Here is a 56,188-nt window from a genome sequence, read left to right as displayed (position 1 = left end):
AGGTCCACGGAATAGACGGTGACGCTCGGCTCGGCGATCTCCACCCCGTTGCTGTCGACGACACCACAGAACTTCGTCACGTCGACGCGCTCGAAGGCGTAGCGGTTCGGCAGGCGCGTCAGCTGGTCGTGGGTCGCTGTCCAGTCGGCTTTCTCCTCCGCCTGGCGACGCAGCACCATTTCCTTGCGCAGATCGTAGATGCGGAGTGCCGAATAGGCAACGCTGGTGATACCGGCCACCAGAAGCGTCAGCAGAATGGAGTCGGCATGGGCCCCTATGCCGACGCGCAGAAGCTGCAGGACGTTGTCTTCGGAGGCCACCGCCGGAATCCAGAACGCGAATGCGACTGCAGACAGCAGCAGCAATTGCCGACCGGCTCGACTGTTGAAAAAATCCGCCATCAAACACTCTCCTCCAGCACTACCTATAATTGAGGAGATTTAATTTTAAGTGAATATTAGCGCGTGCTGAATGTTGGTTGCCCTCACCTGCCCTTTCGGGCGATCAGGTCTCACCCATCGCATCTTCTATGAACTTTGCGAGCAGCGTCCGGATCTCCTCCGGATCTGCATCGGTCAAGGATTTCATGCCGATGATGTCACGCATGATCGCGATGCCGAAGAATGCGGAGAGCAGCACGGTGGCCTTCACCTCCCTGCCCGGGCCGGCGGCTTTCGCGAGGGGTGCCAGCACAAGCTCGTCCCCGAGTTCGCGGATGATGCCGGATGCCTCCGGACTGGTCATGGAGTGGATGAGAATATCGATCGATCGCGGCTCGGGTTCATCGGAGGTGCTGACGAACTTTTCGAGCAGACGTTGGAACGTCTGCGGGCCGAAATCGCGAAATGCGCTCTCTTCCGCGATCGATGCGCGAACGCATTCCGCAAAGAGCTTCTCCTTGGATCCGAAGCTGCGATGCACCCAGGCGACGTCGACGCCGGCGTCGGCTGCAATCTCCCGCAAGCCGGTCGTATTGTAGGACTGCGTTGAAAACCGCTTGATCGCATGTCTGAGGATGCGTTCGCGCGTGCTCTCGTCCGCGTGGCCCTCGTCGCGCCTGGTCGTCATGGCCCTATCTCCCCTCTTCTCACCGGGGCTGCCAATCGCTGCCCATGTCCGCAATCTAATCAACACCCGTTGACAAATTTAGTCAACGGGTGTTGATATACCAAAAATAAGGCCATTCAGGCATAATTTTCAGCAAGCGGCAAAATACGTCGCAACAATTGGCTTAAGGTACCCGGGGCCCACGCAAAAGGCACCGCTAACGATTTGATCGGGGATGACATCACGATGATCCTGCCACACCCTCGGATCCGCCGGAGACTTCTCTCCCGCTTCGGTCCATCCTGGTCCGGCCCGCGGCTGGGTGCCCATTTGCTGCTCGCCATCATCGGTGGCGTTGCCCTTGCCGGATGCGACCGTCAGGATGCGCAGACCGAAACCTCCGCCCAGCCTGTTCGCGTCGCCACGGTGTCGATTGCGGACTACCAGCCGATCGCGACGATTACCGGTCAGGTTCAGGCCCGGATCCAGACGGACCTGGCGTTCCGCGTGGGTGGCAAGGTCATCGATCGAAGCGTCGATGTCGGCAGTCATGTCAAGGCCGGTGACGTTTTGATGCGGATCGACAACACCGAGCAAAAGGCCGATGTCGCGATTGCGGAAGCGAGCCTGCGCTCGGCCGAAGCCGACCTGACGCAGAAGACGCTGGCCTATCGGCGCTATCAGGCCCTTCTGGAATCGCAGGCGATCGCCCAGCAGTCCTTCGACCAGGCGCAGCAGGAGCTGACCTCCGCCCAGGCCGCCCTTGAATCGGCGCGCGCGCAGCTTGCGACGGCGCGTGATACGCTGTCCTACACCGAACTCAAGGCAGACGCGGACGGCGTCATCACCTCCCGGCGGGTGGAAGTGGGCGCAGTCGTTTCGCCCGCGCAGGCCGCCCTCACGATCGCGCATGACGGTCCAAGGGATGCGGTCTTCGATATCTACGAAGCCTTCTTCCTAAAGGGCGAACCGTCGACGCCGGTCGAGGTACGCTCGATCAGCGATCCCGGACAGAAGGTGGAAGCCGATATTCGCGAAACCTCTCCCGTCATCAATTCCAAGACCGGAACGATCCAGGTCAAGCTGACGCTGCCCGAAAGCGTCCAGTGGCCGCTTGGCACGCCGGTCACGGGCGCCTTTCTGGCGCCGCAGGAAAAGGGTGCGATCCTGCCGTGGAACGCGATGTCCTGGATGGAAGGCAAGCCGGCCGTCTGGGTCGTCGATCCGAAGAGCCGCATGGCCTCGCTGCATCCGGTGGACGTGGCGCTCTATCGCGCTCACGATTTCGTGGTGAAGAGCGGACTGAATGCGGGCGATATCGTCGTCACCGACGGTACCAAGCTCATTCGTCCCGATGAAGTTCTCGACTGGAAAGGCTGATCCCATGCGTCGACACAAAGCCGCAATCGCGCTTTCCGTCATTCTCGCAACCTTGTCCTTCGGCTCTGCCGGCATAAGGGCGGAAGAGGCGGAAGCTGCGCCTGTCGTTCGCCCCGTCCTCTGGGTGGAGGCGAAGGCCGAGCATGCCGGACTACTTGATTTCGTCGGCACCGTGCAGCCGCGGGTGCAGGTTGATCTTGCATTCCGCACGCTTGGCCGCGTCATCTCCCGCAACGTCAATATCGGCAGTGTCGTCAAGGCCGGCGATGTCCTCATGACGCTCGATCCGCTGGCGTTGAAGTTTGCATTACGCATGTCCGAGGCCAACCTGCGTTCCGCCGAGGCGAGCCTGGAAAACGCTCGGCTCGTCGCGGAACGCAAGCAGAAGCTGGTGTCGTCCAACACGGTCAGCCAGGTTGACGTCGATCTGGCACAGCAGAGCCTCGTGTCGGCCCAGGCCAGCCGCGATCAGGCACAGGCGAGTCTCGACAAGGCGCGCCAGCAGTTGAGCTATGCCGAACTCAAGGCCGATTTCGATGGCGTGATAACCTCGACATCCGCCGAAGTCGGTCAGACGGTGGCGCTCGGTCAGACCGTTCTGACGCTTGCCCGGCTCGACCAGCGCGACGCGGTGGTGGATGTGCCGGAGGCTCTGTTGCGGCCGATCCGCAATACACCGGAAATCACCGTCGAACTTCAGCTTGACAAGACAGTCACCGCGGAGGGGACGTTGCGCGAAATTGCGCCGGAAGCCGATCCGACCACTAGGACCTATCGCGTCAAGATCGCCATTGACGGTGCGCCTCAGGCGTTCCGGCTCGGCTCGGTCGTCACCGTCCACTTCTCCACCGAAGACGGTGCGGAAGTCATTCGCCTGCCGAAGTCCTCCATCTTCAGCAAGGACGGGAAAGACTATGTCTGGCTGATCGGCGAAAAGGACAGCGCCGTGCGGCTGACCGAACTGAAGATCGATCCGCCGTCCGCGGATGCCACCTATGTGCGCGTGCTGTCAGGCGTGTCGCGCGGCGACAAGATCGTTGCCGCAGGCGTTGACCAACTCAAGGACGGCGAGACCGTCAAACTCGGCCAGGAGCGTCGCTCGTGAAGAAATTCAATCTTTCGGATTGGGCGCTCGATCATCGCTCCATCGTCTGGTATTTCATGATCGCCTTTGCCCTCGCGGGCCTGAACGCATACGTGCAGCTCGGCCGCGAGGAGGACCCGTCCTTTACGATCAAGACCATGGTCGTGCAGGCTCAATGGCCGGGCGCGTCGGCGGAGGAAATGACCCAGCAGGTCACCGACCGCATCGAGAAGAAGCTGCAGGAATTGCCCTCCCTCGATTATACCCGCAGCGTCACCAAGGCCGGCTCGACCACGGTCTTCGTCAACCTGCTCGACACCACGAGGGGCAAGGATGTCGATCAGACATGGCTGACCGTTCGCAACATGGTCAACGATATCAAGGGCAACTTTCCGTCCGGCGTCGTGGGGCCCTTCTTCAATGACAAGTTCGGTGACGTCTACGGCAATATCTTCGCCTTCACCTCGGATGGGCTGACGAAGCGCGAGCTGCGCGACAAGGTCGAGGATGCCCGCACCGAAATCCTGACCGTCCCGAATGTCGGCAAGGTCAGCATCATCGGCGCGCAGGACGAGGTCATCTATCTCGAATTCTCGCCGAAGAAGCTTGCCGCGCTCGGCCTCAACGTGTCCTCCGTGATCTCGACCCTGCAGGCACAGAATGCGGTCACGCAGTCCGGCATCATGCAATCGGGAGCCGAAACCATCGCGCTCCGCGTCGGCGGCAGCTTCTCCTCCGAGGACAGCCTGCGTGCCGTCAATCTCAGGGTCAATGACCGCTTCTTTCCGTTGACGGACGTCGCCAATATCCGTCGTGGCTATGTCGATCCGCCAAGCTCGCTTTTCCGCTACAACGGCAAGCCGGCGATCGGTCTGGCGATCGGCATGAAGCCGGGCGCCAATCTGCTCGATTTCGGCAAGGCGCTCGACGAGAAGATCGAACGCATCCAGCAGGAGCTGCCGGTCGGCGTCACCGTCTCGCACGTCTCCGATCAGCCGGCCGTCGTCGAGGAGGCCGTATCCGGCTTCACCCGCGCGCTGTTCGAGGCGGTTGTGATCGTTCTGGCCATCAGCTTCATCAGCCTCGGGGTCCGGGCCGGCCTCGTCGTCGCGGTTTCCATCCCGCTCGTTCTGGCGATCACCTTCCTCGTCATGCAGTATTCGGACATTTCGCTGCAGCGCATTTCGCTCGGCGCGCTGATCATCGCCCTCGGCCTGCTGGTCGATGACGCCATGATCGCGGTCGAGATGATGGTGGCGCGGCTCGAAGTCGGCGATACGCTGCGCAAGGCGGCGACCCACGTCTACACCTCGACGGCATTCCCGATGCTGACGGGAACGCTTGTGACGGTGGCCGGCTTCCTGCCGATCGCCTTCAACAACAGCAGCGCCGGCGAATTCACCTTCACTCTGTTCGTCGTCCTGGCCGTGTCGCTGACCGTGTCCTGGGTGGTGGCGGTGGTCTTCACGCCGTTGCTCGGTGTGACGATCCTGCCGAAGAGCATGAAGAAGCATCATGAGCACAAGGGCCGCGTCGCTTCCGCCTTCGGCAGCATTCTGCGCGTCTGCCTGCGTTTCCGCTGGCTGACCGTCATCGCCACCATCGCCGTGTTCGGCGCTTCTATCGCCGGCTTCTCGCTCGTCCAGCAGCAGTTCTTCCCGAGTTCCGACCGTCTGGAGCTGATCGTCGACTGGAATCTGCCGCAAAACAGCACGATCGCCGAAACCGGCCGTGAAATGCAGCAGTTCGAAGACGAGAAGCTCAAGAACAATCCGGATATCGACCATTTCTCGAGCTACATCGGCGAAGGCGCACCGCGCTTCATCCTGTCCTACGACGTTCAGGATCCGTCGCCGGCCTTCGGTCAGACCGTCATCCTGACGAAAAGTCTGGAGGCGCGCAATCGGTTGCGTCCGGAACTGCAGGCCTATCTGAAGAAGACCTTTCCCGGTTCCGACGCCTATGTGAAACTGCTCGACATCGGGCCGCCTGTGGGCAAGCCGGTGCAGTATCGCGTCAGCGGCCCGGATGCCACGAAGGTTCGCGACGAGGCGCTGAAATTCGCCACCGTCATGGGCAGCAATCCCGAGCTGACGAGCATCGTGCTCGACTGGAACGAACCTGCCCGCGTGGTCAAGGTCAACGTCCTGCAGGACAAGGCGCGCGAGCTTGGCGTCTCCTCCCAGGACATCGCCAACGTTCTGAACGGTGTCGTCCAGGGAACGACGGTCACGCAGGTTCGCGACAGCATCTATCTGATCGACGTGGTGGGCCGTGCGGTCGACACCGACCGGTCATCGATCGATGGTCTTTTGAGCCTGCAGATTACCAGCAGTTCGGGGGAATCCGTGCCGCTGTCGTCTGTCGCCACCTTCGATTACGAACTGGAGCAGCCGAGTATTGCAAGGCGCAACAGAATTCCGACGATCACGCTGAAGGGCGGTATCATCGGAGACAAGCAGCCTGCGACGATCGTTGACGAGCTGAAGGACAAGGTCGCGGCCTTCGCCAAGGATCTGCCGGTCGGCTATTCGGTGAAGGTCGGCGGTGCCGTCGAGCAGAGTGCACAGTCCCAGGCGCCGATCATCCAGGTCGTTCCGCTGATGCTGTTTGCCATGGCCACCCTCCTGATGATCCAGCTGCAGAGCTTCCACCGCCTGTTCCTGGTCTTCTCGGTCGCGCCTCTGGCCCTGATCGGGGTGGTGGCGGCCCTCGTCTTGAGCCGCGCGCCGCTCGGGTTCGTCGCAATCCTCGGCGTGCTGGCGCTGATCGGCATCCTGATCCGCAACTCGGTCATCCTGATCGTGCAGATCGAGCAGCTGCGCAAGGAGGGGGTCTCGCCGTACAAGGCCGTGATAGACGCGACCGAGCAGAGAATGCGGCCGATCATGCTGACGGCCGCCGCCGCGACGCTCGGCCTGATCCCGATCGCCCGCGAGGTGTTCTGGGGGCCGATGGCCTACGCCATGATGGGCGGCATCGTGGTCGGGACGTTGCTGACGCTCCTGTTCCTGCCGGCGCTCTATGTCACCTGGTTCCGCATTCCGCGCGAGGAAGAATAAGCGCTTTCGTGATGGAAATCGAGCTGCCGGCGCTTGCCGGCAGCTCCTCGGCCCCTATTTTCCGCGCCGATCGCTAAACAATCTCAATCCATGATCAGTGGGGACGCATGCGTATCGTCATCATGTTGGTGCTTCTCGGCGCCATGCTGGCCGGGTGCGGCACCCGGCCGTCCGACGCGGTTCTGGTTCCCGCCAAAGTCTCGGTCAAGCCGTGGCGCGAGGTGACGATCTATGCCGTCACCACCCGCTCGCCGTCGGAAGACGGGGTAGGCTACGGGTCCGGCAAGGCCGAAAAGACACGCTATTTGCGCTACACCATCTCCATCCCGCAGTCGCATACGCCCGGCGAGATTGAATATCCCGGCCCCACCGCCGGTCCGGACAAGAGCTTCACCGTCATTGCCGCCGAACGGGTCGACCACACCCAGTTCCTGCAGGCCGTGGCCCGGCAGAAGCAGAGCGGCAAGCAGATCGGCGTGTTCGTGCACGGCTTCAACTACAGTTTTCAGGAATCGCTCTTCCGCATGGCGCAGATGAGCGCCGACGCCGATGTCGACGGCATGGCGGTGCTGTTCGCCTGGCCCTCGCTGGCCGAAATATCGGGTTATATCGGCGACAAGGACGCCGCAGCCTATTCGCGCGACCAGCTGACCGAACTTCTCACCGACCTTGGCCGCAGCGGCGGCAAGGATACGCTGGTGCTGGGCCACAGCATGGGCGGTTGGCTGACGATGGAGGCACTCAGGCAGATGCGGCTGACCGGCAAGGGCCGCGAGATGAACCGCCTGCAGGTCGTGCTCGCTGCACCCGATATCGATCTCGACCTTTTCCGCGCCCAGCTTGAGGTCGTCGGACGGATGAAGAACCCGCTTGTCGTCCTGGTGTCGCCCGATGACCGCGCCCTGAAATTGTCGAGCCTGCTCGCCGGCGACACGCGCGCCGGGGCGCTGGATATTCGTGATCCCTCGATCCAGGAGGAGGCGCGGGAGGCGAATGTGGCGATCGTCGACATATCCGAGCTATCGTCCGCCGACGGCACCAACCACGATCGCTTCACGGCATTGGCCGCACTCTACCCGAAGCTGAAGGCGGATGGGCGCCCGAATGAGGTCCAGAGGGCCGGCGTATTCGTCTTCAGCACGATCGGCAACACGATTTCGGCGCCGTTCCGCCTGGCAAGCAGCGCCTTTTCGCAAGGACCGCGCTGAAGCGGCCACGCACCCGACCGTCTGGACTTCTATCGGCGGCCGCCTAGATTGATCGCCAGACGGAAGGAAAGGACATTCGATTGGCGGTTTATGTCGATGACATGGCAGCGCCGTTCCGCGGCATGGTCATGTGCCACATGGCGGCCGATACGACGGCGGAACTGCTCGATATGGCCGACCGCATCGGCATGGCGCGCAAATGGCTGCAATATCCCGGAAGCTACCGCGAGCACTTCGACATCAGCCTCGCGATGCGCGCCCTTGCGGTGTCGGCCGGTGCGGTCGAAATCACCCGGCGCGAACTCGGTCGGCTCATCGCGGCGAAGAAAAGCGCGGCTCCCGCGCGTCGCTATCATCTCGCCAGGATGACACTTCCGTCCCACCACGGCTGATATCGAAGCCACCGGCAACCTCTTCACGCCTTTGGCGGAAAATGAGCAAAATTTTCTCATTTGCCACTTTTGGCGGCAGGTTTCTCCCATCAAAGGGCGGCCGATATCTGCGATAAGACGCCCATCGTGAGCACTCAGGAAGGAATAACAATGAACCGGCTCCACCTTTTCGCCGCAGCCGCCGCGCTGCAGGCCCTCGCATTCACTCCGGCGCTTGCCGGCGACAACCTCGACCAGATCAAGGCCGACGGCGTGTTGAAGATCGGCACCGAAGGCACCTATGCGCCCTTCACCTATCATGACGACAGCGGCAAGCTCGTCGGCTTCGACGTGGAAATCGGCGAAGCGATCGCCAAGCAGCTCGGCGTCAAGCCGGAGTTCGTCGAAGGCAAGTGGGACGGCCTGATCGCCGGCCTCGACGCCAAGCGCTACGACGTCGTCATCAACGAAGTCGGCATCACCGAGGCGCGCAAGGAAAAGTATGCCTTCTCCGAACCCTATATCGCCTCGAAGGCCGTGCTGATCGTCAGCGCCAAGAACGAGGACATCAAGGGCTTTGCGGACCTGAAGGGCAAGAAGTCTGCCCAGTCGCTGACGTCGAACTTCGGCAAGCTTGCCGAACAGAACGGCGCCAGCCTCGTCGGCACCGACGGCTTCGACCAGTCGATCCAACTGGTCATCACCGGCCGCGCCGACGCGACGATCAACGACAGCCTGTCCTATCTCGACTTCAAGAAGCACCAGCCGAACGCACCGGTGAAGGTCGTCGCCGAAGAGGCCAATGCCGATCATTCCGGCGTGCTGATCCGCAAGGGCGATGAAGATCTGGTCGCCGCGATCGACAAGGCTCTGGCCGACATCAAGGCGGACGGTACATATCAGACGATCTCGGAAAAATATTTCGGCGAAGACGTCTCGAAATAACAGGCCGCGAACGGCGGGATTGCCGTTCGAATGGCTGACGACAAATGGAACATGGAGCGCCTGACGTCCGCGTCGGGCGCTCTCATTTACGGAGTTTATCGTGTCCCACTGGCTGCAACTGATGGCCGATGCGCTGCCGACCCTGCTTTGGGCCGGCCTGACCTTCACCATCCCCCTGACGCTCATCTCCTTCGTGCTCGGGCTGGCACTCGGCCTGCTGACGGCGGTCGCCCGGCTGTTCGGCCCGACGCCGCTGGCGCTTCTGGCCCGCTTCTACGTCTGGGTCTTCCGGGGCACGCCGCTTCTGGTGCAGCTTTTCGTGATCTTTTACGGCCTTCCGAGCATCGGCGTGCTGCTTGATGCCTTCCCGGCCGCCGTCATCGGCTTCACGCTGAACATCGGCGCTTACTCCTCGGAAATCATCCGTGCGACCATTTCCTCGGTGCCGAAGGGCCAGTGGGAAGCGGCCTATTCCACCGGCATGAGCTGGCGCCAGGCGATGATGCGCACGATTCTCCCACAGGCCGGACGGGTGGCGATCCCGCCGCTCTCCAACACCTTCATTTCGCTGGTCAAGGACACCTCGCTTGCCGCCGCCATCACCGTGCCGGAACTGTTCCAGGCGGCGCAGCGGATCGTCGCGACCACCTATGAACCGCTGATCCTCTATATCGAGGCAGCACTCATCTATCTCGCCATGAGCTCCGTTCTCTCCACGCTGCAGGCGCGGCTGGAAGTGCGGTTCGCGCGCTATGGCGGCATGCTGGAGGCCAGCCGATGATTGAGCTCAAGGACATCGAAAAGCGCTTCGGCGAGGCCGTCATCCTGCGCGATATCTCTCTCTCCTTCCCCGAAGGCAGCGTCACCGCGCTGGTCGGTCCGTCGGGCGGCGGCAAGAGCACGCTGCTCAGAACCATCAATCTGCTCGAGCAGCCGACGCGGGGCACGGTGACGATCGGCCGCGAAAGCGTCGAATTCGTGCCGGACCGCAAGGTGCCGTGGCGTTCGATCCAGAAGATCCGCTGCCAGACCGGCATGGTGTTCCAGAATTTCCAGCTCTTTCCGCACAGGAGTGTCCTGGAAAACGTCATGGAAGGCCTGCTCGTGGTGCAGAAATGGCCGAAGGAAAAGGCGCGCGAACGCGCGGTCGAGCTCCTGACCAAGGTCGGCATGGAGCACAAGATCGACGCCTGGCCGGCCAACCTGTCGGGCGGCCAGCAGCAGCGCGTGGCGATCGCCCGGGCGCTGGCGCCCTCGCCCAAGGTGCTGCTCTGCGACGAGCCGACCTCGGCGCTCGATCCGGAACTGGCGGCCGAAGTGGTCGATGTCCTGGGCACGCTCGCCAACGAGGGAACGACCATGGTCATGGCCACCCACGACCTGCGGCTCGCCTCGCAGATCGCCAATTTCGTCGTCTTCCTGGAAGCCGGCAAGATCGTCGAGACAGGCAGCGCGGAACAGATTTTCCGTACGCCCGAACATGAGCGCACGCGACGCTTCGTTTCCTCGATCAATGCGGCGCAAACGCTCTGAGAGGACATTGTGTCGGGGGCCTGATGATAAATTTCTTCGGAACATCGGGCGTCGGTGGGTGTTTACCTCGCAGCGGCAATGACCGCTGACCATAACATCCGGCGACAACGCATCGCCGGGCGCAAAACTGAGGAGACTCCCCCATGAAAACCGCTATTCTCGCCACCGTCGCCACGCTCGCTCTCGGCGGCGTCGCCTTCGCCCAGTCCTCCGATGGCCATCAGGGCAACCTGCCGGAAGTCGATCTCGGCACCGCCAAGATCGAAGGCAACAAGATCACCGGCGTCAGCGTCTGGACCCCTGAGGCCGGCTATCTGGTGATCCACAACGACGCCGCTGGCAAGCCGCCGGCATCGCTCGGCCACATCGCCGTTCCGAAGGGTCAGAGCACGGATGTGACGATCGAATCCTCCGAGCCCCTCGATCCGGCAACCAAGGTTTCGGTCATGCTGCACTATGAAACCAACGGCAACACGACCTATGACTTCGGCCCGGGCTCGACCGATGTCGACACGCCTGCCATGGGCGCCGGCGACACCGTCGTCAACGTGCCGATGAACCAGTAATCCGGGTATTCCAGTCGGAAGAAAGGCGCCTCCCAAAGCGGGAGGCGCCTTTTTCACGCGCGCTTGTCTCTTTTGAAAGATCAAGGGCGGCAGATCTCGCCCGCCGCCCTCGGGATCAGGTCAGCGGGGTTCGCTGGCCAGTCCCTTGAGGATCGCGTAGCAGGCCAGCAGAAGCACGATCGTGAACGGAAAGCCCGTCGACACCGCCATCGCCTGCAATGCGCCAAGTCCGCCGCCAAGCAGCAGCGCGATCGCGACGATGCCTTCGAAGCTTGCCCAGAACACCCGCTGCGGCGTCGGGGCATCGACCTTGCCGCCCGCGGTGATCGTGTCGATGACCAGCGAGCCGGAGTCCGAGGAGGTGACGAAGAAGACGATCACCAGCACGATGGCGATGAAGGAGGTAATCTGCTGCAGCGGCAGCGCCTCCAGCATGGAGAACAGCTTCAGTTCCAGCGGCGCGTCGACAACTGCCTGATAACCGTCATTGACGATCTGGCTGATTGCCGTGCCGCCGAAGGCGGTCATCCAGAAGACCGAGACCAGCGACGGGATGAGCAGCACGCAGACGATGAATTCGCGCACGGTGCGGCCGCGCGACACGCGGGCGATGAACATGCCGACGAAGGGCGACCAGGAAATCCACCAGGCCCAGTAGAACGCCGTCCAGCCGTCGCGGAAATTGTCGTCCGCCCGGCCGAAGGGATTGGCGAGTTCCGGCAGGTAGCGGGCATACTCATAGAGGTTGGTGAAGAAGCCCGAGACGATCGCCATCGTCGGCCCGACGATGAGCACGAATGCCAGCAGCAGGGCGGCCAGCACCATGTTGATCTCGGAAAGCCGCTTGACGCCGGCATCGAGCCCGGCGACGACCGAGGTCAGTGCCACGCCGGTGATCGCGACGATCAGCACGACCTTGGAGACTTCGCTCACCGGGATGCCGAAGATGTGGTTGAGGCCGGCATTCGCCTGTTCGGCGCCGAAGCCGAGAGATGTCGCGAGACCGAACAGCGTCGCAAGCACGGCGAGAATGTCGATCACGTGACCGGGCCAGCCCCAGACGCGCTCGCCGAAGACCGGATAGAAGACCGAGCGCATCGTCAGCGGCAGGCCCTTGTTATAGGCGAAGATCGCCAGCGCCAGCGCGACGACCGCATAGATCGCCCAGGGATGCAGTCCCCAGTGGAAGATCGTCGCCGCCATGCCGAGATGACGGGCGGTGACGGCATCGCCGGGGGCACCGCCGAGCGGAGCCCAGCTTTCGGGTGTTCCCGCGTCATCGGCAAAGGACGAGGAAAAATGCGAGATCGGTTCGGAGACGCCGTAGAACATCAGGCCGATGCCCATGCCGGCGGCAAACAGCATGGCGAACCAGCCGGAATAGGAATAGTCGGGCGTCGCCTCCTTGCCGCCGATGCGCACCCGGCCATAGGGCGAGACGATCAGGAACAGGCAGAGGACGACGAAGATGTTGGCGGATGTCAGGAAGAACCAGTCGAAGGTGGCTGTCAGCCAGTCACGCATGGCGAGAAAGATGGCTCCGGCTTCCTCCTGGAAAGCCAGCGTCAGAAGGACGAATGCCACGATCATCAACCCGGAAATCATGAAGACCGGATTGTGAATGTCGAGCCCGAATGGACCTATGTTTGTGGTGATGTTGTCCTGGCCGATTTCGTAATCAGTATCGATGATTGCGCTCGGGCCTTCGGGTGCGGGAATTCCCGTATCCGTCATGAATCTCTCCTTCAATCGTGTTCCCTGGATCCCCCCGGCAGAAGCCGGAGTTCCCCCTTGCCGTCCTCAAGTCCCCTGGACAACATGGGGCAGAATGTCGCGCCGGCAAGGTTTTTGGTTGCCAAAGAGACTTTGGCAGAAGGTGGATGAAGGAAAGATGGCGCTTCGGCGCAAATGCCGTGACGACGAAGGGTCGGTCGTTAGGGACTGGAGACGCTGCCGCCGATTGCGGCATGGATCACATGGCCGGGCATGGAAACACGCCCGGCCAAAAACTGATTACTCGATGGTCTTGATCGGATCCTTGGGGGCCGGATCGAAGCCGACGAGGTCCGTTGTCAGCTTGGCGTAGGTTCCGTCCGCAACCATGTCGGCAAGCGCCTTGTTGACGGCTTCGACGAGATGCGGCTTGCCCTTCTTGAAGGCGAAGCCCTTCTGGACGTGGCTGACATAGTCGTCGGTCATCTTCAGCGGCATGTTGGCGGTCTTGATCGCATAGGCGGCGGCGATCGCGTCCGTGATCACGGCGTCGACATTGCCGTTGACGAGATCCTGCATCGCATCCGATTCAGCCTTGTAGCCCTTGACCGTCGCGCCTTTCTCTTCGGCGATCTTGGTCCAGCTCGAAGCGACCAGCGCGCCGACGGTCTTGCCCTTGATCTCGCTGGACTGGGTGATGTCCGAATCCTTGGCCACGACGACGCGGCCGCCGGACTCCAGCCAGCCATTCGAGAAGGTCACCTGCTTCTGGCGGGCCTCGGTGATGTCCATGGCGGCGCTGATGACGTCGTACTGGTCCGCCTGAAGGCCGACCAGCAGCGAATCCCACTTGATGAGGACGGGCGTGTATTCGAGATCGAGGCGCTTGGCGACTTCCTTCATGACGCGGATTTCAAGGCCGTCGAGCGTGCCGTCCGGTGCGCGCATGCTGAACGGTGCATAGGTGCCCTCCGTCGCGACCATCAGCTTGCCGGGTTCGAGCAGTTCCAGGTCGGCGGCCCGTGCAAGCGCGCCGAACGACATGGCGGCAAGCGCGGCGGTGAGAATGAGAGACTTGAGTTTCATGTGCTTGTTCCCTGTTGTTGTGATGAGGCAGTTCCACGGCGTCACACCGGTATTTCACAACCCGACGCTTGTGCGTCGGGAGGCATGCAGGAATGTGAGGTTCCGAATTCGAGCCGGACCGCGCGCATCCGTCCACCTCAGCTCAGATTGGCGTAACGACGCTCCAGCCACGAGGCGAGCAGCGTCAGCACGGTTGTCAGCACCAGGTAGATGATCGCCACGGCAATGTAGAACTCGAAGGGCCTGAAGGTCGCGGCAATCAGCGTCTGGGCGTAGAGGGTGAGTTCGACGACGGTGATCGTCGACAGCAGCGAGGTGTTCTTCAGCGTCGAGATCGCTTCGTTCGTCACCGATGGCAGAATGATGCGGAAGACCTGCGGCAGGATGATCGTGCGCATGGTTTCGCCGGGGCTGAAGCCGAGCGCCAGAGCCGATTCCGTCTGTCCGTGCGGGATGGCACTCAAGCCGCCGCGCACGATCTCGGCGACATAGGCGCCGCTGTTGACCCCCAGTGCGATGACACCGGCCGTAAACGGCGAGAGCCGGATGCCGATCTGCGGCAGGCCGAAATAGATGATGAAGACCTGGATCAGCGTCGGCGTGCCACGGATGAACCAGATGTAGAATGCCGCCGCCATGCGGGCGGATTTCCATTTCGAGCGCTGGCCGAGTGCGGCCACCAGGCCGCAGATCCAACTGACGATGATGGTCAGGATGGTGAGCGCGAACACGGTCCATGCCGCTTCAAGGAAGCCGGGTCCGTAAATCCGGAATTCGTCGATCATGCCGTTCATTGTGGCTGCATCCCCCGGTCCTGAGTGTTGGAAAGCGCATGGCCGACATCGTCGTGAAGGATGCGGTGGAGGAACTGTTTGAGCCGATCGCTTTCCGGCTGGCGGAGGATGTCCGGCGCCCCCTCTTCGGCAATGATGCCCTTGTCGAAGAACAGGACACGCGAGGAAACGTCGCGCGCAAAGGCGATCTCGTGGGTGACCAGCAGCATGGTCATGCCCTCGGCCGCCAGCGATGCCATGAGCACCAGAACTTCGTGAACGAGTTCCGGATCGAGCGCCGATGTCACTTCATCGAACAGCATCAGGCGCGGTTTCATGGCCAGTGCCCGGACGATCGCGACGCGCTGCTGCTGGCCGCCCGAAAGGCGCGACGGATAGCTGTGCCGCTTTTCGTAAAGCCCGATCCGGGAGAGCAAGGCTTCCGCTTCCCGTTCCGCCTCCGTGCGCGACAGTTTCAGGAGCTTGCGGGGCGCATGGGTGACGTTTTCCAGAACGGTCATGTGCGGCCAGAGATTGTAGCTCTGGAAGACCATGCCGACGCGGCTGCGCAGGAGCTGAAGCTGGGACTGCGTCGGGAAGAAGCGCGATTGCGGCCGGAAATCGAAGGACAGGTCCTCGAAGTCCATGAAACCGGATTGCGGCATCTCGAGCGCGTTGATGGACCTGAGAAACGTGCTCTTGCCCGAGCCGCTGGCGCCGATGATGGAGACGACTTCGCCTGCATGAACATCGAGCGACACGCCTTTCAGCACCTCGTTGCTGCCGAAGCTCTTGCGGATATCGCGCAGTGACAGAAGTGGCTTGGTCATGACGCGTCACCGGCGGGAAAGCTGTCGACAATCCGGACGGAAACGTCTTTCGGCATGCGTGCTGCGCCATTGATCGGGGTGATGTCCTGCGGACATGCGGAGAGCACCAGGATGAGATCCATCTCCGCTCGCAACACAACATGGTCGCCTGGTGACGTGGACGGCGGGACCCGATCCACGGTTCCACCTTCTGCGACAGGCACATTCATGAACAGGTTCAGGGAGGCCGGGGTGAAGGGCACATCCATGCCGATCTCGGACAGAGCCTCATGGAAATTGTCTGTGCAACTGCGGTGATGCTCCTCGCATCCGAGCTGGGCGTAGAGTTCACTGCTGCAGGGGCACAGAAGTGTGTCATGACGCACACCGGCGCTGTCGGCGACCATGGTCAGCATCGGGCGGCGACGGTTGCTGGCAAGGCTCATGCCGCTCACAAAGAAGATGTTGCTGTTGATGGAACGGGTGTGGTCGAGCGACGAGGTCTCGAAGGGATCGCTTGCGGAGAGCGCCCAGGCATCGACGACCTGATTGCCATGCGTGTTGGTGATCAGCACGCACTCGCCCGCCTTCATCCGGAAGGCGCGTCCGTGGCTGGCAGGTACGATCTCTGCGTCGAGGCTCATTTCCATCCGATTTCTTTGCTGTGTGGGCTGTCGTTTGGCCGGATGCACGTTCTGGCAATCCGGAATATCGAAACCATATTCGGTATACCACTGGAATTCAATGTGGTATTTCAACAATTTACAGCCGAATAATTAAGCTGACTGCACAAGGAAGCGTCATTCGTTGGTGAAATTTTGTGCGCAATCGGGATTGCCACAAAATTCTGCCGTCTGCTTTCGGCACCCGATACGGAGAGGGTTTGAAATGTGAATACAGTTGGTGTACCGAAATGGTCAGGCGGCCGGTTCCGGCCGTCCGCGATGCGCCAGCATCACCATTTTACGTCCAACCGCATGGAGTGAGGTCATGGGGCGCTACTTCCCTCAGGATGAGTATGTCGAGCGCTGGGACCGCGTCCACGCGGAGATGAAACGCCGTGGTTTTGCCTGCGCGGTCGTCTTCGGGCGCGGCGGCGGAACGACCGACAATTGCGGCGACATTCTCTACCTCTCCAATCATTATGCCATCAGCGGCGGAATGGATTCGCTGATCTGGACGGCAAGATCCTTTGCCGGCGTAATCCTGCAGGAGGGGCGCCCTCCCCAGCTCCATATCGACGAACCGGAAGTGCGCCGCGATCTCGTCTCCATCGATGATGTCCGCTGCAGCAATCACCCGTTCGAGAGTGTCGCGCGGTCGCTGGTCGAGCGCGGCGTGAGCGGTCCGGTTGCGATCGTCGGCACCAATTTCATTCCGATCAAATATTACCGGCAGCTGGAAGCCGTCGCGCCGGGCATCGAATGGGTCGCCGTTGACGATCTCGTCCGCTCCGTGCGCCGCATCAAGAGCGTCCGCGAGCTCGACTGTTACCGCGTCGCCGGCGAGACGGCGACTGTGGGCATGAACGTCCTGATGGAAAACCTGGTCGGCGGCATGTCGGAGCGTGAAGCGGCCGGCGAAGCGGCGCGCGAAGTCGTGCGCCGCGGCGGACGGATCCAGATGATCGGGACCAACCACGGCGAAACGCTCGGCTTCGACCAGCGCTTTCCGCTGACCGGCTACAGCGAAGACACGCCGGCCATCGGCGACATGGTCACGGGCACGCTGCACGGCGCGCTGTTTCAGGGATACTATCTCGATCCCGGACGCACGGGCGTGCGCGGCAAGGCCAACAGCGAGCAGCTTCGGCTGAGGGAAGCGGCCGGCGATATCGTCCATCGCCTGACGGACATGCTGCGGCCCGGCGTCAAGCTTCTGGACGTCGCGGCGGAAGGCGACCGCATGACGGCGGCCTTCGGCGGATCGATCTCGCCGATCATGAAGAATTTCCCCTTCTATGGCCACGGCATCGGGCTGGGCTTCGAGCTGCCGCGCATCTCGACAAGCATGTCGCTGCCCGAAGACGTCGTCGAGCAGGACATGGTCTTCGGCGTGGAGGCGTTCCTGTCGCTCGACGGCGTCGGCGCCGCCTTCTATGAAGACATCATCATCATCGGCCGGGACGGCAACGAGCTGCTGACCAAATCGCCGGCGATCTTCTGACGCGTCAGCCCAATGGCTTGCGGTCGGGATCGTTGATCGTCCGCGTCAGATGGCGTTCCCAGTCGATCGCCGTCTTGACGATGAAGGACAGGTCGTCGTGTTCGGGCGTCCAGCCGAGCAGTTCCCGGGCGCGCGACGGGTTGGCGACGATGCTGACGGCGTCGCCCGGACGGCGGTCTGCCAAGATGATCGGGAAATCGCGGCCGACCACCGTCTTCACCGTTTCCAGCACCTGCAGCACTGAAAAGCCCTGGCCGTAGCCGCAATTGGCCGTCAGCGAACCGCCGCCGGCGCGCATGCGCTGCAGCGCCTTCAGGTGGGCGTTGGCAAGGTCGGAGACGTGGATGTAGTCGCGAACGCAGGTGCCGTCCGGCGTCGGATAGTCCGTGCCGAAAACCGTCATGCCGTCACGCTTGCCGAGTGCGGCTTCGCTGGCGACCTTGATCAGATGCGTCGCGCCGACCGTCGACTGGCCGGTGCGTCCGCGCGGGTCGGCGCCGGCAACGTTGAAATAGCGCAGCGCCGTGTAGGTGAAGTCGTGCGCTGCGGCCGTGTCGCGCAGCATGATCTCGGTCATCAGCTTCGAGCTACCATAGGGCGATTCCGGATTGAGGCTTGCCTCTTCGACGACCGGATCGTTCGACGCCGGCGTGCCGTAGACGGCGGCGGTCGAGGAAAAGACGAAATGCGGAACGCCGGCCTTGACGGCGGCGGCGATCAGCGCACGCGACTTGACCGTATTGTTCTCGTAATAGCCGAGCGGGTCGGCGACCGATTCCGGCACGACGATGGACCCGGCGAAATGGATGATCGCATCGATGCTGTTTTCGGCGAAGATGCGCTCGAGCAGCACCATATTGGCGATGTCGCCTTCGTAGAACTTCGCCTGCGGGGCGATCGCCCAGCGGAAGCCGGTCGACAGCCGGTCGATCACCGCCACATCCTCGCCGGCATCGACCAGGGCCCACACCATGTGGCTGCCGATATAGCCGCCGCCGCCCGTCACCAGTACCGTCATGTCATCCCTTCCCATCCACTTCGACCGATCGCCCGATCCTTTCGTTCGCGGCCACCCTATAGCCAAAATGGAAATAATTTCCCACGTTTCGTTGAATCTCCTATGGTGGCACAAAACATGACGGGAGAACTGCAGCAGCAATGACGACAGCGGCCATCGGCGATACGGTCGGCGAGAGCGCCTACCGCGCCATTCGCAACGACATCATTTTCGGCAGGTTGCAGCCGAGCGAGCGTCTGCGGCTGGAAATCCTGCGCAAGCGCTACGAGGTGAGCGTGACGACGCTGCGCGAGATCCTCAACCGGCTGACCTCCGACGGCTTCGTCGTCGCCGAAGGGCAGAAGGGCTTCGAGGTGGCGCCGGTTTCCGATCAGGACCTCAAGGAAGTGGCCGACCTGCGCATTCTTCTGGAATCGCACGCGCTTGAACAGTCCTTTGCCCAGGGTGACCTGAACTGGGAAGCCGGCGTGGTGGCCGCCTATCACAAGCTCAACGTGATGGAAAAGCGGATGATGAACGGCGACGAAACCGCGCGCGAGGGCTGGAAGATCGCCGACTGGGGCTTTCACCGGGCGCTGATTGCCGGCTGCGGTTCCGCGCTCCTGATCGATATTCACGGCGAGGTCTTCGACAAGTATCTGCGCTACCAGATGCTGACGCTGACCTATCGCGGCGAGGTGGCGGTCGGCGAGCACAAGCAGCTTCTCGACGCCGCGCTGGCGCATGATGCGAAGACCGCGGTCGCCGTTCTGCGCAAGCATTTGCAGGGCGGGATCGAGCACAGCCTCAAATATGGCGGTACCCGCGCGAAAGCGCAGAAATCAAAGCGAGATACCTAATTCATCCTATAAAATCGAAAATATAGGTTGAAATGAAGATTGCTTCATGAGAATTTGCCGCTGTCGCTCCGCTGGCTGCGTTGCCTGCCGGCTCTGCGATACGATCCGCGGTGCGGGAGAGCCCGGACGGTCCTGCATTCTGACGGACATTGCTCATGACAGACGGATATCAGGCGCTCGGCACACCGAAGACGGTTCTCGCCGGTCTCATCGGCAGCGGCATTCAGTTGTCGCGCACGCCGGCCATGCACGAGGCCGAAGGCGCCGCCCATGGGCTCCGCTATGTCTACCGACTGTTCGACACGGACCGGATGGGTACTACGCCGCCGCCGCTCGCGGATCTTGTGCGCGCCGCCGAGCTTTCCGGCTTTGCCGGGCTGAACATCACCTATCCCTACAAGATCGAGGTGATCGACCATCTCGACGCGCTGTCTGACAACGCTCAGGCGATCGGCGCGGTCAACACGGTCGTCTTTCGCGACGGCAAGCGCTTCGGCCACAACACCGATCTCTGGGGTTTCGGGGAAAGCTTCACGCAGAACTTTGCCGGCAGCGCCAAGGATCGGGTGCTGCAGATCGGTGCCGGTGGTGCCGGCGTGGCGACAGCCTTTGCGATGATGCAGCGCGGCGTCGGCCATCTCGTCATCTGCGATACGTCGGCTGCGCGCGCCGAAAGCCTTGCCTCGGCCATTGCCGCGCGCCATGGCGACGGTTCCATTTCGGTTATCACCAATATCGCCGATGCCGGCGCGGTCGACGGCGTCGTCAACGCGACGCCGGTCGGCATGGCAAAGCTGCCGGGCAGTCCCTTCCCGCTGGACAGGCTGACGGCCTCGATGTGGGTGTCCGACGTCATCTATTTCCCGCTGGAAACCGAGCTGGTCCTCGCTGCCCGCGCCAAGGGCTGCAAGGCCGTCGGCGGTTCCGACATGGCGGTCTTCCAGGCAATCCGCGCCTTCGAACTGTTCTCCGGCGTCAAGGCCGATCCGCAGCGCATGCGGCAGACTTTCGCAAACCTCGCCGGCTGACCGGCCGCCAGAAAGGCCCGCAACCGGCAAGCCGGTGCGGGCCGATCATTCTCGATCCAACGCTGCTTTCAGAGCGCCGTCCACGCTGCGTCGTTACGCGAAGACGTGATGCAGGCGGAGATGAAGCGCATGCCGGTCAGGCCATCCTCGATCGACGGCGCTTCCACGCCGGCCGGCAGTGGCGTGCCGTCCTTGGCGTGGCGGATCATCGCGGCGGCTTCCCGGTAGATCGTCGCGAAGGCTTCGAGATAGCCTTCCGGATGGCCGGACGGGATGCGGGTCACGCGGGTTGCCGCCTCGGTCGCCCCTGCCCCGCCGCGCGTCAGGATCTGCATCGGCTTGCCGAACGGCGTGTAGTACATGTGGTTCGGCACCGCCTGCATCCATTCGATGCCGCCCTTGGAGCCGTAGACCCTCAGCCTCAGGCCGTTCTCGTTGCCGGGCGCCACCTGGCTTGCCCACAGCATGCCCTTGGCGCCGCCGGCAAAGCGCAGCATCACGTTGACATTGTCGTCCACCCGTCGGCCTTCGACGAAGGCGTCGAGGTCGGCCGCAAGCTTCTCCGTCTTCAGCCCGGTGACGAAGCTTGCCAGATGGAAGGCATGCGTGCCGATATCGCCGACACAGCCGCCCGCGCCGGAGCGGGCCGGATCGGTCCGCCAGTCGGCCTGCTTGTTGTCGGCGGGCTCGGTCAGCCAGTCCTGCGGATATTCCACCTGCACGACGCGGATGTCGCCGAGGTCGCCGCGGGCGATCATTTCCTTCGCCTGCCGGACCAGCGGATAGCCGCTGTAATTGTGCGTCAGCACGAAGAGCTTGCCGCTTTCCTTGACGGCAGCGGCAATCGCTTCGGCGTCCTCCATGGTGGCGGCGAGCGGCTTGTCGCAGATCACATGGATGCCGGCCTTCAGGAAGGCGACCGCCGGGGCGGCATGCATGTGGTTCGGCGTGACGATCGCCACGGCGTCGATGCCGTCGGGCCGCGCGGCTTCAGCCTTGGCCATCTCCTCGAACGAGGGGTAGATGCGCTCGGCGGCAAGGCCGAGTTCCTGGCCGGATGCGAGGGCGCGGGCCGGGTCGGAGCTCAGCGCGCCGGCGACGAACTCCCACTGGCCGTCGATCGCCGCGGCCATGCGATGCACGCCGCCGATGAAGGCGCCCTGGCCGCCGCCGACCATTCCAAGTTTCAGTTTGCTCATGTGTTAAAGTCCCAACATCTTTCTGATCATTGCCTTGTCGGTGCTGCCGCCGGCGAAATCGTCGAAGGCCTTGCCGGTCACTTCGATGATGTGGCTGGCGATGAAGGGCGCACCTTCCGCCGCCCCCTGCTCCGGCGATTTCAGGCAGCATTCCCATTCGAGAACCGCCCAGCTGTCATAGTCATATTGCGCCAGCTTGGAGAAGATACCGGAAAAGTCCACCTGCCCGTCGCCGAGCGAGCGGAAGCGGCCGGCGCGGTTCACCCAGCCCTGGTAGCCGGAATAGACGCCCTGGCGTCCGTCCGGGTTGAACTCGGCATCCTTGACGTGGAAGGCGCAGATGCGCTCGTGGTAGAAATCGATGAACTGCAGGTAGTCGAGCTGCTGCAGCAGGAAGTGGCTCGGATCGTAGTTGATCTGCGCGCGCGGATGGTCGTCGACCTGCTCGAGGAACATCTCGAAGGTGGCGCCGTCGAACAGGTCCTCGCCGGGATGCAGTTCGTAGCCGACGTCGACGCCGTTTTCGTCATAGACGTCGAGGATCGGCTTCCAGCGCCGGCCGAGTTCGGCAAAGCCTTCCTCGATCAGGCCGGCGGGGCGCTGTGGCCACGGGTAGAGATAGGGGAAGAGCAGCGAACCGGAAAAGCTGACCGAGGCGGTGAGCCCCAGCCGGCGGCTGGCCCGGGCGGCCTTGACCATCTGGTCGACGGCCCATTCCTGCCGCGCCTTCGGGTTGTTGTGAACCGATGCCGGCGCAAAGCCGTCAAAGGCGATGTCGTAAGCCGGGTGCGCAGCGACGAGCTGGCCCTGCAGATGGGTCGAGAGCTCGGTGACCTCGACGCCCGCATCCGCACAGATGCCCTTGACCTCGTCGCAATAGGCGTCGCTTTCCGCCGCCTTGTCGAGGTCGAACAGGCTGGGCACGAAGGTCGGGATCTGCACGCCCTTGTAGCCGAGCCCGCCGGCCCATTTGGTGATAGCCTCGAGGGAATTGAAGGGCGCTGCGTCACCAGCAAACTGTGCCAGAAACAGGGCCGGCCCTTTCATCGTCTTTGCCATATCCTCAGGTCCTCCGAATTGTCCGGCTTCAAGCCGGGTGCTTATTGTAATTGGGTTTGACGGGCGGCCAAGAGGCCGCCCGCATGATTGGCCGCTGGTCAGACGAGCAGTTTGGCCGCGTCGTCCGGACCAAGGGCCGCCGGCCGCTCGCAGGTGGTCGAGATCTCGACGAACGCGCCGGTCTCGCCTGACTTCAGGATCGACGTCATCACGTCGACGACATGCAGCGCGAATTCAAGCGAGCAGCGGTGCGGCCGCTTTTCGCCGATCGCCACCGCCATGTCGGCAAGGCCGGCGGTGCGGTAATTGGCGCGCTCGCCGTCATTGGCCCGTCCGAACGGATGATCCCAGGTCGGCGTGCCGTTGCTGAACGCACGCTGGCGGGTCATCCGCACCTCGCCGCCGAAGAAGTTCGGATCCGGCACGTGCAGGCTGCCGTCGCGGCCGTAGAGCTCCATGTTGGTGTGGCTCTGCTCCCAGACGTCCCAGCTGGTGACGTAGGTGATCATCGCGCCGGAATGGAATTCCATCACCGTGTGGATCGTCGTCGGGGTCTCGACGGTGATCTTGTCGCCGAAGCGTGGCTGCGAGGTGATCGTCCGTTCCTTCGAAACGATCTTGCTGATCGCACCGACCCGTTTGACCGGGCCGAGCAGCTGCACGAGGTTGGAGATGTAGTAGGGGCCGAGGTCGAGGACCGGGCCGCCGCCGGGCTTGAAGAAGAAGTCCGGGTTCGGGTGCCACATTTCCATGCCGGGGCTCTGCACGAAGCAGGTGCCAGACGTGATCTCGCCGACCGCGCCGGTGTCGATCAGGTGACGGGCAAGCTGATGCGCGCCGCCGAGGAAGGTGTCGGGCGCCGAGCCGACGCGCAGGCCCTTCGCCTCCGCGATCTTCGCCAGTTCGCGGCCTTCCTCGACGCTGAGCACGAACGGCTTTTCGGAATAGACGTGCTTGCCGGCTTCGAGCGCCATCTTCGAGACGCCGAAATGCGCCGCCGGGATCGTAAGGTTGACGATGATGTCGATCTCGTCGGAGGCGAGCAGGTCCTCGACCGTCATCGCCTTCAGGCCGAATTCAGCGGCCCGCGCCTTTGCCGCTTCGGGCAGCATGTCGGCGCAGGCGCGCACCTCGATGCCCTTGAAGAGGGGTGACAACCGCATGTAAGCCGTGGATATGTTGCCGCAGCCGATAATGCCGACGCCAAGTTCTTTGGTCATGGATGACTATCCTTCAGAAGCTGTTGAATGCGGTGATCGAACGGCTGGCGAAGCGGCGCGCGTCGTTCGGCTTGTCGTGTTCCATGATGAAGAGATCGCAATTGGTCTTCAGCAGGGCGGCGGTGATCGCCTTCCAGTTCATCGTGCCGTGGCCGACATCGGCCCAGCCGTCCTCGTCAACGCATTCGCCGGCGGGCGCGATGTCCTTGACATGCGCCGCCGTGATCCGGTTGCCGTAGCGTTCGATCCATTCGAGCGGGTCGGCGCCGCCGCGGACGATCCAGGCGATGTCGGCTTCCCAGCCGATGGCCGGCGCGTTGTCGAGGATGGTCGCCATCGGCACGGAGCCGTCGGCAAGGGCGACGAGCTCGAAGTCATGATTGTGCCAGCCGAACAGGTAGCCGGCGGCGCGCACCTTCTCGTTGATGGCCGACAGCCGGTCGGCGAGCCCCTTCCAGCCGGACTGGTCCGTCGGACGGGCGTCGGGCATCAGGTAGGGGCAGTAGATCTTCTTCATGCCGAAGGTCGCGGCGATGTCGGTCGCCTTGCCGAAGTCGTTCTCCAGCATGTCGATCGAGAAGTGGCCGGACGGCATGGCGAGGCCGCGGGAATCCAGCGCCTTGGCGAACTCGGCGGGGTTCTCGTAGACGCCGCCGAAGCCCTCGACATTCCGGTAGCCGAGATCGGCAAGCATCGACAGGACATCTTCCCAGGGCGTGAAATTGCGGGCGGAATAAAGCTGAAATGAAACACTCATATTTGTCACCTGTATCGTTCGAGGGGGCCGATCAGACCCTGAGTTCGCTGGTCTGATCGAAAATGGAAGCCTTGGACGGTTCAAAGCCGATGGTCATGGTGTCGCCTTCATCGACCTCCGCCTGCCCGTCCATGCGGAAGCGGAATTCCTGGCCGCCAATCGAGGTCCAGACGAGCGTGTCGGAGCCCATCGGCTCGACGATCTCGACGGTGATCTCGTGGCGGAACGGCGCGGCGGCGGCCGCCTCTCCGGTCAGAACATGTTCCGGCCGGATGCCGAACCAGACCTTGCCGTTCTTCGGCGTCTCGGCGAAGTCGTAGCCGGTAAGCGGGATGTCGACGCCGTCGGCGCGGAAGACCGCCGGCGAGCCCTGCATGCCGCCATCGAGGAAGTTCATCGACGGCGAGCCGATGAAGTCGGCAACATACTTGTTGACAGGGCGGTTGTAGATTTCCGAAGGGCTGGCGAGCTGCTGGATGACACCGCCCTTCATGACGGCGATCCGGTCGGCAAGCGTCATCGCCTCCACCTGGTCGTGGGTCACGTAGATCATGGTGTTCTTCAGCGAGTGGTGCAGCCGCTTGATCTGGACGCGCAGGTCGGTTCGCAGCTTGGCGTCGAGGTTGGAAAGCGGCTCGTCGAACAGGAACACGTCGACGTCGCGCACCAGCGCCCGGCCGATCGCGACGCGCTGGCGCTGGCCACCCGAAAGGGCGGCCGGCTTGCGGCCGAGAAGCGGCTTGATCTGCAGAATGTCGGCGGCGCGCGCCACGCGCTTGTCGATCTCGTCCTTCGCCATGCCGGCGACCTTGAGGCCGAAGGAGAGGTTCCCCTCGACCGTCATCTGCGGATAGAGGGCGTAGGACTGGAACACCATGCCGATGCCGCGGTTCTTCGGCTCCTCCCAGGTCACGTTGCGGTCGTTGATGTAGATCTGGCCGTCGGTCGGCTCCAGAAGGCCGGCGATGCAGTTGAGCAGGGTCGACTTGCCGCAACCGGACGAGCCGAGCAGCACGAGAAACTCCCCGTGGGAAATGTCCAGGTCGAGGTTCTTCAGCACGTGGACCGCGCCGAAGCTCAAGGACAGGTTCTTGATCGATACACTATGAGACATGCGCTTATCCCTTAACTGCGCCGGCGGCGATGCCGCGCACGAACAGCCGCCCGGAGACGAAGTAGACGAAGAGCGGCACGGCACCCGTGAGGATGGTCGCCGCCATGTTGACGTTGTATTCCTTCACGCCCTGGACCGAGTTGACGATGTTGTTCAGCTGAACCGTCATCGGGTAGTATTCGGGCCGGGTGAAGACGACCCCGAACAGGAAGTCGTTCCAGATGCCGGTGATCTGGATGATCATTGCCACGACGAAGATCGGCATCGACATCGGCACCATGATCTTCAGATAGATCTGCCAGAAGCCGGCGCCATCGACGCGGGCCGCCTTGAACAGTTCCTCGGGCAACGAGGTGAAGTAGTTGCGGAACAGCAGTGTCATGATCGGCATGCCGAAAATTGTGTGGACGATGACGAGACCGGTCAGCGTACCGTAGATGCCCATTTCGCGCAGGATGATGACGAGCGGATAGATCATCACCTGATAGGGGATGAACGCGCCGACGATCAGGATCGTGAAGAACAGTTCCGCACCCTTGAAGCGCCAGTTGGCGAGCGCGTAGCCGTTGATCGAGGCAATGGCGATCGAGATGATCGTCGAAGGGATGGTGATCCGCACCGAATTCCAGAAGCCGCGCGACAGGCCGTCGCAATTCAGCCCGGTGCAGGCTTCCGCCCATGCCTTCACCCAGGGTTCGAAGGTGATTTCCACCGGCGGCGAGAAGATGTTGCCGAGGCGGATTTCCGGCATGCCCTTCAGCGATGTGACCACCATCACGTAGAGCGGGATGAGGTAGTAGACGGCGGCGACGAACAGCGTGCCGTAAACGATGATGTTGCGCGGCGACAGGAGCGGCTTGGGGCGTCGGCCGCGCGGGCCTTCCTCCATCCGGTCGGCGGAAATATTGGCCGCAGCGGCCGTGGTGTTGAGTGTGCCGATGTTAGCCACGCTTCTTTCCTCCAAATTCAAGGAAGGCCCACGGAATGATGACGATCGAGACCGTGATGAGCATCATGGTGGAGGCGGCGAAGCCCTGCCCCAGGTTCTGCGCCTGGAACATGTAGTCGTAGACGTATTTCGCCGGCACTTCCGAGGCGATCCCCGGACCGCCGCTGGTTTGCGCCACGACAAGGTCGTAGACGCGCACGATGCCGCTGGCGATGATGACCAGCGTGGTGATGAAGACGGGGCGCATCATCGGGATGATGACGAAGACATACGTCTTCCACATCGGAATGCCGTCGACGCGGGCGGCCTTCCAGATATCCTCGTCGATCCCGCGCAGGCCCGCCAGCATCAGGCACATGACAAGACCTGTGCCCTGCCAGAGCGCCGCTATCAGGATGCCGTAGATGACGATCGACTGGGTGTAGAGCGGATTGAAGGTGAAGTCCGTCCAGCCGAGCGAACGGACGATCGACTGCACCCCGAAATCCGGGTTCAGGATCCATTGCCAGACAAGGCCGGTGACGATGAAGGAGAGGGCGAACGGATAGAGAAAGATCGTCCGGAACGTGTTCTCGAAGCGGATCTTCTGGTCCATGAACGCGGCGAGCACGAAGCCGATCAGCAGGCTGAAGATCAGCGACAGGATGCCGTAGATCGCCAGGTTCTCGATCGAGATGATCCAGCGCGGCGCCGACCACAGCCGTTCGTACTGGTCGAGGCCGACCCATTTCAGTCGCGGCAGGAGCTTGGAATTGGTGAAGGAATAGACGATCGTCCAGATGGTTCCGCCGAAGAAGACCACCGATGCCGTGAGGATCATCGGGATCGAGGCGATCTTGGAATTGAGGTTGCGCAGCAGCTGGCTTGGCCGGCGCGCGTGAACCTGTTCGGTCATTGGTATGTGTCTCCTCTGTCGCAGACGGGACGCCGGCAGCCGCGGTCGATGCCGGGCAGGCAACCAACGTCTCCGGACGCCCGCGCCGGATAGCGCGGTATTCCGGGGTCATTCAGCCGGCGAAGGCATGTCGCCCTCGCCGGCCGCTATGTGTCCGTCAGTCGGCGGAGGCGATGATGTCTGCAAACCGCTTCTGCGCGTCTTCCGGCGTCATCGACGGATTGGCGAAGAATTCGGAGAACAGGTCTTCCTTCTGCTTCTGGCTGTCGGCCGAAAGCAGCTGGTCGGTGCCTTCGATGACGTTGCCCTTCTGCAGGATCTCGAGGCCTTTCTTCATGCAGTCGTTGGCGGCGGCGAGATCGACGTCGCCACGCACCGGCAGCGAGCCCTTCTTCAGGTTGAAGGCGACCTGCGTTGCCGGAGCCAAGAGGGTCGAAGCCAGCACTTCCTGGGCCTTCGACTTTTCCGGGTCGTCAAGCTTGGGGAAGTAGAAGGCGTCGCCGCCCGTCGAGATGATCTCGTTCACGCCGAGGCCCGGAAGGCAGGTATAGTCCTTGCCGGCAACCTGTCCGGCGAGTGCGAATTCGCCCTGCGCCCAGTCACCCATGATCTGGCCGCCGGCCTTGCCGGTGATGACGAGGTTGGTTGCCTGGTTCCAGTCCTGAACGTTGGTGCCCTTGGACATCTTGCGCGCATCATCGGCGGCCTTGAAGACCTTGGCGATTTCCGGACCGGCCGCCACGTCGGCATCCTTGTCCTTGAACACCTTGTAGAAGGTATCCTTGCCGGCGATTGCCACCATCAGCACGTCGAACGCACCGGCTGCCTGCCACGGCTGACCGCCGACGGCGAGCGGAATGATACCGGCCTTTTCGAGTGCCGGAGCGGCAGCAACGAATTCGTCCCAGTTCTTCGGCACGGCTACGCCCGCCTTGTCGAATGCGGCATTCGACAGCCACAGCCACTGCCAGGAGTGGATGTTGACCGGCGCGCAATAGATCTTGCCGTCGATCGTGCAGCTGTCGAGCAGGCTCGACGGACGGATGATGTCGCGCCAATGTTCGGCCTCGGCAACGCTTTCGAGGTCGCGCATCAGACCGGCCTGGACCAGCTCTTCCGCCTGACGGCCGTGGTTGAACTGGGTAGCGCCCATCGGGTCGCCGCCGGTGATGCGGCTGATCATGATCGGTCGGGCGGTACCGCCGGAGCCGGCGATCGCGCCATCGACCCAGTGGTTGCCGGTGGCATCGAACGCCTTGGCGAGTTCGGCGACCGCTGCGGCTTCGCCGCCGGACGTCCACCAATGCGTGACTTCCAGATCCGTTGCAGAAGCAGCGGTCGCAGCCGAAAGGGCTGTCGCCGCTACGAGAATCATACGCAATGCTTTCATTTCTTCCTCCCGAAATGCCTGTGACAGGCAGATGTGTCCGGCGCCTCCACGCCATGAAATCGATTACATATCGTTACAATCATGTATTGCTGGAAATGAAATCGATTACATGGAATATTCCAGAGACAAAAATATGAGTCAAGTCTATTACTGCTGGCCGCGCATAGGGATGTGCATACGGGGGAACATGGATCAGAAAACCGTCAGGATTCAGGATGTTGCGCGTCGCGCCGGCGTGTCCACAGCGACCGTTAGCCGCGCCTTGAGCAGCCCGGACATGCTGGCGGAAGCCACTCGCAATGCGGTCTTCGATGCCATTCGCGATACGGGATATCGCGTCAACCAGGCGGCGCGCAACCTGCGCATGCGGCGCGCCGGTGCGGTCCTCGTGCTGGTGCCCAACCTCGGCAATCCCTTCTTCTCGCGCATCCTTGCCGGCATCGGTGCCGCCTTCGCCAACACCGATTTCTCCATCCTTGTCGCAGACACCGAAGACGTCGTCTCGCCGGACCGCACCATTGTCGATTATTTCCTCGACGCCCGCATCGACGGCATGATCGTCATGGACGGCAATCTGATGCCGGGCGACGTGGCGCGGCTGGCTGAGGGCCAGTCCGGCGGCCGCGTCGTCTTTGCCTGCGAATGGGTCGATGACGCCCCCTTCCCCTCGGTGCGGAGCGACAATGTCCGCGGGGCGGAACTCGCCGTCCGCCATCTCCACGAGCTCGGCCATCGCAAGATTGCCCATATCACCGGTCCGGCCGGCAACGTCCTCACACGCGCCCGGCGCGAAGGCATGCAGGCCGAGCGCCAGCGGCTTGGCCTCGAAACCCGTGACGAGTGGATCATCCGCGGCGATTTCTCGCTGAAGTGCGGCTTCGAGGCAGCGGCAAGGATCGTCGCGATGAAGGACCGGCCGACGGCGGTGTTCTGCGCTTCGGACCAGGTGGCGAGCGGGCTGATTTCTGGGCTGCACGCGGCCGGCGTCCGCGTGCCCGAGGATATTTCCGTGGTCGGTTTCGACGATATCGAATTGTCGGAATATTACATCCCGGCGCTGACGACGATACGTCAGGACCGCACCGAGCTCGGCCGGCGGTCGGCCGAAACCCTCCTGGATCTGTTGAACGACGACAGGGGCGCGGGTCCCGAGGGCAAGGTCCATCTCGTCGACGTGGAGCTAATCGCCCGCGCCAGCACCGGGCCGGTCCCTGCCTGAATCAAAAAGGGGCGGCATTGCTGCCGCCCCGGTCTGTCTCCAGCCTCAGATGCTGAGGCAGAGATACTTGATCTCGATATAGTCCTCGATCCCGTATTTCGAGCCTTCGCGGCCCTGGCCGGACTGCTTGATACCGCCGAAGGGGGCGGTTTCGGTGGAGATCAGGCCGGTATTGATGCCGACCATACCGTATTCCAGCGCCTCGGCAACACGGAAGACCTTCGAGAGATCCTTCGAGTAGAAATAGGAGGCAAGGCCGAATTCGGTGTTGTTGGCCATCTCGATCACTTCCTCTTCGGTGTCGAACTTGAAGAGCGGTGCGACAGGGCCGAAGGTTTCTTCGCGCGCGACCTTCATCTCGGTCGTCACGCCGGTCAGGATCGTCGGCTCGAAGAACAGCCCGCCCTGCTTGTCGCGCTTGCCGCCGATCGCCACCTTGGCGCCCTTGCCGAGCGCGTCCTCGATGTGCTCCTCGACCTTGGCGAGCGCCTTGTCGGTGATCAGGGGGCCGGCATTCACGCCATCGGCGAAACCGTCGCCGACCTTCATCTGGGCGACCTTGGCGGCAAGCTTGTCGGCAAACGCGTCATAGACGCCGGCCTGCACGTAGAGCCGGTTGGCGCAGACGCAGGTCTGGCCGTTGTTGCGGTACTTGGAGACCATCGCCCCTTCGACGGCCGCGTCGAGGTCGGCGTCGTCGAAGACGATGAACGGCGCATTACCGCCAAGCTCAAGGCCGAGCTTCATGATCTGGTCGGCACCCTGGCGCATCAGGATCTTGCCGACATTGGTCGAGCCGGTGAACGTCAGCTTGCGGACCTTGTCGTTCTCGCAGAGCTCCTTGCCGACAGAGGAGGAATCCGACGACAGGATGACGTTGAACAGGCCGGCGGGCAGGCCGGCACGTTCGGCGAGCAGGGCCAGCGCCAGCGCCGACAGCGGCGTTTCACCGGCGGGCTTCGACACCATGGCGCAACCGGCGGCGAGCGCCGGCGCCATCTTGCGGGCGAGCATCGCATTCGGGAAGTTCCAGGGCGTGATGGCGCCGACGACCCCGACCGGCTGCTTGATGATGAGGATGCGCTTGTCGGCCTGGTGGCCCGGAATGGTGTCGCCGTAGACGCGCTTTGCTTCCTCGCCGAACCACTCGACGTAAGATGCGCCGTAGAGGATCTCGCCCTTCGCTTCGGCAACCGGCTTGCCCATTTCCATCGTCAGGATGATCGCGAGGTCATCGGCATTGGCGACCATCAGGTCGTAGAGCTTGCGCAGGACCGCGGCGCGTTCCTTGCCGGTCTTCTTCGCCCACTCCTTCTGCGCCTTGTAGGCCGCATCGATCGCGCGGGCGGTCTCGGTGCGGTTCATGTCCGGCACGGTGGCGATCACCTCGCCATTGGCCGGGTTGGTGATCTCGAACGTCTTGCCGCTATCGCTCCTGTCGACCCATTTGCCGGCGATATAGGCCTTGTCGACGGCGAGGCTCGGATCCTTGAGTTTCTTGGTGAGGGTGTCGGAAATGGTCATGGATCAGGCTTCCTTGGCGCATTCGCGCAATGTGGTTTCAAGAATGTCGAGCGCCTCGGCGAAGACGTCGTCCTGGATGGTGATCGGCGACAGGAAGCGGATGACGTTTCCGTAGACGCCGCAGGTCAGCAGGATGAGGCCCTTGTCGAGCGCCTTGGCGCGGACCTTGTTAGCAAAATCCGCGTCCGGCGTCTTTGTTCCGGGCAGGTTGAACTCGACCGCATTCATGAAGCCCGGACCGCGGATGTCGGCGATCTGGGGCACGGCTTCCGTCAAGGACTGCAGCCGCTGTTTGAGCCGGTTGCCAAGCGAATCCGCCCGCTCGCAGAGCTTTTCTTCCGCGATGACGTCGAGCACCGCATTGCCGGCGGCAATACCGATCGGGTTGCCACCATAGGTGCCGCCAAGACCGCCGGGGCCGGGCGCATCCATGATCTCGGCGCGGCCGGTGACGGCAGCGATCGGGAACCCGCCGCCAAGGCCCTTGGCCATGGTGGTGATGTCGGCGACGACGCCGTAATGCTCCATGGCAAACATCTTGCCCGTGCGGGCAAAGCCGGTCTGCACCTCGTCGGCGATCATCAGGATGCCATGCTTGTCGGCAAGTTCGCGCAGCTTCGTCATGAAGGCGCGCGGCACTTCATAGAAACCGCCCTCGCCCTGCACCGGCTCGACGATGAAGGCCGCGACGCGGTTCGGGTCGACGTCGGCCTTGAACAGCTTGTCCAGGACGGCGAGCGACTCTTCCGGCGTCGTGCCGTGCAGCGCGACCGGGAACGGCACGTGGAAGACGTCGGGCATCATCGCGCCGAAGCCCGTCTTGTAGGGCACGACCTTGCCGGTCAGCGTCATGCCCATGAAAGTGCGGCCATGGAAGGCGCCGGTAAAGGCGATGACGGCGGAGCGGTTGGTGGCTGCGCGGGCGATCTTCACGGCGTTTTCGACGGCTTCGGCGCCGGTCGTGACGAAGACGGTCTTCTTCTTGAACTGGCCGGGAACGAGATCGTTCAGCCGCTCGGCGAGCCGGACGTAGTTCTCGTAGGGCACTACCTGATGGCAGGTGTGGGTGAAGTGATCGAGCTGATCCTTGACGGCCGCGATCACCTTCGGATGCCGGTGGCCGGTGTTGACGACGGCGATGCCGGCGGCAAAGTCGATATAGCGGCGGCCTTCGATGTCCCAGATCTCGGCGTTCTCTGCCTTGTCGGCATAGACCTGCGTGGTGACGCCGACGCCGCGCGAAATGGCGTCGGAGCGACGGGTTGCAACTTCGTTGTTGAGCATGGGAGATCCCCTTCGATCTGGAAAACCGGCGCCTGCCGCCTTGAATAGATTTCTTGCATTTTTTCTGTAGAGTTGCAATATGGCCGTAACGATTTAATCCGGGCCTCAGGGCCGGGTTTCCTTCCGGCCGGAGCAGCCATGAACGATGTCCGTTTCAAGATCGCCGAAGCCGCGCGGATTGCCGGCGTTTCCCCCTCGACGCTGAGGCTGTGGGAAAGCCAGGGGCTGATCGAACCGATCCGCACCGACAGCGGCCAGCGGCTCTACGACCAGACGCTGGTGGACCGGCTGAAGACGATCGCCTGGCTGCGCAGCGAGAAGGGGCTGAACCCGGCCGCGATCCGCGACAGCATGGAAGACAGGCCGGCTGTCCGGAAAACCGAGCCGGCACGCCGGAAGCGGCGGGAGCCCGCGGGCATCCCGATCGGCCGCAAGGTGCGGCGGCTGCGACAGGCGGCGGGTGCCACCCTGGACGCCGTTGCCGCCGCATGCGGCATCTCCGCCTCGGTTCTTTCCACCTTCGAGCGCACCTCCCAGGGGCTCTCCTTCACGACCCTGCATACGGTCGCCCAGCATCTCGGCACCACGGTTGCGGCGCTCAGCGGCCAGGACGTCGCCGGACAGGGGGAATCGCTGGTGCGGGGCGGTGCGTGGAAGTCCTGGCCACCCTCTTCCTCCGGCGTCACCGTCAACGTGCTGGCCGAAGGGCAGAACCAGATGGACTGCCACCGCTTCCAGCTCGCGCCCGGCGCCTCCAGCGAAGGCGCCTATCAGCACGAGGGCGAGGAGTTCATCCACGTCCTTTCCGGCCGGCTTGAAATCGTCCTCGACGGCGACCGCTTCTTCGAGCTTGCCGCCGGCGACAGCTTCTATTTCGAAAGCCGCCGCCCGCATTCCTGGCGCAACGCCGCCGACACCGAAACCGTCCTCATCTGGATCAACACGCCGCCGACGTTCTGATGGGATCTTGGTTCAATTGGTCGTGTCGTTGCATCGCTGCCTGAAGTGTCTTACATTGTCTTACGCTTCAAGGAGGTCCGCATGACGAAACCTGCAACGACGGAATCCGTCACCCTCCGCGTGCCATCGGACGTTCTGGCAGAGATCGAGCAGATCGCCGATGCCACCGAGCGATCCAGAAGCTACATCATCGTCCGGGCGCTCAGAACCTACCTGCTCAACGAGGGGGCTGAACTGCTGTCCGCCGTTCACGGGCGTGAACAGATCGCCGCAGGCGAGCGCGAGGACATGGATGACGTCATCGCCGAGATGGATCGCATCATCGCCGGCAAGGTCGCATGACGAAGGTCCGGCTTTCCAGGAAAGCCGCTGACTATATCCGTCGGGAAGCGGAATACCTTCACTTGCGGAACCCGCCTGCCGCCCGCACCTTTTCTCTGGCGATGAAGAAGGCGAGAAATTTGCTCGACGAGTTTCCAGAGACAGGCAACCATATGCACGGCCTGCAGATTGCGGGCGGACGCACACTCGTCGTCGGTGACTATCTTCTGGACTACCTCTATGATGGCAAGATCGTCGACGTTCTCACCATCCGCCATGCACGCATGATCATGCAGACTCCGGATGTCGCTCTCGACAAGGACCTGGATGACAGTTCCGAGGAACAGAGCTGAGCCCCAGAAAAGTGTCTGTGCAGTTCGATATGACCGCGGGCGCCATGCAAATCATGCAGCCCGTCATTGCTCTTGACGTCGTTGCCAGTTATCCAATGCGAAGTTCATGCATTCCATGCATAGGAAATGATCTGCCGTGTCCAGCTTTCGTCCGCGCCGCTTCCTTCCCTCGGTCAGCCTTCTCTCCGCTTTCGAGGCGGTGCTCAGAAGCGGATCCACGGCGGCCGCCGCCCGTGATCTCGATCTGACGCAGAGCACCGTCAGCCGTCTGGTGCAGAATCTCGAGCAGCAGCTCGGCCATCCGCTGTTCGAGCGGCATCGCCAGAAGCTGATCCCGACCGAGGCCGCGCTCGCCTATGGCCGCGACGTTACCCGCGCGCTCGATCTCGTTCAGCGCGCCAGCATGGAGTTTGCCGCCAATCCCGGCGGCGGCTCGCTGTCGCTCTCCATCCTGCCGGCCTTCGGCACACGCTGGCTGGCGCCGCGGCTCGGTGATTTTCTGGAGGGCCATCCGGGCATCACCGTCAATCTGGCGACCCGGCTGAAGCGCTTCAACTTCGCCGCCGAAAGCTTCGACGCCGCCATTCATTTCGGCACGGACGACTGGCGCGATGCCGGCCATATGAAGCTGTTCGACGAGACCCTGACCGCCTGCATTTCGCCTGCCCTCCTGGAAAAGCACCCGATCGCCACCGCCGCCGATCTTCAGGATTTGCCGCTCCTGCAGCTCGAAACCCGGCCGACGGCGTGGCGCATTTGGTTTGCGGCGCAAGAGGCGGCGCCGCCGAACATCACCGGCATGCTGTTCGACCAGTTCGCCACCATGACCCAGGCGGCGATTGCCGGCCTCGGCATCGCACTGCTGCCGGATTTTCTCGCCGACACCGAAATCCGCGAAAGCCGGCTGGTGCCGCTTCTGAAGCGCTCGGTGCCCGGCTCCGGCGCCTATTGGCTCGTCTGGCCCGAGGCCCGCGCCATGTACCCGCCGCTTGCCGCATTCCGCAAATGGCTGGGGGAATGCCTCGCGCGGGGCACTGTATAGTTTCGGCGATTTTCCGTGTCTTCGCCATCGTGCGACGATTTCAACCGGTTGTGGACAATACAACCTGCGAAGTAACGATTGGTTAGCCACAGAGCCAATTGGTGCACCTCAAATCGGCGGCATTTTACCTTTGCTACAGGTTTGCGCGCCTACCGTTCCCGCCGAAGTTTGGATTCCGGCATTTTGAGGGGACGTGACCATGAAGCAGAAGATAAGAGAGCTAATCGGCAAGCATAGCGGCATCGATCCGTCGTCACTGAAGGACGACAGCGATCTCTATGACGCGGGGCTGACGTCGTTCGCCTCGGTGCAGCTCATGCTCGGCATCGAGGACATGTTCGACATCGAGTTCCCGGAAAACCTTTTGAACCGGCGCACCTTCGCGACGATCAATTCGATCGCCGCCGCGGTGTCGTCGATCACCGGAGATGAAGAGGCTGCGTAATGAACACTCACGCCATTCCGGAACCTGAGCAGTCCGCCGTCCTGCCGGGCTATGCCGAACGGGCAAAACGGGTTGCCGAGGTCGCCGCCGCCAACGCCGATTCCGTCGATCGCGGGGCACGTTTCCCGAAAGAGGCGATCGCCGCCATGAAGACGGAGCGTCTGCTCGGCATGATGGTGCCCAAATCGCTCGGCGGTGAAGGCGCAAGCCTCGCCGATGTCGCCGAGGCCGTTTCGATCATCGGTCAGGCCTGTGCCTCGTCCGGCATGATCTTCGCCATGCACCAGATCAAGATGTCGAGCCTCGTCTCGCATGGGGTCGAGAGCGCCTGGCATTCCGCCTACATGACGCGCTGTTCCCGCGACCAGCTGCTTTTGGGATCGGCGACCACCGAAGCCGGTATCGGCGGCGACCTGCGCAATTCCATCTGCGCGGTCGAAGTCGATGGTACCAAGGCGCGTCTCGAAAAGGCGGCGACCGTGATTTCCTACGGTGCCGAGGCCGACGCGATCCTGGCGACCTCGCGCCGCCATCCCGATGCGGCTTCGTCCGACCAGGTGATGACGGTTCTGGAAAAGGGCCAGTACACGCTCGAAAAGACCAATGACTGGGATACGCTCGGCATGCGCGGCACCTGCTCGGAAGGCTTCATGCTGCGCGGCGAAGTGCTTGCCGACCAGATTTTTCCGAAGCCGTTTGCCGAAATCGCCGCCCAGTCGATGCTGGCGACGTCGCACCTTCTGTGGTCGGCGCTGTGGTACGGCATCGCCGTCGACGCATTCACCCGCGCCCAAAGCTTCGTGCGTGCGGCCGCCCGCAAGCAGCCGAACGTCAAGCCGCCGGGCGCCCTGCGTCTCGCGGAGGCCGGCAATGTGCTGCAAACCATGCGCTCCGGCGTCCGAGCCGGTCTCGAGCATTTCGAAAGCGTGCGGGACGATCAGGAAAAGCTCTCTTCGATGGGCTTTGCCGTGGCGATGAACAATCTGAAGATCGCCTCGTCGGAACAGGTGCTGGCCGTCGTCGACCAGGCGCTGCTGATCACCGGCATTCTCGGCTACAAGAACGGCACGCCCTACTCGGTCGGCCGGCACCTGCGCGATGCGCATTCGGCGCGGCTGATGATCAGCAACGATCGCATCCTCTCCAACACGTCGAACCTGCTGCTCGTGCAGCGGCAAGACACAAGTCTTCTGAGGTAGGCTCCCATGGATATGCAGAACACGTATCTCGACCAGCTGCTGGAAGCCGGTCTTCTCTTCGATACCGGGATCGACGGTCTCTATGGCCGCAGCGGCACCTTCGAGAATGTCATCGAACGCTTCGAGGCGCTGGTGACGCGCTATGGCAGTGCCGATGGCGCCGAGGTCATTCGCTTTCCGCCCGGTATGAGCCGTCCGTATTTCGAAAAGAGCGGCTATCTGAAGAGCTTTCCGCAGCTTGCCGGCACCGTTCACTGCTTCTGCGGCGATGACAAGGGGCATTCCCGCATCATCGAGTGCCTGGAGGCCGGCGAGGACTGGACAGGCCAGCAGGAAGCCTCCGACATCGTGCTGACGCCGGCGGCCTGCTACCCGCTCTATCCGCTGATCGCCAAGCGCGGCCGCATGCCGGAAGGCGGTCGGCTGTTCGACCTGCAGTCCTACTGCTTCCGCCACGAGCCCTCGAAAGAGCCGACGCGCATGCAGATGTTCCGCATGCGCGAATATGTGCGCGCCGGCACGCCGGAAGAGGTTGTCGAGTTCCGCGAAAAATGGCTCGAGCGCGGCAAGGCGCTGATCACCTCGCTCGAACTGCCGATGGATGTCGACGTCGCCAACGATCCGTTCTTCGGCCGCGCCGGCCGGATGATGAAGGTCAACCAGCGTGACCAGGGCCTGAAGTTCGAGCTTCTGGTGCCGGTCAACAGCGAGGAAAACCCGACCGCCTGCCTGAGCTTCAACTACCACCAGAACCATTTCGGCCACACCTGGGGGATCGAGACCAGCACCGGTGCCGAGGCGCATACGGCCTGCGTCGGTTTCGGCCTGGAACGCGTGACGCTGGCGCTCTTCCGCCATCACGGTCTCGATGTCGAGAAATGGCCGGCATCGGTCCGCAAGGTGCTCTGGGGTTGATGCGATGTCCGCAATGACTGCATCGGAAGAGCGGCGCGCCGCTCTTCCGGCAAACCAACCGGCCGTCTTCCCGGCGCTCGATCCGGACAATTATCCCCGCCATGCCTTGCATGCCGCGGAGCGCAGCTGGCCGGAGACGAACTGCTTCATGGATCTCTGGATCGAGGTGATCGCCACGCTCGGCCATCCGCCGGAAGCCATGCTCGGCTTCACCGTGACGCAGGATTTCGAGGGCGACCAGGCGACCTTCTTCAAGGTGCCGACCGCCGACATCGAAGCGCTTTACGGCCTGCGCCACCAGGAACTGGCGGTCTTCGAACGGGTGGAAGACCATGTCGCGGTGCAGATCGCCCGTGGTCGCCTCTGCCTCGTCGAGGTCGACGGCTATTATCTGCCGGATACGAAGGGCGTCTCCTACCGCACCGAGCACGGCAAGACGACGGTCGCGATCAACCGCCTCGACATCGAAAACCGGACGATGGAGTATTTCCACAATGCCGGTTACTTCGTTCTCGAAGGCGAGGATTTCGACGGCATCTTCCACCGGATTCCCGGGGATGACGGAGAGTTTCCGCAGTTCCTGCCTTACTCGGAATTCGTCAAATTCGATGTCGCGCCTGCGGTCGCCGATCCAAAGGCCTATGCCCGCAAGCGGCTTTCCGAACAGCTGGCGTTGCGCCCGAAGGACAATCCGCTGAAGGCGTTCGCCGAAGTCCTGCCGGAGCAGGCCGCCAGCCTCGCCGGCCGGCCCTTCTCGGCCTTCCATCACTACGCGTTCAACACGCTGCGCCAGTTCGGGGCCAATTTCGAGCTTCTTTCAAGCCATCTCGACTGGCTGGGCGAAGACGGCACGGATGCCCGGCTGATCGGCGAGGCGATGAAGAGCACGCAGTTCCAGCTCGCCCGCGCCGTCACCCGCGGCCGCTTCGACAAGCTCGCCGAGCAGATGGTGCCTGCCGTCGAGGCATGGGATCGGCTGATGGCCGGGCTGGACAGCAAGTTTTCTGGCTAGAGTTTGATTAGGGTTTGGCTGGCTTGATTTGACGTCGTCATGCCGGACTTGATCCGGCATCCAGCCAGCCCAAGTCCTTGGGCTGGAAAAGTCTTCTGATCCGGCCGACGCCGGATCGCTGGATTCCGGCTCAGGGCCGGAATGACGGAAATATGCACGTGATCTATCGTGTCAGGCAGGACGGGGAAGCATACTTGACCGAAACAGCAACCATCGGCGTCTTCCGCCTCGTCTCGACGCCGGCCGGTGCCTTCGAGACGCCAAAAGATCTTCCACAGGATCACGGCATTCCCGCATCCCTTCCCGGCACGGTGGCAGGTGCGCTTGCAGATGCCGGCCTGTTCGATCGGGAGACCCCGCACCCGCTCCACGATCAGGACCACTGGTATGTCGGCACGCTTTCGGGCAAGGGCCGTCACCGGTTGACATTCGAAGGTCTGGCGACGCTTTGCGACATCTATCTCGACGATGCGCCGATCGGCTCGACCCGCAACATGTTTGCCACCCACAGCTTCGATGTGGATCTTTCCGGCACTCACCGGCTCGCCCTCTGCTTCCGTGCGCTGGCGCCTGAGCTGGAAAAGAAGGGCCCCCGCGCCCGCTGGCGGACGCAGATGATCCCGGAACAGGGACTGCGCCTCGTTCGCACCACGCTGCTCGGCCACATGCCCGGCTGGTGCCCCGAGATCCACGCCGTCGGCCCCTACCGTCCGCTGCGCATCGAGAGGCTGGATACGCCCGTCATCCGACCGCTCCGCGCCACGACCGATTACGACGGACAGGGTTCGCTCGACGTCGCCATCGCCATTGAAAACGCGACCGTGCCGGTCCACCTGACCTGCGCCGGCCGGACGGTGGAGCTTGCCAGTGACGACGGACATGTCTTCACCGGCAGTATCGACGGGCTGGACGTCGCGCCCTGGTGGCCCGCGACACACGGCGACCAGCCGCTCTATCCGGTGACGCTGGAGATCGGCGGACATGCCTTCGATCTCGGCAAGACCGGTTTCCGCCGCATCGCGGTCGATCGCGGCGCAGACGGCAAGGGGTTCGGGTTCACTGTCAACGGCGTCCCGGTCTTCTGCCGCGGCGCCTGCTGGACGAGCGCCGATCTCCTGCGCCTGCCGACCACTCGTGAGGCCTACGAGCCGTTGCTGCGCCTTGCCCGCGACGCGGGCATGAACATGATCCGCATCGGCGGCACGATGCTCTATGAAAGCCCGGCCTTCTTCGAGCTATGCGACGAGCTCGGCCTGATGGTCTGGCAGGAATTCGCCTTCGCCAATTTCGATTACCCGGTCCGTGATCCTGATTTCGTGGCCCAGGTGAGGCGCGAGGTCGAAACCCAGCTTGGCGCCACCGCCCTCTCGCCGTCGCTTGCCGTCCTGTGCGGCGGCAGTGAGGTGATGCAGCAGGGCGCGATGATGGGCTTGCCGGAAAGCGCCTGGCGCGGGCCGCTCTTCACCGAAATCCTGCCCGGCGAGGCCGAGCGCCTGCGTCCGGACGTACCTTACGTGGAAAATTCGCCGTCCGGCGGTGCGCTGCCCTTCCTGCCGAGCGAAGGCGTCGGCCATTATTACGGTGTCGGCGCCTATATGCGGCCGCTGGAAGATGCCCGCCGGGCCAATGTCCGCTTTGCCGCCGAAAGCCTCGCCTTCGCCAATGTCCCGGACGAGGTGTCGCTGAAGGCGACGCTACCCGTCGCTGCCGTCCACCATCCGCGCTGGAAGGCCGGCGTGCCGCGCGATCTCGGCGCTTCCTGGGATTTCGAGGATGTCCGCGATCATTATCTGGCGCTCCTCTACGGCGTCGATCCGGCCCGCCTGCGCCGCGAAGATCAGGCGCGTTATCTCGAACTCTCGCGTGCCGTCACCGGCGAGGTGATGGCCGCCACCTTAGACGAATGGCGGCGTGCGGGCTCCAGCTGCCATGGCGCACTGGTCTGGACGCTCGCCGATCTCGCGCCGGGTGCCGGCTGGGGTCTGATCGGTTCAAACGGCGTGCCGAAGCCGGCGTTCCAGGGGCTGGCTGGCGCCCTGCGGCCGGTCCGTGTGATCCTCACCGACGAAGGCACGAATGGGCTCGCCGTCCATCTCGTCAACGAAACGGCGGAAGCCCAGTCCGCCACGCTGTCATTGACGGCCTTGCGCGACTGCCAGGTGACGGTGCTCTCGGCAAAGCGCGACGTCGAGTTGGCCGCTCGTTCGAACAGCGAAATCAACGCCTTCGAGCTGACCGGCGCGTTCTTCGACCTGACCTATGCCTACCGTTTCGGCCCGCCGAGCCACGATGCCGTCGTCGCGCGGCTGACGTCGCCGGACGGCGCGCTCCTCTCCGAGACGGTCTATTTCCCGCTCGGACGCGGTCAGGATCTTCATGACCTCGGCCTGTCGGCACGGCTGGAGGAGTCCGATGGCGAGTTCTCCGTGGTGCTCTCGACTGCGCGCCTCGCCCAGTCCGTTCACGTCGTTGACGATCATTTCTATGCCGCCCATGACTGGTTCCACCTGCCGCCCGGCGTCGAGCGTGTCGTCAGGCTTGTCCGCCGTCCCGGCGCGCCTGAGGACGCCCGTCCCGCCGGCCACATCGCGGCCGTCAACGGCACGAAAACGGCCTCCTACGGCAGTCATTGACCGGCGGCCTTGCCGATTGCCGCCGATCGCTGCATCTTGCGTGAACCGCCGGATTCTGGTTGACAGCCACATACGATGCCACAGCACCCGCAAACGAGCCGCTCCGCCGCTTCGCCGGCCCCGAAGAAAGACCAGTTGAAGGTCGGGTTCATTCTTGCCCGCTCCTTCACGCTGAGCGCCTTTGCGCTGTTCGTCGACGCGCTCCGGCTCGGCAGCGACGAGGCCGACAAGTCGGGCCGCATCAATTGCGACTGGGAAGTGCTCGGCAGCACGCGGCATTTCCTGACGTCAAGCTGCGGCATCCAGGTCTCGCCCACCGCTTCGCTGCGTCCACCGAGCGAGTTCAGCTATATCGCCGTCATCGGCGGGCTTTTGAACGTCGCCGAGCCGATCGACCCGGAAACACAGGCTTACCTCAAGAAGGCCGCCGCCGCCGGCGTGCCGATCGCCGGCGTGTGCACCGGCAGCTTCATCCTGGCGGAAAACGGCTTGCTGAAGGATCGCCTCGCCTGTGTGAGTTGGCTGCACCACAAGGAGTTCCACGACCGCTATCCGGATTTGAAGCTCACCTCGCAGCGCATTTTCGTCGAGGACGGCAACATCATCACCTGTGCGGGCGGCAGCGCGGTTGCCGATCTCGCCACCTACCTGATCCGCCGCCATGTCGGTGCTGCCGCCGAGCGCAACGCGCTGGAAATCCTGCAGATCATCCGCCGCCGCGATGCGACCGAACTGCAGCCGCGCAATCCGCTGGAGGCCGAAGGCATCCAGGACAAGCGGGCCCGCGCCGCGCTGATGCTGATGGAGCAGAATGTCGAGAGCGTGCTCGGCATCGAGGAGATCGCCGAAAAGCTCAACGTCTCGCGCCGCCAGCTGGAGCGCATCTTCCTCTTGGAACTCAATACCTCGCCGGCGTCCGCCTATCAGCGCATCCGGCTGGAGGCGGCCATGAAGCTCGTCACCGATACCAGCAAGCCGCTGATCGACATCGCGCTCGACACCGGCTTCGAGAACGTCTCCCACTTCATCCGCCGCTTCAAGAAGGCTTTCAACATCACCCCGACGACCCTGCGCCGCCAGGCAAAGGAAGACCATCGGGCCCGGGTGAAGAAGTCGATGGTGGGGTAACCCCTCCGGCAGCTCTCGGCCTCAATCCGCCTCGCGCATCGTCAGCCTGATGCGGCCGTTCTCCGTGAGCTCCGCGCCAATCACATCGTAATTGTCGATTTTCGGGTGCGGCACGTCCATCGGCGTCGAATGGGTTGCCGAGATGACGACGACGGCGGCACCGGCCCTTTTGGCGGCGTCAATGCCGGCATGGGCGTCTTCGAAGACCACGCAGTCGGCGGGGTCGACACCCAGTGCTGCAGCGCCCTTCAGATAGCCTTCCGGATCCGGCTTGCCGTTCACCACGTCCTCACCGGCGATCATGATGTCGGGCGGCGTGATGCCGACGGCGCCGAGGCGCAGTTCGGCCAGCGACCGCGGGGCCGAGGTGACGATCGCCCAGCGGTCTTTCGGCAGGGTTTCGAGAAACTGGTGGATGCCCTCGATCGCGACGACGCCTTCGACGGTCGCAAGCTCGCGTTCAAGCAGGATCGCCGCTTCGCGTTCCGGATCGAGGCCGGCAATGCCTTCGGCGCGCACCACTTCGACGGCCCGGATGCCGTGGATGCGGTGCATCAGTGCGTCGGCGTCGACGCCGTGATCGTCGGCCCACTCCCGCCAGATGCGCTCCACCAGGGCGATGGAGTTCAGCAGCGTGCCGTCCATGTCGAAGAGAAGGGCTGCGTAGTCGCGGGAGAAGGTGTGTGACATCGTGTGCGGAATCCGTTCTGGGGCATTTTTGAAGTGGCTTGCGTAGCAGACGCCGGCCGGCAGGCAAACCGCTTTCGCGATCAAGTTTTGTCAGCCGGCAAGCGAAACCGTGAATTGCGGATCACCTTTCAGCGTGTTGCTGACGGTGCAGATCTCTTCCGCCTCATGCGCCAGCTTTTGCCGCGTTTCGTCGTCGAGCTCGCCGCGAATGTCGAGGATCACGTTGAAGCGGGCAATCCGCGAGGGCTCGTCGCCGGCCTTCTCGCCGCTGACGTCGGCCTCCACGCTTTCGATGTGGTCGAGAATGCCCATGCGGCTGGCCGCGATGCGGGCGCTCAAGACCAGGCAGGCGGCTAGCGAGGAGTAGATGAGGTCGAGCGGATTGAAGCCGGCCTCCGACGGCGCCGTGACGATCTCGATTTCGCCGTCGGTGCGCGCCGTCACGCGGACGCGGCCGGTGCGGCCGATCGTGGCTCTGGCACCGGTGTTCCGCGTCTTGATGACGGCTTTCTTCGTGCTCATGTGTCAGGCTCCCCGTTCGGCATTCCGCCAGAATGGGGAGCAAGTTTCTTAGCCTCGGTCAAGGGCTGCGAGGTCCCGGCGCTCAGTCGCCTTCCAGCACCGCGCTCAGGAACTGCCGCGTGCGCTCGTTCTTCGGGTTGCCGAAGATCTCATCAGGCGTCCCCTCCTCGCGGATGCGACCCTTGTCGAAGAAGCAGACGCGGTCGGAAATCTCGCGGGCAAAGCGCATTTCATGGGTGACCATCAGCATGGTGAGATCGTGCTCCGAGGCGAGCCTGCGAATGACGTTCAGCACTTCGCCCACAAGTTCAGGGTCGAGCGCAGACGTCGGCTCGTCAAACAGCAGGATCTTCGGCCGCATGGCGAGCGCCCGGGCGATGCCGACGCGCTGCTGCTGGCCGCCGGAGAGCTGGCCTGGAAACTTGTTGGCGTGTTCAGTCAGGCCGACGAGGTCGAGAAGCTCCTCCGCGCGGGCCTTCGCATCCGCCTTCGACATGCCGAGCACGACGCGCGGCGCTTCGGTGAGGTTGCGCAAGACGGTCATGTGCGGAAAGAGATTGAACTGCTGGAACACCATGCCGAGCTTGGTGCGCATCTCGCGCAGGTGCTTTTCGCCGGCTGGTACAAGGCCGCCGTTGCGCCGTTCGTGCCACAGCGGCTCGCCGCCGACATAGACGGCGCCGTCGGTGATGTTTTCCAGCGTCATCAGGATGCGCAGCACGGTCGACTTGCCGGAGCCGGACGGGCCGATGATGGTGACCTTCTCCCCCTGCTTGACCTCGAAATCGAGGTCGCTCAGCACGGTGAAATTGCCATAGGCCTTCTTGACCTTGTCGAAAACAATAATGGGCTCGCTCATCGTAACGGAATCCCTCTCTTCGGAAGCTTGGTATCGGCGAGCCGCACCAGCGCTGAGGCGATGATGGTGAGGATCAGGTAGAGGCCGCCTACCATGGACAGCGGCACGAGATAATTGAACGTCTGGTCGCCGATGATCTTGGCGACGTTGAGCATTTCGAGCACGGTGACGACGGAAAGCACCGGCACGTCCTTCATGATCGAAACGAGATAGTTGCCGAGCGCCGGGATCACCCGCGGCACGGCCTGCGGCAGGATGATGTGCGTGAAGGTGCGCCGTGGCGGCAGGTCCAGCGCCTTGGCGGCCTCATGCTGGCCATGATCGACGGCGCCGATGCCGGCGCGATAGACCTCGGAGGTGTAGGCGCTGTACTGGATGCCGAGCGCGAGCGCCCCCGTCAGGAAGGCCGGCAACACGATGCCGTAGTCCGGCAGCACGTAATAGAGGAAGAACAGCTGCACCAGCAGTGGCGTGTCGCGGATGAACTCCGTGATCACGGTGGCCGGCCAGGAAATCAGCTTCGAGCGTGCGCCTTTGAGGACGGCGAGCACGAGGCCGAGCACCATGGCGACGAAGAAGCCGAGGATGGAGGCCTCGATGGTGACGACGAGGCCGTGCAGCAGCATGGGCAGGATCGACAGGGCAAATGCCCATTCGCCATGCATCGTGTCCCATTGGTATCCGAACAGCATGTCAGGCCCTCCCGACGCCGCGCCAGCGGCCGACGGCGTTCTCGACGATCCGCATGATCACGGTCAGCACCAGCGCCATGCCGAAATACATGAGGAGGATGATCGTGTAGATCGTGGTGGAGTCCTGGTAGTAGTTGCGCAGCTGCTCAGCCTTCAGCGCCAGATCGGACAGGCTGATCAGCGAGACGAGCGCCGTGTCCTTGAGGTTCTGCACCGCGAGGTTGGAGAAGCTCGGCATCATTTCCGGGATCGCCTGCGGCAGCGAAATGCGCCAGAGCGCCTGGCGGCGGGTGAAGTTCAGCGCCGTGGCCGCCTCGTACTGGCTGCGGCTGACCGACTGGATGGCGCCGCGCACCACTTCCGCGCCATAGGCGCCGATGTTCAGCGCCAGTGCCAGGACCCCTGCGGCAACCGGCGGCAGGCGCAGGTCCAGGCCGATCATGTCGCCGGCCACCGGCAGTGCGAAATAGAGCCAGAACAGCTGGACGAGCAGCGACGTGCCGCGAAAGATCTCGATATAGGCGATCGAGAAGCCCTTGATGATCCAGTTGTGCGACAGCTTGCCGATCCCGAACAGGAACGAGAAGATGCCGCCGAGGATCGTCGAATAGATTGTCAGCTGGATCGTGACCCAGGCCCCCTGGGATAGCGGGCCGAGATAGTCTACCCATTGCATGGCTTTGCTCGCTCCGGCGGCTCGATGCGGGGAAGAAGCGGACCTCCCGCGCGGGGAGGTCCATCGTGTTCATCTGCGATTGTTCGCTGCGGGTGCAGCCGACTACATCTTGCAGAGTTCTTCGGTCGTCTTGGCCGTCGAGCCTTCGATATCGGCCGGCGTGAAGCCGTAAGACGTCAGGATCTTCTTCCACTCGTCGGTCTTCTTGAACGCGGCCAGTTCCTTGTTGAAGGCGTCGCGCAGATCGGTGGAGTCGGTGTTGAAGTTGAACCCGCCCCAGCTGCGGACTTCCTTGCCGTCGACGACCGGGTCCTTGAAATCCTTGACGATGGCGACCTTGTCGCTCTTCGAGGCAAGCTCGCTCGCCGTCAGGCCGGTTGCCGCATAGGCATCGGCGCGGCCGGTCGAAACGGTCGAGATCGCATCCGAGTTCGAGGCGATGGTGACGATGTTGCCTTCCGGAACCTTCAGTGACTGCAGCATGTGCAGCTGGTCGGCGCCGGCCATGATGGCGACCTTCATGCCCTCCTTGGCGAAGTCGGAATAGCTGTGCACATCTTTCGGGTTGCCGTCGGCCACCAGCAGGCCTTCACCATAGGAGCTGTTCGGCTCGGAATAGATGACCTTCTGGCAGCGCTCCGGACGGATCGCCATCTCGGCGGCGGTCATGTCGAAGCGGTTGGCCTGCAGGCCGGGGATCAGCGAGGAGAAGTTGGTGACCACCCACTGGATGTCGTCGCCCTTGATGCCGAGCTTCTCGAAAATGGCGGCGGCAACGTCCGGCCCGGCGCCCTTGGCGGCGCCCGACGGATCGACGAAGCCGTAGGGGATTTCATTGGCGACGGCGATGCGGACATAGCCGCGATCCTGGATTTCCTTCAGCGTCACGGCGCCGGCGGCAGATGCCCCGAGAAGCGCGATGACAGCGGCGGCGGTGGCGGTCTTCAAAAGTTTATGTGTCATGGAAACTCCCGTTTTAGCTTGTGTTCCACATCTTGGATTTTGTTGTTGTACACAACATGGTCGCTTGCTTCGGAATGTCAATTGGAATTTTGTGAAAATGAGGCATGAAAATGACGATTGCGTGAAGCAATGTACACAAATGGCAATACATGGGAGGGCGAGTTCTACAGAGGAGAAGCGATGTGCCGGCTTACAGCGGGCGGGTCGTGGTGACGTAGGCTTCGAAGAAGTCGGAGAATTTGGCGACCCGCATCGGCAACTTGTCATAGGGTGGGTAGTAAAGGGTCAGCCAGAGTTCGGGCGCCTGCCAGTCGGCAAGGACGGGAACGAGATGGCCTGAGGCAAGCGCCTCCTCGACGATGAAATGCGGCAGCAGCGCGATGCCCTCGCCGTTCTCGGCGAGCTTGGCCGTCAGTTCGCCATTGTTGCCGGCGAGCACCCGCCCTGCCCTCACCCGCCGCGTGCGGCCGCCACTGGACAGCTCCCAGGTCTCCGACAGCGCCTCCTCGTCATAGGCGATGCAGGCCAATTCATCGAGGTCGTCCGGCGATTGCGGCATGCCGTTGCGGGCAATGTAGCCGGGGGATGCCACCAGCAGGCGGCGCACCGGACAGATCTTGCGCCAGATCGTCGACTTGTCGCGCGGCGGCTCGGAAATGCGCACTGCAAGGTCGTGGCTGTCGGACATGATGTCGATGAAGCGGTCGGTCAGCGTCAGGGAGACGGCAACGCCGGGATTCTCGACCCGGAAGCCGGAAATCACGTTCGGCAGGATGCGCTGGCCGAGCGACAGGGGCGCATTGAGACGGATCAGCCCGGCGGCGTGGCCGGCTTCCGCCCGCACCTCGTCGTCGGCGGCGGCAACGGCTGCCAGCAGCGGCTCGATGCGCGCGGCATAGACGGCGCCCGCCGCCGTCAGCGACACTTGTCGCGTTGTCCTTAGCAGAAGCTGCACGCCGAGCCGCTCTTCCAGCGCCCCCACGGCACGTGTCACCGTCGGCGCGGTCATCGACAGCTCGCGCGCGGCAGCGACGAAACTGCGCTCCTTGGCGACCGCCAGGAAGACGCGCATGTCGTTCAGCTCGTTCATTTGGTTATTATTGCAGAAATTGAAATGATATTGTCAATATTATTTCTATTCTCTTTCTGCTGGTCCTCCCCCATCTTCTGTCCAGACAAGGGCGCCAGACTGGTGCCCGAACGGAAGGATCAATGCCATGCTTACTCAGATCAAGGGCTTGCACCACGTCACCTCCATGGCGGCCGATGCGCAGGTCAACAGCGATTTCTTCACCAAGAAGCTCGGCCTTCGCCGGGTCAAGAAGACCGTAAATTTCGACGCCCCCGAGGTCTATCACCTCTATTACGGCGACGAGGTCGGCACGCCGGGCTCGGTCATGACCTATTTCCCCTTCCCGCACATCGCCGCCGGTCGTCCCGGTGCCGGTGAAGTCGGCGAAACCTATTTCGCCGTGCCGAAGGGTTCTCTTGGCTTCTGGCGCGAACGGCTTGAAAAGCTCGGCGTCGGCGGCCTCACCGAGACGGAAGTCTTCGGCGAAAAGCGCCTGCGTTTTACCGGTCCCGATCAGGACGGCTTTTCGCTCGTCGAAGTCGACAACGACAAGCGCGACGGCTGGCTGCACGACGATATCGGCGCGGCCGAGGCGATCCAGGGCTTTCACGGCGCCAGCATGCGCCTGAAGGATTCGGGCGCCACCCGCGAACTGCTCGGCTTCATGGGCTATCAGAAGGTCGACGAGAAGAACGAATGGTCGCGTTACGCCATTCCCGGCGGCAACGGCGCCGACTTCATCGACATCGAGACCCTGCCGCAAGCAGCCTTTGCCCGCCAGGGCGCCGGATCGGTCCATCATATCGCCTTTGCGGTGGAAGACCGCGCGGCGCAGCTGGAAGTCCGCAAGGCGCTTCTCGACACCGGCTATCAGGTAACCCCTGTCATCGACCGCGATTACTTCTGGGCGATCTATTTCCGCACGCCCGGTGGCGTCCTGTTCGAGATCGCCACCAATGAGCCCGGTTTCGACCGTGACGAGGATACGGCCCATCTCGGCGAAGCACTGAAGTTGCCGAGCCGCTACGAGCCGCACCGCGACCGGATCGAGGCGCTGCTGAAGCCAATCGCCGACTAGGCCGGATCATCATTCTCTCTAGCGTGCGGCGGGGCCAGGGCGCCCCGCCTGCCGGAGGACAAGCTTATGACTGCTCAATCCTATCACGCTTATACCAAGGCGCCTGTTGGCGACGCGCCGCTCGTCTTTGCCTTTCACGGCACGGGCGGCAACGAAATGCAGTTCACCGAACTCCTGTCGCAGATCCTGCCGGACGCCGGCATCGTTTCGCCGCGTGGCGATGTGTCGGAACACGGCGCGCTGCGCTTCTTCCGCCGCACCGGCGAAGGCGTCTACGACATGGAAGACCTCGCCTACCGCACGGAGAAGATGGCGGCCTTCGTCGCCGCCCACAAGGCGGCACATCCGGGCCGCCCCGTCTACGGTATCGGCTATTCGAACGGGGCGAACATTCTCGCCTCGGTGCTGTTTACCAGGCCCGAACTCTTCGATCGCGCCGCGCTCCTGCATCCGCTGATCCCGTGGACGCCTGCGGCGAATGCCGGCCTTGCCGGACGGCAGGTGCTGATCACCGCGGGTCGTCACGACCCCATCTGCCCATGGCCGCTGACGGAAAGCCTTGAGACCTATCTGGAAGGCCAAGGCGCGGATGTCACGCTGACGGCGCATGCCGGCGGCCACGAGATCCGTCAGGACGAACTCCAGGCGCTCAACACCTTCCTGAAGGGGTGAGCGTCAGGGGTTGACAGGTGTCAATCGAAAATCCCCCGCACCGTTCCGGACGCGGGGGATTTTTTCATTTTATTTCAATGGCTTTTATCAGAACTCTTCCCAGTTGTCCGCGCTTGCGGCCGGGGCGGCGTTGAAGGCTGCGGCGACCTGGCGGGCCATGTTGCGCGGCTGCGATACCGCCGGCCTTGCGCCTGCCGATGCGACGGCCGGGCGTGCCGGAGCCGGACGCGCCGGTGCTGCGGCGCGAGCGGCGGGCGCCGGGCTTGCCGAGCCCGTGTGACGGGCGGCCGGTGCGAAGGACGCGCTGCGGTTCGCCGGAGCCCTGGTTTCCTCGCCCGTCTGGAAGCGCGAGATCAGCTGCAGCAGGCCGTCGGTCTCGCCGGCGAGCTTGTGGGTGGCAGCCGAGGTCTCTTCCACCATCGCGGCGTTCTGCTGGGTGACCTGGTCCATCTGGTTGACGGCGACGTTGACTTCGGTCAGGCCCGTCGACTGTTCGCGGGCAGCAACGGCGATCGAATGGATGTGATCATTGACCGAGCGTACGCGGGTTTCGATTTCGGTCAGCGCCGTGCCGGCGGCCTGCACGAGCTCGACGCCGGTCTTGACCTCGGTGCCGGACTTGCTGATCAGCGCCTTGATGTCCTTGGCGGCGGTCGCCGAACGCTGGGCCAGTTCGCGGACTTCCTGGGCGACGACGGCGAAGCCCTTGCCGGCATCGCCAGCGCGTGCCGCTTCGACACCGGCATTCAGCGCCAGCAGGTTGGTCTGGAAGGCGATCTCGTCGATGACGTTAATGATCTGGCTGATTTCCTGCGATGCGCCCTCGATGCGGCCCATGGCCTCGATGGCGTCGCGGACGACGCTGGACGACTTGGCGGTGAAGGCGGTCGTCTCGGACACCATGCCGCTTGCCTCCTGCGACCGGTCGGTCGAGGTCTTGACGACAGAGGTGATCTCCTCGAGCGCTGCCGAGGTTTCCTCCAGCGATGCCGCCTGCTGCTCCGTGCGGCGCGACAGGTCGTCGGCGGCCGTCTTCAGCTCCCGCGTGTTGCCGTTGATGGCATCGGCGGTGCGGCGAACGTCCTGCATGGTGCTCCGGAGCGTCGAAAGCGCGCTGTTGAGGTTGGTCTGCAGTTCGGCGAAGGCTCCGCTGAAGCGGCCTTCCATGTTCTGGGTCAGGTCGCCCTTTTCCAGATGCGCGATGACGCGCTGGGTTTCCTTCATGCCGGAGTCGAAACCGGCAACCAGGTTGTTGATGCCGGCGGCAAAGCCATTGAGGCCCTCGTCGCCATAATCCCGGGTGATCCGGCCGGAGAAATCGCCATTGGCAGCGGCCTCGACGACGCCGGCCATGCTGGACTGCAGGTCGCCGGACTTCTCGCGCATCGAGGCTTCCTGGGCGTTGAGCCGTGCGATCTGCTGGCCGTTCTGCTTGAACACGTCGACGGCCCGGGCCATTTCGCCCATTTCGTCCTTGTTGTCGGTATAGGGAACCTCGACCTTGAAATCACCGGAGGCGACAGCCTTCAGCGTATCGGTCATCTTTTCCAGCGGGCGGATCAGGTGGTTGCGAGCGAAGAAGATGCCGAAGGCGGCGCTGACGGCGATGCCGAACAGCGAGACACCGGCAACGATCATCATCATCGTGCTGCGGAAGGTTTCAAGCGATGCGGTGACCGCCGAGAGCTCGGCAGTGTCTGCGTTGACGACGGCGTCGATCTCGGCCTGGAAGGCCTTGCGGTTCGCGCGGTTGGCTTCGTTGTTGCCCTGCTCGTTGGCGGCCTTCGGATCCACCTCGGTACCGAGACGGGCAGTTTCGCTGCGGAAGGTGCGGAACTCGCCGAAGCGGGTGATCAGATTGTCGAATGACTGCTTCTCGGTGTCAGGCACCATCGGCTTCCATTCGTCGATGACGGTCTGCATCTCGTCGAGGCGGGCGCGCAAGCCTTCGGCGAACTTCGTCGCCTTGTCGGTGCTCGGCGAGGCATAGATGCCGCGAGCTTCCATCACGACTGCCGTGACGAGGCGATTGAAGTGCTCGCCGTAGAAGGCGCGCGTCGATGCGCTCGCATAGGCCTGCAGCTTGTTGTTATATTCCTGAACGACGTAAAAGGTCATTCCCGCAACGCTCAGTGTGATGAGGCTCATCAATGCGATGATGAGGGAAATCTTGCGGCTGATCTTCATGTATAGGCTCCAGCTGGACGCGAGTAGTCTTCTCGCCTTTGTCCAATGGATCGGCCAATAGAATTAAGAAATCCTATATTTAAACGATATCTTGTCTCCGCTTGGGTGCGATAGGATTAACCAAGGTTTAACAGTAACAACGCGCGCGATTACCTTTGGTTGAAATCAAGATGGGCAGTGAAGGTGTGAAAATTTTTTTGGAGGCAGAATAACAGTGCTTTAGACGGGCAAAGCGATGCTCAATCAGTTGTATTGTGCGATCTTGCCTGAATTGTACCCAAGAAATAATAAGTAATTTCTTGCAGTTATGACCGGACCGCCGTTGCGGTCCGGCATTGTTGCGGACAAGGTCAGGTCAGGTTGGCCTTGAAGAAGTCGACCGTGCGGGTCCAGGCAAGTGTCGCGGCTTCTTCGTCGTAGCGCGGCGTGGTGTCGTTGTGGAAGCCGTGGTTCACGCCTTCGTAGATGTGGGCCTCATAGGTCTTGTTGTTGGCCTTGAGTGCGGCTTCATAGGCCGGCCAACCTTCGTTGATGCGCGTGTCGAGGCCGGCATAATGCAGAAGCAGCGGCGCCTCGATCTTCGGCACGTCGGCCGCCGGCGGCTGGCGGCCGTAGAACGGAACGCTGGCGGCGAGCTTCGGGTAGGCGACGGCGAGCGCATTGCACACCCCTCCCCCATAGCAGAAGCCGACGCAGCCGACCTTGTCCGTCGTCGCGTCATGCGCGAGCAGAAACTCGTAGGCCGCGAAGAAATCTTCCATCAGCTTGGCAGGATCGATCTGGCTCTGCATTTCGCGGCCCTTCTCGTCGTTGCCCGGATAGCCGCCAAGCGGCGACAGGCCGTCCGGAGCAAGTGCGACAAAACCTGCGACGGCGACGCGGCGGGCCACGTCCTCGATATACGGGTTGAGGCCGCGGTTCTCGTGCACCACGACGACGCCCGGCAGCTTTCCGGTTGCGCCGGCGGGCTTTGCCAGGAGCGCGGTGATGGTGCCGTTTCCGTCCGGTGATTGGTACTGGATCCGCTCGGTGGAAATTCTAGGATCGTCGGCCTTGACCTGTTCGGCCCAGGCATAGGTCGGCTGCAGCGCTTTCAAAAGCGCCATGGCGGTGACGCCGCCGACGGCGAACTTTGCCGCCCTGTCGAGGAATTCGCGCTTGGTGATGACGCCGTGCACGTAGCCGTCATAGATATCCAGCAGTTCCTGCGGGAAGTCGGTGGCCTTCATTCGCTTGATGTCGTTCATCGGATGCTCCCGTTTCGTGTTGGCACTCCACCCCAGCCATGGGCCCAGCGCATGGCATGAAACCTCATTTACGCCGGGGTGGCTGTTCACGGATCAAGGCATCCGCTTCACGTTTCCGTGAGACGTCTCTAATGTCAGGCCGTTCCGCGGCTGCGGATCACGGTGAAGAGGAAGATGAGCATCGAGAGGATCGTCAGCAGCGAACCGATGATCGCCAGCGCCTCGCCCTGCCCCTGGATCGACATGATGATGCCCGGGAACATCAGAATGACACCGGGCGTCGCCACCGCGAAGTGGATCTTCGGCAGCATGCCTTCGGCCGCCTTCGGAACGACGTGATAATAGATCCCGAACATGCCGGTGGTCACCCAGCCGACAAGATTGAGATGCGCATGCGCGGGCGCCAGCGAAAAATCATGAGCGCCGGCCATGTGGATGCCGAACAACATGCCGGCAAGCACGTAAAGAATTGCGACGACGTAGAAAAGAAACGCGATACCGCGCATTGAATTATCCCCCATTTGCCGCGGCAGACAGCTGCGCGGCCCCCTGCCCTGCCGCAATGGAAGAGCAGTCGGAGAATAACATATGTCAAATTTCACGTCATCTGGTCGCGTGGGTTGCGGCGCAGGGCGCCGGAACCCGAACGGATCAGATGACCTCGACGGTAAGCGAGCCGATGCCCTCGATCGTCGCTTCCATCCGTTGGCCGCGCGAGACGGCGGCGACGCCGGCCGGAGTACCCGTCATGATGAGGTCGCCGGGGAGAAGCTCGAACAGGCCGGAAAGGTAGCTGATGATCTCCGGCGTCTTCCAGATCATCTGGTCGAGATTGCCCTGCTGGCGAATATCGCCATCGACGGCAAGCGTGACGGCGCCCTTGATCGGGTGGCCGATGGCGCGGGTGGCGACGAGTGGCGAGCAGGGTGCGGAGGCGTCGAATGCCTTGGCGGTTTCCCACGGCCGGCCCTGTTTCTTGGCGACGGCCTGCAGATCGCGTCGCGTCATGTCGAGGCCGACACCGTAGCCATAGACATGGTCGAACGCATCCGCGACGGCGATGTCGCGGCCGCCCTTCCCGATCGCCACCACCATCTCGACCTCATGATGCACGTCGGACGTCATCGATGGATACGGGAAACGCCCGTCCGTGACGAGGCTGCTCGTGGGCTTCATGAAGAAGAACGGCTCTTCGCGATCAGGGTCGTGGCCCATCTCGATCGCATGGTCGGCATAGTTGCGCCCGACGCAGAAGATGCGACCGACCGGGAAGCGCCGATCCGTGTCGGTGACTGCAAGGCTCTTCTGCGCCTCGGGCGCGATGACATATTGGGTGCTTTCGGTCTGTTCTGCCATGATGAGCCTCCTGATGGTGCGGAACAGGTATCCGGCCGACCGGGCTCTGGCAAGACGTTGAATCTAGCCTCTGGTCGGCGGCTTAGCGGTCAGCCGCGCCACCTCGACCGACGAGTGCGATTGGATTCTTTCTGTGAATGCTGACGCTTTGGGCTGTCGGTGCCGTTGACAGCTGTCAACAGAGCATTTGGCAATTCCGCTTGCTCGGCCAGTCCGTGAGTCGGTAACGAGTTTCTTGTGAGCCGAGGAATGCGGATCGATTCTCCCTGTTGACAGCTGTCAACGCGGGATCGTCTTGATGAGTCGCCGCGGCGATTTCTGCCCGCAATGAGCCTGCAACAAAAGGGCTTGACGCGACTCGCTTGTTTGCTCAGGTTTCTAACGGAATTCGAAGCCAAGCGATCGCTTCTCCGTAACTCGGCGTTAAATCTGTAGCTCGCGTCACCGCCGTATATTCACGACGTAGAGAATCGGTCACATTGATAGTGTTAATTATGCCATCCCCGCCGGCAAACCGGGACAGGATGGCGAAGCGAAGACGAAGGGGATGGCTTTGCCGTCGAACCAGGCTGCGGCCCAAAAAGGACCTGCAATGCGTCCAGCGGATGTCACGATCGCGGAAGATGCCCAGGCATTGTCCGCGCAACTGCAGGCCATGCGCGAACGGCTGTTCGCACCGGCTTCCGAAAAGACCCTTCGTTCCTTCACCTCTGGCGAGGCTGCCCGGCTGATCGGCGTCTCCGACGGATATCTCAGGCAGCTCTCGCTTGCCGGCGAAGGCCCGCAGCCGGAGGTCGGCCCCGGCGGCCGGCGCTCCTATTCGCTCGCCGACATCGATGCGCTGCGCCACTACCTCGCCGATCAGGCGCTGGCAAAGGGCAATGCCGCCAAGGCGCGCTCCTATGTCAAATGGCGCGATCCGGCCCGC

The 56,188-nt window shown here is 62.9% G+C and carries 54 protein-coding genes and 1 pseudogene (1 of these 55 cut by a window edge); 26 read left to right on the top strand and 29 right to left on the bottom strand.

From position 1 onward, the window contains the following. Together NN662_RS21115 and NN662_RS21110 are read right to left on the bottom strand one after the other, a co-directional pair. A protein-coding gene (locus NN662_RS21115; RefSeq protein WP_261932407.1) for a putative bifunctional diguanylate cyclase/phosphodiesterase crosses the window boundary here: on the bottom strand, positions 1 to 401 show its 5' portion. It extends 1,189 nt beyond the left edge of the window; the window shows 401 of its 1,590 coding nt (coding positions 1-401); the start codon lies at positions 399 to 401; the stop codon falls past the left edge of the window. A 103-nt stretch (positions 402 to 504) separates the two neighbouring features. Then, the gene (locus tag NN662_RS21110; RefSeq protein WP_261932406.1) at positions 505 to 1,068 is read right to left on the bottom strand and encodes a TetR/AcrR family transcriptional regulator; all 564 of its coding nucleotides are present in this window, start codon (positions 1,066 to 1,068) and stop codon (positions 505 to 507) included. A gap of 225 nt (positions 1,069 to 1,293) precedes the next feature. Between NN662_RS21110 and NN662_RS21105 the strand changes: the two genes are divergently transcribed. The 9 genes from NN662_RS21105 to NN662_RS21065 all read left to right on the top strand — a co-directional run bounded on the left by NN662_RS21105 (position 1,294) and on the right by NN662_RS21065 (position 11,196). After that, positions 1,294 to 2,427, top strand: coding sequence for an efflux RND transporter periplasmic adaptor subunit (locus tag NN662_RS21105; RefSeq protein ID WP_261932405.1), 1,134 nt, complete (start codon positions 1,294 to 1,296; stop codon positions 2,425 to 2,427). Between the two features lie 4 nt (positions 2,428 to 2,431). After that, the gene (locus NN662_RS21100; RefSeq protein WP_261932404.1) at positions 2,432 to 3,532 is read left to right on the top strand and encodes an efflux RND transporter periplasmic adaptor subunit; all 1,101 of its coding nucleotides are present in this window, start codon (positions 2,432 to 2,434) and stop codon (positions 3,530 to 3,532) included. Then, positions 3,529 to 6,573 (top strand): efflux RND transporter permease subunit, encoded by a 3,045-nt coding sequence (locus NN662_RS21095; RefSeq protein ID WP_261932403.1) that lies wholly within the window; start codon positions 3,529 to 3,531, stop codon positions 6,571 to 6,573. Before NN662_RS21100 ends, NN662_RS21095 begins: the two co-directional genes overlap by 4 nt. A gap of 107 nt (positions 6,574 to 6,680) precedes the next feature. Further along, on the top strand, positions 6,681 to 7,781 hold the full coding sequence (locus NN662_RS21090; RefSeq protein ID WP_261932402.1) for an alpha/beta hydrolase: 1,101 nt from the start codon (positions 6,681 to 6,683) through the stop codon (positions 7,779 to 7,781). An 80-nt stretch (positions 7,782 to 7,861) separates the two neighbouring features. After that, positions 7,862 to 8,173 carry a DUF4031 domain-containing protein gene (locus NN662_RS21085; RefSeq protein WP_261932401.1) on the top strand — a complete coding sequence of 104 codons (312 nt, stop codon included), beginning with the start codon at positions 7,862 to 7,864 and terminating at the stop codon, positions 8,171 to 8,173. A 150-nt stretch (positions 8,174 to 8,323) separates the two neighbouring features. Further along, positions 8,324 to 9,097 (top strand): amino acid ABC transporter substrate-binding protein, encoded by a 774-nt coding sequence (locus NN662_RS21080; RefSeq protein ID WP_261932400.1) that lies wholly within the window; start codon positions 8,324 to 8,326, stop codon positions 9,095 to 9,097. A 100-nt stretch (positions 9,098 to 9,197) separates the two neighbouring features. Next, complete coding sequence (locus NN662_RS21075; protein ID WP_261932399.1) at positions 9,198 to 9,878, top strand: amino acid ABC transporter permease; 681 nt, start codon at positions 9,198 to 9,200, stop codon at positions 9,876 to 9,878. Then, positions 9,875 to 10,630, top strand: coding sequence for an amino acid ABC transporter ATP-binding protein (locus NN662_RS21070; protein WP_261932398.1), 756 nt, complete (start codon positions 9,875 to 9,877; stop codon positions 10,628 to 10,630). Before NN662_RS21075 ends, NN662_RS21070 begins: the two co-directional genes overlap by 4 nt. Positions 10,631 to 10,773: 143 nt before the next feature. Beyond that, positions 10,774 to 11,196 carry a hypothetical protein gene (locus tag NN662_RS21065; RefSeq protein WP_261932397.1) on the top strand — a complete coding sequence of 141 codons (423 nt, stop codon included), beginning with the start codon at positions 10,774 to 10,776 and terminating at the stop codon, positions 11,194 to 11,196. Positions 11,197 to 11,316: 120 nt separating this feature from the next. On the opposite strand, the gene NN662_RS21060 is transcribed toward NN662_RS21065, so the two are convergent. From NN662_RS21060 to NN662_RS21040, 5 genes are all read right to left on the bottom strand, one after another. Beyond that, positions 11,317 to 12,930 (bottom strand): BCCT family transporter, encoded by a 1,614-nt coding sequence (locus NN662_RS21060; RefSeq protein WP_261932396.1) that lies wholly within the window; start codon positions 12,928 to 12,930, stop codon positions 11,317 to 11,319. Between the two features lie 279 nt (positions 12,931 to 13,209). Further along, positions 13,210 to 13,995, bottom strand: a complete 786-nt coding sequence (locus tag NN662_RS21055) for a transporter substrate-binding domain-containing protein (RefSeq protein ID WP_261932395.1) — start codon at positions 13,993 to 13,995, stop codon at positions 13,210 to 13,212. Positions 13,996 to 14,132: 137 nt separating this feature from the next. Then, a complete protein-coding gene (locus NN662_RS21050) occupies positions 14,133 to 14,789 on the bottom strand; it encodes an amino acid ABC transporter permease (protein WP_261932394.1) in 657 nt (218 codons plus the stop codon). Beyond that, positions 14,786 to 15,598 (bottom strand): amino acid ABC transporter ATP-binding protein, encoded by an 813-nt coding sequence (locus NN662_RS21045; RefSeq protein ID WP_261932393.1) that lies wholly within the window; start codon positions 15,596 to 15,598, stop codon positions 14,786 to 14,788. Before NN662_RS21045 ends, NN662_RS21050 begins: the two co-directional genes overlap by 4 nt. Next, positions 15,595 to 16,338, bottom strand: a complete 744-nt coding sequence (locus NN662_RS21040; RefSeq protein WP_261932392.1) for an urea carboxylase-associated family protein — start codon at positions 16,336 to 16,338, stop codon at positions 15,595 to 15,597. The genes NN662_RS21045 and NN662_RS21040 overlap by 4 nt, the downstream gene beginning before the upstream one ends. Before the next feature lie 229 nt (positions 16,339 to 16,567). Here NN662_RS21040 and NN662_RS21035 point away from each other — a divergent pair, with 229 nt between their 5' ends. Then, positions 16,568 to 17,743 (top strand): M24 family metallopeptidase, encoded by a 1,176-nt coding sequence (locus NN662_RS21035; RefSeq protein WP_261932391.1) that lies wholly within the window; start codon positions 16,568 to 16,570, stop codon positions 17,741 to 17,743. A 4-nt stretch (positions 17,744 to 17,747) separates the two neighbouring features. On the opposite strand, the gene galE is transcribed toward NN662_RS21035, so the two are convergent. Next, positions 17,748 to 18,761, bottom strand: a complete 1,014-nt coding sequence (galE, locus tag NN662_RS21030) for a UDP-glucose 4-epimerase GalE (protein WP_261932390.1) — start codon at positions 18,759 to 18,761, stop codon at positions 17,748 to 17,750. A gap of 140 nt (positions 18,762 to 18,901) precedes the next feature. On the opposite strand from galE, the gene NN662_RS21025 reads away from it, so the two are divergent. After that, a complete protein-coding gene (locus tag NN662_RS21025; RefSeq protein ID WP_261932389.1) occupies positions 18,902 to 19,600 on the top strand; it encodes a GntR family transcriptional regulator in 699 nt (232 codons plus the stop codon). Positions 19,601 to 19,755: 155 nt separating this feature from the next. Then, positions 19,756 to 20,628, top strand: a complete 873-nt coding sequence (locus tag NN662_RS21020) for a shikimate dehydrogenase (protein ID WP_261932388.1) — start codon at positions 19,756 to 19,758, stop codon at positions 20,626 to 20,628. A 68-nt stretch (positions 20,629 to 20,696) separates the two neighbouring features. Here NN662_RS21020 and NN662_RS21015 read toward each other — a convergent pair whose 3' ends face one another. From NN662_RS21015 to NN662_RS20980, 8 genes are all read right to left on the bottom strand, one after another. Beyond that, positions 20,697 to 21,827 (bottom strand): Gfo/Idh/MocA family protein, encoded by a 1,131-nt coding sequence (locus NN662_RS21015; RefSeq protein WP_261932387.1) that lies wholly within the window; start codon positions 21,825 to 21,827, stop codon positions 20,697 to 20,699. Between the two features lie 3 nt (positions 21,828 to 21,830). Beyond that, positions 21,831 to 22,886, bottom strand: coding sequence for a sugar phosphate isomerase/epimerase family protein (locus NN662_RS21010; protein WP_261932386.1), 1,056 nt, complete (start codon positions 22,884 to 22,886; stop codon positions 21,831 to 21,833). Positions 22,887 to 22,984: 98 nt separating this feature from the next. Next, positions 22,985 to 24,106, bottom strand: coding sequence for a Gfo/Idh/MocA family protein (locus tag NN662_RS21005; protein WP_261932385.1), 1,122 nt, complete (start codon positions 24,104 to 24,106; stop codon positions 22,985 to 22,987). A 13-nt stretch (positions 24,107 to 24,119) separates the two neighbouring features. Further along, positions 24,120 to 24,863: a sugar phosphate isomerase/epimerase family protein gene (locus NN662_RS21000; protein WP_261932384.1), complete on the bottom strand. Its 744-nt coding sequence runs from the start codon at positions 24,861 to 24,863 to the stop codon at positions 24,120 to 24,122. Positions 24,864 to 24,894: 31 nt separating this feature from the next. Next, positions 24,895 to 25,977 (bottom strand): ABC transporter ATP-binding protein, encoded by a 1,083-nt coding sequence (locus NN662_RS20995; RefSeq protein ID WP_261932383.1) that lies wholly within the window; start codon positions 25,975 to 25,977, stop codon positions 24,895 to 24,897. Between the two features lie 4 nt (positions 25,978 to 25,981). After that, a complete protein-coding gene (locus NN662_RS20990) occupies positions 25,982 to 26,926 on the bottom strand; it encodes a carbohydrate ABC transporter permease (protein ID WP_261932382.1) in 945 nt (314 codons plus the stop codon). Beyond that, positions 26,919 to 27,821 carry a carbohydrate ABC transporter permease gene (locus NN662_RS20985; protein WP_261932381.1) on the bottom strand — a complete coding sequence of 301 codons (903 nt, stop codon included), beginning with the start codon at positions 27,819 to 27,821 and terminating at the stop codon, positions 26,919 to 26,921. The genes NN662_RS20990 and NN662_RS20985 overlap by 8 nt, the downstream gene beginning before the upstream one ends. Positions 27,822 to 27,978: 157 nt before the next feature. Continuing rightward, a complete protein-coding gene (locus NN662_RS20980) occupies positions 27,979 to 29,211 on the bottom strand; it encodes an ABC transporter substrate-binding protein (RefSeq protein WP_261932380.1) in 1,233 nt (410 codons plus the stop codon). Positions 29,212 to 29,398: 187 nt separating this feature from the next. Between NN662_RS20980 and NN662_RS20975 the strand changes: the two genes are divergently transcribed. Next, positions 29,399 to 30,430: a LacI family DNA-binding transcriptional regulator gene (locus tag NN662_RS20975; protein WP_261932379.1), complete on the top strand. Its 1,032-nt coding sequence runs from the start codon at positions 29,399 to 29,401 to the stop codon at positions 30,428 to 30,430. Between the two features lie 45 nt (positions 30,431 to 30,475). Here NN662_RS20975 and NN662_RS20970 read toward each other — a convergent pair whose 3' ends face one another. Both NN662_RS20970 and NN662_RS20965 read right to left on the bottom strand, forming a co-directional pair. Beyond that, a complete protein-coding gene (locus tag NN662_RS20970; RefSeq protein WP_261932378.1) occupies positions 30,476 to 31,954 on the bottom strand; it encodes an NAD-dependent succinate-semialdehyde dehydrogenase in 1,479 nt (492 codons plus the stop codon). A 3-nt stretch (positions 31,955 to 31,957) separates the two neighbouring features. After that, on the bottom strand, positions 31,958 to 33,238 hold the full coding sequence (locus tag NN662_RS20965) for a 4-aminobutyrate--2-oxoglutarate transaminase (RefSeq protein ID WP_261932377.1): 1,281 nt from the start codon (positions 33,236 to 33,238) through the stop codon (positions 31,958 to 31,960). Between the two features lie 138 nt (positions 33,239 to 33,376). Between NN662_RS20965 and NN662_RS20960 the strand changes: the two genes are divergently transcribed. The 10 genes from NN662_RS20960 to NN662_RS20915 all read left to right on the top strand — a co-directional run bounded on the left by NN662_RS20960 (position 33,377) and on the right by NN662_RS20915 (position 43,246). After that, complete coding sequence (locus tag NN662_RS20960; RefSeq protein ID WP_261932376.1) at positions 33,377 to 34,198, top strand: MerR family transcriptional regulator; 822 nt, start codon at positions 33,377 to 33,379, stop codon at positions 34,196 to 34,198. Positions 34,199 to 34,279: 81 nt separating this feature from the next. Next, complete coding sequence (locus NN662_RS20955) at positions 34,280 to 34,540, top strand: CopG family ribbon-helix-helix protein (protein ID WP_261932375.1); 261 nt, start codon at positions 34,280 to 34,282, stop codon at positions 34,538 to 34,540. Next, a complete protein-coding gene (locus NN662_RS20950) occupies positions 34,537 to 34,872 on the top strand; it encodes a type II toxin-antitoxin system RelE/ParE family toxin (RefSeq protein WP_261932374.1) in 336 nt (111 codons plus the stop codon). The genes NN662_RS20955 and NN662_RS20950 overlap by 4 nt, the downstream gene beginning before the upstream one ends. 136 nt (positions 34,873 to 35,008) lie before the next feature. After that, the gene (locus NN662_RS20945) at positions 35,009 to 35,914 is read left to right on the top strand and encodes a LysR family transcriptional regulator (protein WP_261932373.1); all 906 of its coding nucleotides are present in this window, start codon (positions 35,009 to 35,011) and stop codon (positions 35,912 to 35,914) included. 199 nt (positions 35,915 to 36,113) lie between these two features. Continuing rightward, a complete protein-coding gene (locus NN662_RS20940) occupies positions 36,114 to 36,359 on the top strand; it encodes an acyl carrier protein (protein WP_261932372.1) in 246 nt (81 codons plus the stop codon). Then, positions 36,359 to 37,558 (top strand): acyl-CoA dehydrogenase family protein, encoded by a 1,200-nt coding sequence (locus NN662_RS20935; protein ID WP_261932371.1) that lies wholly within the window; start codon positions 36,359 to 36,361, stop codon positions 37,556 to 37,558. The genes NN662_RS20940 and NN662_RS20935 overlap by 1 nt, the downstream gene beginning before the upstream one ends. Before the next feature lie 6 nt (positions 37,559 to 37,564). Then, entirely contained in the window at positions 37,565 to 38,473 is a 909-nt protein-coding gene (locus NN662_RS20930) for an amino acid--[acyl-carrier-protein] ligase (protein WP_261932370.1), read from the top strand. Between the two features lie 13 nt (positions 38,474 to 38,486). Next, a complete protein-coding gene (locus NN662_RS20925; RefSeq protein ID WP_261932369.1) occupies positions 38,487 to 39,485 on the top strand; it encodes a DUF1839 family protein in 999 nt (332 codons plus the stop codon). A 194-nt stretch (positions 39,486 to 39,679) separates the two neighbouring features. Next, complete coding sequence (locus NN662_RS20920) at positions 39,680 to 42,118, top strand: glycoside hydrolase family 2 protein (RefSeq protein WP_261932368.1); 2,439 nt, start codon at positions 39,680 to 39,682, stop codon at positions 42,116 to 42,118. 75 nt (positions 42,119 to 42,193) lie between these two features. Next, entirely contained in the window at positions 42,194 to 43,246 is a 1,053-nt protein-coding gene (locus NN662_RS20915; RefSeq protein WP_261932367.1) for a GlxA family transcriptional regulator, read from the top strand. Between the two features lie 21 nt (positions 43,247 to 43,267). Here NN662_RS20915 and NN662_RS20910 read toward each other — a convergent pair whose 3' ends face one another. From NN662_RS20910 to NN662_RS20880, 7 genes are all read right to left on the bottom strand, one after another. Continuing rightward, positions 43,268 to 43,936 carry an HAD family hydrolase gene (locus NN662_RS20910; protein WP_261932366.1) on the bottom strand — a complete coding sequence of 223 codons (669 nt, stop codon included), beginning with the start codon at positions 43,934 to 43,936 and terminating at the stop codon, positions 43,268 to 43,270. Between the two features lie 90 nt (positions 43,937 to 44,026). Further along, on the bottom strand, positions 44,027 to 44,458 hold the full coding sequence (locus tag NN662_RS20905; RefSeq protein WP_261932365.1) for an OsmC family protein: 432 nt from the start codon (positions 44,456 to 44,458) through the stop codon (positions 44,027 to 44,029). 82 nt (positions 44,459 to 44,540) lie between these two features. After that, on the bottom strand, positions 44,541 to 45,317 hold the full coding sequence (gene ehuA / locus NN662_RS20900; RefSeq protein ID WP_261932364.1) for an ectoine/hydroxyectoine ABC transporter ATP-binding protein EhuA: 777 nt from the start codon (positions 45,315 to 45,317) through the stop codon (positions 44,541 to 44,543). Continuing rightward, positions 45,314 to 46,009, bottom strand: coding sequence for an ectoine/hydroxyectoine ABC transporter permease subunit EhuD (gene ehuD / locus NN662_RS20895; RefSeq protein WP_261932363.1), 696 nt, complete (start codon positions 46,007 to 46,009; stop codon positions 45,314 to 45,316). Before ehuD ends, ehuA begins: the two co-directional genes overlap by 4 nt. Position 46,010: 1 nt before the next feature. Then, positions 46,011 to 46,685 carry an ectoine/hydroxyectoine ABC transporter permease subunit EhuC gene (ehuC, locus tag NN662_RS20890; RefSeq protein ID WP_261932362.1) on the bottom strand — a complete coding sequence of 225 codons (675 nt, stop codon included), beginning with the start codon at positions 46,683 to 46,685 and terminating at the stop codon, positions 46,011 to 46,013. 102 nt (positions 46,686 to 46,787) lie between these two features. Then, the gene (gene ehuB / locus NN662_RS20885) at positions 46,788 to 47,648 is read right to left on the bottom strand and encodes an ectoine/hydroxyectoine ABC transporter substrate-binding protein EhuB (protein ID WP_261932361.1); all 861 of its coding nucleotides are present in this window, start codon (positions 47,646 to 47,648) and stop codon (positions 46,788 to 46,790) included. A 190-nt stretch (positions 47,649 to 47,838) separates the two neighbouring features. After that, positions 47,839 to 48,738, bottom strand: a complete 900-nt coding sequence (locus NN662_RS20880; RefSeq protein WP_261932360.1) for a LysR family transcriptional regulator — start codon at positions 48,736 to 48,738, stop codon at positions 47,839 to 47,841. Between the two features lie 127 nt (positions 48,739 to 48,865). Here NN662_RS20880 and NN662_RS20875 point away from each other — a divergent pair, with 127 nt between their 5' ends. Both NN662_RS20875 and NN662_RS20870 read left to right on the top strand, forming a co-directional pair. Continuing rightward, positions 48,866 to 49,798, top strand: coding sequence for a VOC family protein (locus tag NN662_RS20875; protein WP_261932359.1), 933 nt, complete (start codon positions 48,866 to 48,868; stop codon positions 49,796 to 49,798). 66 nt (positions 49,799 to 49,864) lie between these two features. After that, positions 49,865 to 50,470 carry an alpha/beta hydrolase gene (locus tag NN662_RS20870; protein ID WP_261932358.1) on the top strand — a complete coding sequence of 202 codons (606 nt, stop codon included), beginning with the start codon at positions 49,865 to 49,867 and terminating at the stop codon, positions 50,468 to 50,470. Positions 50,471 to 50,557: 87 nt separating this feature from the next. On the opposite strand, the gene NN662_RS20865 is transcribed toward NN662_RS20870, so the two are convergent. The 4 genes from NN662_RS20865 to NN662_RS20850 all read right to left on the bottom strand — a co-directional run bounded on the left by NN662_RS20865 (position 50,558) and on the right by NN662_RS20850 (position 55,260). Further along, positions 50,558 to 52,657: a methyl-accepting chemotaxis protein gene (locus NN662_RS20865; RefSeq protein WP_261932357.1), complete on the bottom strand. Its 2,100-nt coding sequence runs from the start codon at positions 52,655 to 52,657 to the stop codon at positions 50,558 to 50,560. Positions 52,658 to 53,007: 350 nt separating this feature from the next. Continuing rightward, on the bottom strand, positions 53,008 to 53,895 hold the full coding sequence (gene yghX / locus NN662_RS20860; RefSeq protein WP_261932474.1) for a YghX family hydrolase: 888 nt from the start codon (positions 53,893 to 53,895) through the stop codon (positions 53,008 to 53,010). A 143-nt stretch (positions 53,896 to 54,038) separates the two neighbouring features. Beyond that, positions 54,039 to 54,410, bottom strand: coding sequence for a hypothetical protein (locus NN662_RS20855; protein WP_261932356.1), 372 nt, complete (start codon positions 54,408 to 54,410; stop codon positions 54,039 to 54,041). Between the two features lie 145 nt (positions 54,411 to 54,555). Next, entirely contained in the window at positions 54,556 to 55,260 is a 705-nt protein-coding gene (locus NN662_RS20850) for a fumarylacetoacetate hydrolase family protein (protein WP_261932355.1), read from the bottom strand. A gap of 547 nt (positions 55,261 to 55,807) precedes the next feature. Here NN662_RS20850 and NN662_RS20845 point away from each other — a divergent pair. Further along, positions 55,808 to 56,188, top strand: a pseudogene (locus tag NN662_RS20845) (plasmid partitioning protein RepA); the annotation flags it as partial.

The organism is Rhizobium sp. NRK18 (assembly GCF_024385575.1).
Lineage (GTDB): Bacteria > Pseudomonadota > Alphaproteobacteria > Rhizobiales > Rhizobiaceae > JANFMV01.
Note: the sequence above shows the minus strand (reverse complement) of the source record. Positions and strands in the feature narration are given on the sequence as shown.

What these genes read in the sequence shown, in the direction of transcription:
- NN662_RS21015 (WP_261932387.1), bottom strand. Translation starts at nt 21,827, where the DNA reads ATGAGCAAACTGAAACTTGGAATGGTCGGCGGCGGCCAGGGCGCCTTC.
- NN662_RS20870 (WP_261932358.1), top strand. Translation starts at nt 49,865, where the DNA reads ATGACTGCTCAATCCTATCACGCTTATACCAAGGCGCCTGTTGGCGAC.
- ehuC (WP_261932362.1), bottom strand. Translation starts at nt 46,685, where the DNA reads ATGCAATGGGTAGACTATCTCGGCCCGCTATCCCAGGGGGCCTGGGTC.
- NN662_RS20970 (WP_261932378.1), bottom strand. Translation starts at nt 31,954, where the DNA reads ATGACCATTTCCGACACCCTCACCAAGAAACTCAAGGATCCGAGCCTC.
- NN662_RS20855 (WP_261932356.1), bottom strand. Translation starts at nt 54,410, where the DNA reads ATGCGCGGTATCGCGTTTCTTTTCTACGTCGTCGCAATTCTTTACGTG.
- NN662_RS20865 (WP_261932357.1), bottom strand. Translation starts at nt 52,657, where the DNA reads ATGAAGATCAGCCGCAAGATTTCCCTCATCATCGCATTGATGAGCCTC.
- NN662_RS21010 (WP_261932386.1), bottom strand. Translation starts at nt 22,886, where the DNA reads ATGGCAAAGACGATGAAAGGGCCGGCCCTGTTTCTGGCACAGTTTGCT.
- NN662_RS21045 (WP_261932393.1), bottom strand. Translation starts at nt 15,598, where the DNA reads ATGACCAAGCCACTTCTGTCACTGCGCGATATCCGCAAGAGCTTCGGC.
- NN662_RS20905 (WP_261932365.1), bottom strand. Translation starts at nt 44,458, where the DNA reads ATGAGCACGAAGAAAGCCGTCATCAAGACGCGGAACACCGGTGCCAGA.
- ehuB (WP_261932361.1), bottom strand. Translation starts at nt 47,648, where the DNA reads ATGACACATAAACTTTTGAAGACCGCCACCGCCGCCGCTGTCATCGCG.
- NN662_RS21065 (WP_261932397.1), top strand. Translation starts at nt 10,774, where the DNA reads ATGAAAACCGCTATTCTCGCCACCGTCGCCACGCTCGCTCTCGGCGGC.
- NN662_RS20930 (WP_261932370.1), top strand. Translation starts at nt 37,565, where the DNA reads ATGGATATGCAGAACACGTATCTCGACCAGCTGCTGGAAGCCGGTCTT.
- NN662_RS21050 (WP_261932394.1), bottom strand. Translation starts at nt 14,789, where the DNA reads ATGAACGGCATGATCGACGAATTCCGGATTTACGGACCCGGCTTCCTT.
- ehuD (WP_261932363.1), bottom strand. Translation starts at nt 46,009, where the DNA reads ATGCTGTTCGGATACCAATGGGACACGATGCATGGCGAATGGGCATTT.
- NN662_RS20975 (WP_261932379.1), top strand. Translation starts at nt 29,399, where the DNA reads ATGGATCAGAAAACCGTCAGGATTCAGGATGTTGCGCGTCGCGCCGGC.
- NN662_RS21000 (WP_261932384.1), bottom strand. Translation starts at nt 24,863, where the DNA reads ATGAGTGTTTCATTTCAGCTTTATTCCGCCCGCAATTTCACGCCCTGG.
- NN662_RS21070 (WP_261932398.1), top strand. Translation starts at nt 9,875, where the DNA reads ATGATTGAGCTCAAGGACATCGAAAAGCGCTTCGGCGAGGCCGTCATC.
- NN662_RS21080 (WP_261932400.1), top strand. Translation starts at nt 8,324, where the DNA reads ATGAACCGGCTCCACCTTTTCGCCGCAGCCGCCGCGCTGCAGGCCCTC.
- NN662_RS21090 (WP_261932402.1), top strand. Translation starts at nt 6,681, where the DNA reads ATGCGTATCGTCATCATGTTGGTGCTTCTCGGCGCCATGCTGGCCGGG.
- NN662_RS21035 (WP_261932391.1), top strand. Translation starts at nt 16,568, where the DNA reads ATGGGGCGCTACTTCCCTCAGGATGAGTATGTCGAGCGCTGGGACCGC.
- NN662_RS20985 (WP_261932381.1), bottom strand. Translation starts at nt 27,821, where the DNA reads ATGACCGAACAGGTTCACGCGCGCCGGCCAAGCCAGCTGCTGCGCAAC.
- NN662_RS20960 (WP_261932376.1), top strand. Translation starts at nt 33,377, where the DNA reads ATGAACGATGTCCGTTTCAAGATCGCCGAAGCCGCGCGGATTGCCGGC.
- NN662_RS20955 (WP_261932375.1), top strand. Translation starts at nt 34,280, where the DNA reads ATGACGAAACCTGCAACGACGGAATCCGTCACCCTCCGCGTGCCATCG.
- NN662_RS20875 (WP_261932359.1), top strand. Translation starts at nt 48,866, where the DNA reads ATGCTTACTCAGATCAAGGGCTTGCACCACGTCACCTCCATGGCGGCC.
- NN662_RS21110 (WP_261932406.1), bottom strand. Translation starts at nt 1,068, where the DNA reads ATGACGACCAGGCGCGACGAGGGCCACGCGGACGAGAGCACGCGCGAA.
- NN662_RS20940 (WP_261932372.1), top strand. Translation starts at nt 36,114, where the DNA reads ATGAAGCAGAAGATAAGAGAGCTAATCGGCAAGCATAGCGGCATCGAT.
- NN662_RS20910 (WP_261932366.1), bottom strand. Translation starts at nt 43,936, where the DNA reads ATGTCACACACCTTCTCCCGCGACTACGCAGCCCTTCTCTTCGACATG.
- ehuA (WP_261932364.1), bottom strand. Translation starts at nt 45,317, where the DNA reads ATGAGCGAGCCCATTATTGTTTTCGACAAGGTCAAGAAGGCCTATGGC.
- NN662_RS21105 (WP_261932405.1), top strand. Translation starts at nt 1,294, where the DNA reads ATGATCCTGCCACACCCTCGGATCCGCCGGAGACTTCTCTCCCGCTTC.
- NN662_RS20995 (WP_261932383.1), bottom strand. Translation starts at nt 25,977, where the DNA reads ATGTCTCATAGTGTATCGATCAAGAACCTGTCCTTGAGCTTCGGCGCG.
- NN662_RS21020 (WP_261932388.1), top strand. Translation starts at nt 19,756, where the DNA reads ATGACAGACGGATATCAGGCGCTCGGCACACCGAAGACGGTTCTCGCC.
- NN662_RS20880 (WP_261932360.1), bottom strand. Translation starts at nt 48,738, where the DNA reads ATGAACGAGCTGAACGACATGCGCGTCTTCCTGGCGGTCGCCAAGGAG.
- NN662_RS21060 (WP_261932396.1), bottom strand. Translation starts at nt 12,930, where the DNA reads ATGACGGATACGGGAATTCCCGCACCCGAAGGCCCGAGCGCAATCATC.
- NN662_RS20935 (WP_261932371.1), top strand. Translation starts at nt 36,359, where the DNA reads ATGAACACTCACGCCATTCCGGAACCTGAGCAGTCCGCCGTCCTGCCG.
- NN662_RS21100 (WP_261932404.1), top strand. Translation starts at nt 2,432, where the DNA reads ATGCGTCGACACAAAGCCGCAATCGCGCTTTCCGTCATTCTCGCAACC.
- NN662_RS20850 (WP_261932355.1), bottom strand. Translation starts at nt 55,260, where the DNA reads ATGGCAGAACAGACCGAAAGCACCCAATATGTCATCGCGCCCGAGGCG.
- NN662_RS21055 (WP_261932395.1), bottom strand. Translation starts at nt 13,995, where the DNA reads ATGAAACTCAAGTCTCTCATTCTCACCGCCGCGCTTGCCGCCATGTCG.
- NN662_RS20915 (WP_261932367.1), top strand. Translation starts at nt 42,194, where the DNA reads ATGCCACAGCACCCGCAAACGAGCCGCTCCGCCGCTTCGCCGGCCCCG.
- galE (WP_261932390.1), bottom strand. Translation starts at nt 18,761, where the DNA reads ATGACGGTACTGGTGACGGGCGGCGGCGGCTATATCGGCAGCCACATG.
- NN662_RS20950 (WP_261932374.1), top strand. Translation starts at nt 34,537, where the DNA reads ATGACGAAGGTCCGGCTTTCCAGGAAAGCCGCTGACTATATCCGTCGG.
- NN662_RS21005 (WP_261932385.1), bottom strand. Translation starts at nt 24,106, where the DNA reads ATGACCAAAGAACTTGGCGTCGGCATTATCGGCTGCGGCAACATATCC.
- NN662_RS20925 (WP_261932369.1), top strand. Translation starts at nt 38,487, where the DNA reads ATGACTGCATCGGAAGAGCGGCGCGCCGCTCTTCCGGCAAACCAACCG.
- NN662_RS20980 (WP_261932380.1), bottom strand. Translation starts at nt 29,211, where the DNA reads ATGAAAGCATTGCGTATGATTCTCGTAGCGGCGACAGCCCTTTCGGCT.
- NN662_RS20965 (WP_261932377.1), bottom strand. Translation starts at nt 33,238, where the DNA reads ATGCTCAACAACGAAGTTGCAACCCGTCGCTCCGACGCCATTTCGCGC.
- NN662_RS21025 (WP_261932389.1), top strand. Translation starts at nt 18,902, where the DNA reads ATGACGACAGCGGCCATCGGCGATACGGTCGGCGAGAGCGCCTACCGC.